The following is a 55,727-nucleotide window of genomic DNA, read 5'->3' as shown; positions in this document are numbered from 1 at the left end:
CTGTCGAACTGGACGGAGCTGGACATCTGGCAGTACATCCGCGACGAGCGGATCGCGTTGCCGCCGCTGTACTACGCGCACCGGCGCCCGGTGGTCCAGCGCGACGGCATGCTGCTCGCGGCGACCCGGTTCCTGTCCCTTGTGGACGGCGAGAAACCGTACGAAGCGACCGTGCGGTTCCGGACCGTCGGCGACGCGACGTGCACCGGCTGTGTCGAGTCTTCGGCGGCGACACCGTCCGAAGTGGTCACCGAGGTCGCCGCGACCCGCGTCACCGAACGCGGCGCGACCCGGGCCGACGACCGGATTTCCGAAGCGGGCATGGAAGATCGCAAGCGGGAGGGCTACTTCTGATGCAGCTGCTGAGGATCGCCACGGCGGGCAGCGTGGACGACGGCAAGTCCACGTTGATCGGCCGCCTGCTGTTCGATTCGAAGGCGATCTTCACCGACCAGCTCGCCGCCGTCGAACGCGCCAGCCGCGACCGCGGCGAGGACTACCCCGACCTCGCGCTGCTCACCGACGGCCTGCGCGCCGAACGCGAGCAGGGCATCACGATCGACGTCGCCCACCGCTACTTCGCCACGCCCAAGCGGAAGTTCATCATCGCGGACACGCCGGGGCACCTGCAGTACACGCGGAACATGGTGACCGGCGCGTCCACGGCGGACCTGGCGCTGATCCTCGTCGACGCGCGCAAGGGCGTTCTCGAACAGTCGCGGCGGCACGCGTTCCTCGCTTCGCTGCTCGGGATCGGGCACCTCGTGGTGTGCGTGAACAAGATGGACCTGGTGGGCTGGTCGCAGGAGCGGTTCGACGAGATCCGCGAGGACTTCCGCCGGTTCGCGATGAAACTGGACGTCCCGGACCTGACGTTCGTGCCGGTCTCGGCGCTGCACGGCGACAACGTCGTCCACCGCAGCGCCAGCATGCCCTGGTACGAAGGGACTTCGCTGCTGCACCAGCTGGAAGAGGTGCACGTCGCGTCCGACCGCAACCTGATCGACGCGCGGTTCCCGGTGCAGTACGTGATCCGCCGCTCCGACTTCCGCGGTTATGCGGGCACCATCGCCGGCGGGGTCTTCAAGCCGGGCGACGAGGTCGTGGCGCTGCCGTCGGGGTTCACCTCCCGGGTGCGCGCGGTGTGGGGCCCGGGCGGGAAACCGCTTTCCGAGGCGTTCACCGGGCAGGCGGTCGCGGTCGAGCTGGCCGACGACCTCGACCTGGGCCGCGGCGCGATGCTGTGCCGGCCGGGCAACCGCGCGGAGTCCGCCCGCGAGGTCGACGCGCTGGTGTGCTGGTTCTCGTCGCGCTCTTCGCTGACGCCCGGCGCTTCTTACGCGGTCCGGCACACGACCACCGAGACGCGCGGCACGGTCGAGCGGCTGGAGTACCGCCTCGACGTGACGACGCTGCACCGGTCCGAGGCGGATTCGCTGGCGTTGAACGACATCGGCCGCATCCGCCTGCGCACGCGGGCACCGTTGCTGTTCGACCCGTACCACCGCAACCGCGCGACGGGCGGCTTCCTGCTGGTGGACGAGCACACGGGCGACACGGTCGCGGCGGGCATGATCACGGGCGCTCCGCCGTCCCCGGTGGTCTGGCACACGGCGGCGGTCCGCCGCGAGGACCGCCCGACCCGCGGCGCGACGGTGTGGCTGACGGGGTTGTCGGCGTCCGGCAAGTCGTCGGTGGCGGTGGAGCTGGAGCGCCGGCTGGTGGCGGCGGGACGTCCGGCGTACCTCCTGGACGGCGACAACCTGCGCCACGGGCTGAATGCCGGGCTGGGGTTCAGCCCGGAGGACCGCGCCGAGAACGTGCGGCGGGTGGCGGAGGTGGCCCGGCTGTTCGCGGACGCGGGCGTGGTGGCGATCGCGTCGCTGATCAGCCCGTACGCCGCGGACCGCGCCTCGGCGCGGGCCGTTTCGGGGGATCTGCCGTTCGTGGAGGTGTTCGTGGACACGCCGCTGGAGGTGTGCGAGGCACGCGATCCGAAGGGGATGTACGCGAAGGCCCGGGCGGGCGAAATCAAGGGGTTCACCGGAATCGACGCGCCGTACGAACGGCCGTCTTCGCCGGACCTGGTGCTGCGCCCGGCCGACGGCGACCCGGCGACCATGGCGGCGGCGATCGAGGAGCTGCTCGACGACTTGCTCTGACGATACCGCCACGTTGCAAGATCGAGACCGCACGCGGGTGATCAACGGTTAGATTACCGGCATGCGCTTTCTCGAGGGGGTTGTCGCCGCCTGCCTGCTGATCGGTGTCGCCGCATGTTCGAGCGGCACGCCGGCGGCAGCTCCGCCACCGGCGTCGACATCGACGCCGCCGTCCAGCACGGTGAGCAAGCCGAAGACGACGGCCCCGACCTTCACCCCGGCGGCCTCGCCGGCCACCGTGTCCGCGGCCTGCCCGTTCCTCAGTGCCGAAGAGATCATGCAGGCGCTCACCCAGGTGCTGGCCGGCGGGTCGAAGGAGAGCGAGCCGGTGCAGACGGGCGTCGGCAAGGCCTACAACTGCGAATACGGTGCCGGCATGACGGGGAGCCTGTACGTCGCCACGGATTCGACCACGCCCGCCCAGTTCCTGGCGCGGTCGAAGAAGAGCTGCGGCGAAAACGTGGAGCCGCTGCCGGGCATCGGCGAAGGAGCGATGCACTGCAGGACAAAGGACGCCGGTGAGGAACTCGCCGTCGCCAAGCACAGCCACGGCCAGCTGCGGACCGCGACCCTGTTCCTGGGTTCCGAGGGCCGCGCGGACAGCTACCCCACCCTTGCGAAGCTGCTGGCCGACCGGCTCTGAGGCTCAGCCCGTACGCAGCGGCGCCTAACCGGCGGGCGTCACGAACCCCGAGTCGTAGGCCCGGATCACGGCCTGGGTCCGGTCGCGCGCGCCGAGCTTGGCGAGCACGTTGCCGACGTGCGTCTTCACCGTCTGGATGCCGAGGTACAGCTCGCCCGCGATCTCCACATTGGACAGTCCGGCCGCCATCAGCCGGAGGACTTCGCGTTCGCGCTCGGTCAGGTTCGCGCTCGCCAGGCCGTCGCCGGCGGGCGCGTGGTGCGCGGCGAGCCGGCGGATCGCCGCCGGGAACAGCAGCGACTCGCCCGTCACGACGGTCCGGATCGCCGCGACGATCTCCTCGGGCCGGGCGCGCTTGAGCAGGAAGCCGCTGGCGCCCGCGACCAGCGCGTCGTAGACGTAGTCGTCGTTCTCGAACGTGGTCACGACGATCACCTTCGGTGGATCATCCACAGTGGACATCAGGTGCGCGGTCGCGCGGATCCCGTCCACGGCGGGCATCCGCACGTCCATCAGCACGACGTCCGGACGCAGCCGGGCCACCAGGCCGGGCACCTCGGCGCCGTCGGCGGCCTCGCCGAGCACGCCCAGGCCGTCCTCGCTGTCGATGATCGCGCGCAGGCCCGCGCGGATCAGCGGCTCGTCGTCGACCAGCAGCACCCCGACGCTCATCGCCCGCTCCCCCACGGCACCCGCACCACGACCTCCCACCGCTCGTCCACCCGCCCCGCCGACAGCTCGCCGCCCAGGACCGTCACCCGCTCGGTCATCCCGCGCAGGCCGCGGCCGCCGCCGGACCGGGCCAGGCCGGTCCCCAGCGGATTGGCGACCCGGGCGACCAGGCCGTGCGCGGCGACGTCGACGGCCAGCGTCACCGGGACCCTACCGGCGTGGCGCACCGCGTTGGTCAGGCATTCCTGCAGGATCCGGTACACCTCGCGCGACACCACCGCGGGTACCACGGCCAGGTCGCCGCCGATGTCGGCGGTGACGTCGGTGCCGGCCAGGCGGGTCGTTTCCAGGAGGGTCGGCAGTTCGGTGAGCGCCGGCTGCGGCGTGCGGCCGGCGGCTTCTTCGCGCAGCAGGCCGAGCACGTGGTCCAGGTCGTCGAGCGCGGTGCGCGCGGACTCCTCGATGGCGCCCAGGGCGCGCTCGGTGAAGTCCGGGTCGGTGCGCAGGGTGCGCTGGGCCGCGCCCGCCTGGACGGTGACGACGCTCAGCGCGTGGCCGACCGAGTCGTGCAGCTCGCGCGCGAGGCGGTCGCGCTCGGCGAGCTGCCCGGTCCGCCGTTCCAGCTCGGCGATCCGGTCGGCGGCGGACATCCCGAGCAGCCCGGCGGCGGCCCGGCGCAACAGCCCGCCGACCGCCCAGACGGCGTACCCGAGCAGGACGGTCCCGGCCACGAAGACGACCGGCAGCCACGCCGACGCCCAGCCGGTCGGCACGCGGACCTCGTCGCCCTCGCCGGTCTGGACGAGCTGCCCGGTGAACACGGCGCTGATCGACACCCCGATCGCGACGGGCGCGAGCAGGCTGAAGAGGCTGACGACGAACCCGGCGACGACGTGCAGCAGGAACATCGCCGCGGCGCGCAGACGGCCCTGGCGGGTGCGCGGCTTCGGCGGCGCGCCGGGCACCGGATCGTCGAGCAGCTCCCGGACCGCGGTGGATTCGAGCACGTGCACCGCGGGCAGGAAGGCGGTCCCGGCCATGACGAGCAGGGTGAGCAGCCCACCGAAGACGGTGGCCCGCCCGACGGTGGTGACGAACGGCAGCAGCGACGGCACGGCGACGACGGAGAACAGCAGGTAGGGCACGCTGATGGCGCCACCGAGCACGAGGTAGACCCAGCGGCGGTAGGTCGCCCTGCTCGTCAGGGGGCGGAATACGCGCACACGCCGATCTTCGCAGGCTGCACGGATCGGCCGCTTCCCTCTCGCGGTGGATGGCCGTGGTGAGTGTTCAGGGCGGTCGGAACCGCCCCGAACACTCACGACCGGGCTAGTAGGCGACGGCGCGCGTCTCCGTGCGGGCCGCCGTGAAGCCGTTCACCCACAGGGATTGCACCTTCGCCGCCTCCGCCGCGCTCGGCTTGGCGTTCTTGCAGGACGTGCCCGGGCCGTGGCCGGACATCAGCTCGGTGCACGGGCCGCTGTAGTGGTCCGGCAGGCCGAGGTTGTGGCCCAGCTCGTGCGCGGCGATGCGGGTCGGGTCGAAGCCCTCCGCGACCTGGCTCGTGTCGAGGTAGATGTCGCCGTGGCCGTGGCCGTCCGTGTTCGTGTACGAACCGCCGCTGTGGATTTCGTGGAACTTGATCGTCGCGCTCGTGGTCCGCTTGACCAGCTTCACGTCGGTGACGGCGGCGTTCCAGTTGGCCGCGCCCTGGTCGATCTGGGCGAGGTAGTCCGGCGCGCCCGACGAGCTGTAGTAGAGCGTCGTGACCGCTGCCGCCGAAGCGGGGGCGACCGCGATCCCCAGGCCCAGCGGGGCCGCCAGGGCCAGGGCCGCGATCCGGCCGATCACGCGTGCGTCCATCGTGTCTCCTTCGTCCGGTTCAGAGAACACTTCACCGTGGTACGAGCGATCACGTTAGAAGTCCACCGACCCGCGGGCCACGGCCGAAAGTAGCTCCCTCGCCGGAGGGAGGCCGGTCCCGCCGCCGCGTGAGCCGTCCGGCCGAGTGGCCGTGGTCTGCTCCGCGGCATGGACATCCTGCTGGGCCTGCTGACCCTCCCGCTGTACGCGCTGCTGCTGTGGCCGCTCGTGGTCGCGTCGCGGCGCGTGCTCGGGGTCCGGATCGGCACCGTCCGCGCGGTGTGCGGCGCGGCGTTCGGCTGGCTCGTCGCGGGCGCCATCGGGCAGGCGTTCCCGGTTTCGCTGCTGCACCACGGCGGCGCGGCTCTCGGCCTGCTGATTCCGTTGGCGGGCAGCGCTTTCCTCGCGACGCTCAGCTTCGTGTTCGTCGCCGAGATGGCGCTGCCGTGCGGGTTCGGCCTGCTCGGCAGGCTCCGGTCGGTGCGAGCGCGCCTGGCGCGCGCCCGCCGGTACTCGCAGATCAGCCGGATCGCGGTCAAGCACGGCCTCGGCCGCTACCTCGCCGGCCGCCGCGAACCCGGCCTCGCCCCGGGGCGCCACGCCAAACTCGCCCGGTCGCTGCGCCGCGCGCTCGAGGAAGGCGGCGTGACGTTCGTGAAACTCGGCCAGCTGCTCTCGACCCGCGCGGACCTGCTGCCGCCGGTGTTCGTCGACGAGCTCGGCAAGCTCCAGGACCAGGTGGCACCCGCGCGAGCCGAGGCCGTGTGGGCACTGCTGACCGAAGAGCTCGGCAGCTCGCCCGACGACGTCTTCGCCGAGTTCGACCCCGAGCCCCTGGCCGCGGCGTCGGTCGCGCAGGTCCACCGGGCGAAGCTGCGCACCGGCGAGGACGTCGTGGTCAAGGTCCAGCGCCCCGGGGTGCGGGAGCAGGCCGAACGCGACATCGACATCGTCCGGCGCGTCGCCGCGGCGCTGGAGGACCGCGCGGTCTGGGCGCACTCGCTCGGCGTCACCGAGCTCGCCGGCGGGTTCGCCCAGGCACTGGCCGAGGAGCTCGACTTCACCGTCGAGGCCCGCAACATCGCCGCGGTGGCCGCGACTTCGTGCCCGGACGTCGCGCTCCCGGCAGTCCACAAAGCACTGTCCACGGAGCGCGTCCTGGTGATGTCGCGGTTCGACGGTAAGCCCCTGGAGACGGCACCGGCCGCCGAGCGCAGCCGGCTGGCGCGGTCACTGCTGCGGTGCCTGCTCGAGCAGGTGATGATCGGCGGCGTCTTCCACGCCGACCCGCACCCGGGCAACCTGATGTTCCTGGCCGACGGCCGCCTCGGCCTGCTCGACTTCGGCTCGGTCGGCCGGCTCGACGCCGGGCTCCGCGGCGGGCTGCAGAACCTGGTGCTGGCCCTGGACCGCGGCGACCCGGCGGGCCTGCGCGACGGGCTCCTGGAGATCGTCGACCGCACCGGCGACATCGACGAGCAGCGTCTCGAACGCGCACTCGGCGCGTTGGTCGCCCGGCACTTCGGCCCCGGCCGCAGCCCCGGGCTCGACCTGTTCACCGGCCTGTTCCGGGTGGTCGCCGACTTCCGGCTGAGCGTGCCGCCACCGGTGGCCGCGGTGTTCCGGGCCCTGGCGACGGTCGAAGGCACGCTTGCGGCCCTCGACCCCGGCTTCGACATCATGGCCGAATCCCGCGCGTTCGCCGTCGAACAGGTCGGCGCCCGCCTGCGACCGGACTCGCTGCGCCACACGGCGGTCAACGAGGTCATGGCGCTGCTCCCGGTCCTGCGCCGCCTCCCCCGCCGCATCGACCGCATCGGCGCGGCGCTCGAGGAGGGCCGCCTGTCGGTGAACGTCCGCCTGTTCTCCGACGAGCGTGACCGGTCGGTGGTCACGGACCTGGTGCACGAGGTCCTGCTGGCGTTCGTCGGCGCGGCGACGGGCCTGATGGCGGTGTTCTTGCTGACCGGCGCGGGCGGCCCGCGCGTGGCCGCGGACCTGACGCTGCACCAGGTGTTCGGCTACAACCTGCTGGTGATCAGCGCGCTGGTGGGACTGCGCCTGCTCTTCGTCGTCTTCCGCCGCTCCGGACGGCGGCCGCGGTCAGCCCGCTGACCGGGGTGCGTAACAAGATCTTCGGGCACGACGACTCCGTCGTCAGCCGCCGCGGTGAGTGGCTTTCCCGAAGGAGGTGCCGGAGTGATCGGCCTGCTGATGATGAGTGTGCGCTGGATGATCAAGCTGTCGATCGCCTGCGTCGTACTGTCCTTCGCGCTCATCGGGTGGGGTGTCCTGGCGGTCGCGATGCTGGTGTCTCCGAACAAGGCGGCCGCATCCCGGAACATGCGTCAGTTCAACAACTCGGTCTCCCGCGCTGTGCGCCGAGCGCTGTGAGCCCCTCGGGGACGCTACCCAGTCCGGGGTGCGTACATGATCACCGCGACACCCGCCAGGCACAGCAGCGCGCCGAGGACGTCGTAGCGGTCCGGGCGGTAACCGTCCGCCACCATTCCCCAGGCCAGTGAGCCCGCCACGAACACGCCGCCGTATGCGGCGAGGATGCGGCCGAAGTGGGCGTCCGGCTGCAATGTCGCCACGAAACCGTAGGCGCCCAACGCCAGGAGACCGCCGCCGATCCAGAGCCAGCCCCGGTTTTCGCGGATGCCCTGCCAGATCAGCCACGCGCCGCCGATCTCGCAGACCGCCGCAGCGAGGAACAGGAGGATCGAGCGCAGGACCACCTCGGGATACTAACCAGGTGCCGTTCACGCTGAGTCATCCGGCCGCCGTGCTGCCGCTGGCGAGACGTCCGCTCGTGCCCTCCGCGCTCGTCGCCGGATCGGTCGCGCCGGACGTCTTCTGGTTCGTGCCGCGACTGCCCGGCATCGGCCTCACCAAGACCCACGAGTTCGCCTCGGTCCTCTGGCTCGACCCGCTCATCGCCCTGGTCCTGCTCGCGGTGTTCCACGTCCTGCTCAGGCGGCCGCTGCTCGCTCTGGCACCCCAGCCCCTGGCCGAACGGCTCCCCCACAACGGCTTCAGCTGGCGGAAGCCGGGCTGGATCGCGCTCTCGCTGGTCATCGGCGCCGCCACGCACGTCGGATGGGACGCCTTCACCCACGAGAGCGGCGGGTTCGCGTTCCTGCGGATCCCGCTGGTCACCGGCGTCGACGTCGGACGGCTGATCCAGCTGGTCAGCACGATCGCCGGCGCCGCGATCCTGGCCTGGTGGCTGCGAAACCGGTACCGCAGGACACCCCGCACGCCGGCGCCACCAGGCACCCGGCACCGCAAGCCGGTGCTCATCTTCCTGGGGCTCGGCGCGCTGACCGGCGTGGCCGCCGAAGTGCTGCCGTTCCTGGCCCACCACGACCCGATGACCGACGCGGGTGTGGTCGGCAACGCGACGTATCTCCTGGTCACCGGCGCCGGCAGCGGGTTCGCCGCGGCCCTCGGGCTCTACGCGCTGATCTGGCACGCGCGGTATAGGTCGTTATACGCAAAGAAGGCCGCTCCGAAGAGCGGCCTTCCTGCGAAGAACGTCAGACGGTGAAGCCGAGGGCGCGCAGCTGCTCGCGGCCGTCCTCGGTGATCTTCTCCGGGCCCCACGGCGGCATCCAGACCCAGTTGATGCGGAAGTCCTTGACGAGACCGCCGCTGGTGAGCGCGGCCGAAGTCTGGTCCTCGATCACGTCCGTCAGCGGGCAGGCCGCCGATGTCAGGGTCATGTCCAGGGTCGCCGTGTTGTCCGGCTCGACGCGGATGTCGTAGACCAGGCCGAGGTCGACCACGTTGATGCCGAGCTCCGGGTCGACGACGTCGCGCATCGCCTCCTCGACGTCCTCGATCTTCGCGAGGTCGAGGTCCTGCTTGGCAGTCGTCTCGGCGTCGAGGTCGGCGGCGGTGCGCCCCTCGCGAGTGGCGGTCTCTTCGGTCATGCTTTCCCATCTCCACTGGTGGTCCGGGCGACGGCGTCCTTGAAAGCCATCCAGCCGAGGAGGGCGCACTTGACGCGGGCCGGGTACTTCGCGACACCCGCGAAGGCCACCCCGTCTTCCAGCACGTCCTCGTCCGGCTCGATCTTTCCCTTGCCCTGCATCAGTTCCACGAAGGCGTCCATGGTGGTGAACGCCTCCTCAAGCGTGTGGCCCACGACGAGATCCGTCAAGACCGACGTCGACGCCTGGCTGATCGAGCAGCCCTGGCCGTCGTAGGAGACGTCGGCGACCTTCCCGTCGTCGATCTTGACCCGCAGCGTCACCTCGTCGCCGCAGGTCGGGTTGACCTGGAACGACTCGGCGTCGAACGGGTCGCGCAGGCCGCGTCCGTGCGGGTGCTTGTAGTGGTCCAGGATGATCTCCTGGTACATGCTTTCGAGGTTCACTGGGCCACCCCGAAGAACTTCTGCGCCTCGCGCACCCCGGCCACGAGCGCGTCCACTTCGGACAGGTCGTTGTACAGGTAGAACGACGCGCGCACGGTCGCCTGCGCGTTGCACGCGCGGTGCAGCGGCCACGCGCAGTGGTGACCGACGCGGACGGCGATGCCGAGGCTGTCGAGCACCTGGCCGGCGTCGTGCGGGTGCACGCCGTCGATCACGAACGACACGGTCGCGCCGCGGTCCTTCAGGTCCGTCGGCCCGACGATCCGGACGCCCGGGATCGCGCCGATGCCTTCGAGGGCCGCCGCGGCGAGCTGGTGCTCGTGCGCCGCGATCCGGTCCATGCCGATCGCCGAGAGGTAGTCCACGGCCGCGCCGAGGCCGATGGCCTGCGACGTCATCGGGACGCCCGCCTCGAACCGCTGCGGCGGCGGCGCGAAGGTCGAGCCCTCCATGCGGACCATCTCGATCATCGACCCGCCGGTGAGGAACGGCGGCATCGCTTCGAGCAGCTCGGTGCGTCCGTACAGGACACCGATGCCGGACGGGCCGAGCATCTTGTGCCCCGAGAACGCGGCGAAGTCCACACCCAGCGCGTGGAAGTCGACCGGGAAGTGCGGCACCGACTGGCAGGCGTCGAGCACGGTGAACGCGCCGACGGCCTTGGCCTTTTCGACCAGCAGCGAAACCGGGTTGACCGTGCCGAGCACGTTGGACTGGTGCGCGAACGCGACCACCTTGGTGCGCGGCGTGATCAGTTCGTCCACATCGGACAGATCGAGCCGGCCGTCTCCGGTGACCTTGAACCACTTCAGCGTCGCCCCGGTGCGCTGGCACAGTTGCTGCCACGGCACGAGGTTCGCGTGGTGCTCCATCTCGGTGACGACGATCTCGTCACCCGGGCCCACGACGAAGCGCGCGGCTTCGGGGCCCGCGGTGGCGGCGTTGCCGAACGAGTAGGCGACCAGGTTGATGCCCTCGGTGGCGTTCTTGGTGAACACCAGCTCCTCGGGGTCGGCGCCGACGAACTCGGCGATCTTCGCCCGGGCGGACTCGTAGGCGTCGGTGGCCTCTTCGGACAGCTGGTGCGCGCCGCGGTGGACGGCGGCGTTCGACGTGACGACGTAGTGCCGCTCGGCGTCGAGCACCGCTTCCGGGCGTTGGGACGTCGCCCCGGAGTCCAGGTACACCAAGGGTTTCCCGTCACGAACGGTGCGCGACAGGATGGGGAAGTCGGCCCTCAGGGCCGCCACGTCCAGTGGCAAAGAGCTGGCCGAGGTGGTGGTCATCGGGCCGACTCCTCTCATTCTCGGTGTGTACTGGCGAAAGTCAGAGCGCGGCGGGCTCGGGCTTGCCCACGTACTTGACGTAGCCGTTCTCCTCCAGCTCGTCCGCCAGCTCCTTGCCGCCCGACTCGACGATCTTGCCGCCGGCGAAGACGTGCACGAAGTCCGGCGTGATGTGCCGCAGGATCCGCGTGTAGTGCGTGATCAGCATGACGCCGACCTCGCTGCTGTCCTTGTACGCGTTGACGCCCTCGGAGACGACGCGCAGCGCGTCGACGTCCAGGCCGGAGTCGGTCTCGTCGAGGATGGCGAACTTCGGCTTGAGCAGCGCCAGCTGCAGGATCTCGTGGCGCTTCTTCTCGCCGCCGGAGAAGCCTTCGTTGACCGAGCGCTCGGCGAACTCCTGCGAGATCTCGAGCTTGCCCATCTCCTCCTTGACCTCCTTGACCCAGTGGCGCAGCTTGGGGGCCTCGCCACGGACCGCGGTGGCCGCGGTGCGGAGGAAGTTGGACATGGACACGCCGGGCACCTCGACCGGGTACTGCATGGCCAGGAAGAGGCCGGCGCGGGCGCGCTCGTCGACGCTCATCTCGAGCACGTTCTCGCCGTCGAGCAGGACCTCGCCCGAGGTGACCTCGTACTTGGGGTGACCGGCGATCGCGTAGGACAGGGTGGACTTGCCGGAGCCGTTGGGGCCCATGATCGCGTGCGTCTCGCCCGACTTGATGGTCAGGTTGACGCCCTTGAGGATCTCCTTGGCGCCTTCGTCGGTGGTGACCGAGGCGTGCAGGTCCTTGATTTCCAGGGTAGCCATTTCTTCGTTTCCTAAGTCAGAGAGCGGTCAGGCGCCAACGGCTTCGAGTTCGGCCTCGATCGCGGCTTCGAGGCGCTCGCGCACCTCGGGGACGTCGATCTTCACCAGGATCTCGTGGAAGAACCCGCGCACGACCAAGCGGCGCGCGGCTTCCTCGGCGATCCCGCGCGACTGCAGGTAGAACAACTGCTCGTCGTCGAACCTTCCCGTCGCGCTCGCGTGGCCGGCGCCTTCGATCTCGCCGGTCTCGATCTCGAGGTTCGGCACCGAGTCCGCGCGCGCCCCGGGCGTCAGCACCAGGTTGCGGTTGAGCTCGTAGGTGTCGGTGGCCTCGGCCGCGGCGCGGATCAGGACGTCGCCGATCCAGACCGCGTGCGCGTCGTCGCCCTGCAGCGCGCCCTTGTACATCACGCGCGACTTGCAGTTCGGGACCGCGTGGTCGACGAAGAGGCGGTGCTCCTGGTGCTGGCCCTGGTCGGCGAAGTAGACGCCGAGCATCTCGACGTCGCCGCCCTTGTCCGCGAAGGTCGCCGTCGGCGAGACGCGCACGAGGTCGCCGCCGAGGGTGATGACCGTGTGCCGCAGCGCGGCGTCGCGGCCCAGCTTCAGGTGCTGCTCGGAGACGTGCACCGCGTCGTCGGCCCAGTCCTGGACGCTGACCACGGTGACCTTGGCGCCGTCGCCGATGACGAACTCGACGTTGTCGGCGTACGTGCCGGAGCCGACGTGGTCGAGCACGATCACGGCCTCGGCGAACGCCTCGGCGCGGACCTGCAGGTGCCCGTAGGCGACCTGGCCCTCGCCCGGGCCGTGGATCCGCAGCACGGACGGCTTCGACGCCTTCGTCTCCTTCGGCACCGTCACGACGGTGGCCTTCTGGAACGACGAGTACGCCTGCGCGGCGATCCGGTCGCTCGGGACGCCCGCGGCGCCCAGCCGCTCGTCGTCCCGGCCGACCGACTCGATCTTCAGCTCGGGGGCGGCCTCGGTCTCGAGGGTGATCTCGCCGGTGGCGACGGCGCTGCCGTCGTGCAGGCCGCGAAGGCGCTTCATCGGCGTGAAGCGCCAGTTCTCCTCACGACCGCCGGGGACCTCGAAGGCCTCGACGTCGTAGGAGGTGAAGCGCTCCGCGCGGGAGGCCGCCGGAATGACGGCCCCCTCGCGAAGAGCTTCGGAAACGTTGTTCTCGGTAACCGACATGACTAGCCGACGGACCCTTCCATCTGGAGCTCGATCAGGCGGTTCAGCTCGAGCGCGTACTCCATCGGCAGCTCACGGGCGATCGGCTCCACGAAGCCGCGCACGATCATCGCCATCGCCTCGGCCTCGTCGAGCCCGCGCGACATCAGGTAGAACAGCTGGTCCTCGCTGACCTTGGACACAGTCGCCTCGTGGCCCATGGACACCTCGTCGTTGCGGATGTCCACGTACGGGTACGTGTCCGAACGCGAGATCGTGTCCACCAGCAGCGCGTCGCAGACCACGCTGGAGCGCGAGTGGTGCGCGCGCTTCGCCACGCGGACCAGGCCGCGGTAGGAGGTGCGGCCGCCGCCGCGCGCCACCGACTTCGACACGATGGTCGAGGACGTGTGCGGCGCGAGGTGCTCCATCTTGGCGCCCGCGTCCTGGTGCTGGCCCTCGCCCGCGAACGCGACCGACAGGACCTCGCCCTTGGCGTGCTCGCCCATGAGGAACACCGACGGGTACTTCATCGTCACCTTGGAACCGATGTTGCCGTCGATCCATTCCATGGTCGCGCCCTCTTCGCACTTGGCGCGCTTGGTGACCAGGTTGTAGACGTTGTTCGACCAGTTCTGGATGGTCGTGTAGCGGCAGCGGGCGCCCTTCTTGACGATGATCTCCACGACCGCCGAGTGCAGCGAGTCGGACTGGTAGATCGGCGCCGTGCAGCCCTCGACGTAGTGCACGTAGGCGTCTTCGTCGACGATGATCAGGGTGCGCTCGAACTGGCCCATGTTCTCGGTGTTGATCCGGAAGTAGGCCTGCAGCGGGATCTCGACGTGCACGCCCTTCGGCACGTAGATGAACGAGCCGCCGGACCACACCGCCGTGTTCAGCGCGGAGAACTTGTTGTCGCCGGCCGGGATGACCGAGCCGAAGTACTCCTGAAACAGCTCCGGGTGCTCCTTGAGCGCGGAGTCGGTGTCCAGGAACAGGACGCCCTGCTCCTCCAGGTCCTCGCGGATCTGGTGGTAGACGACCTCGGACTCGTACTGCGCGGCGACACCGGCGACGAGGCGCTGCTTCTCCGCCTCGGGGATGCCGAGCTTGTCGTAGGTGTTCTTGATGTCCTCGGGCAGGTCCTCCCAGGAGGTGGCCTGCTTCTCCGTGGACCGCACGAAGTACTTGATGTTGTCGAAGTCGATCCCGGAGAGGTCGGCCCCCCAGTTGGGCATGGGCTTCTTCTCGAAGAGCTTGAGCGCCTTCAGTCGCGCTTCGCGCATCCACTCCGGCTCGGACTTCTTCGAGGAGATGTCGGTGACGACGTCCTCGTTCAGCCCGCGACGGGCGCTGGCGCCCGCCTCGTCGGAGTCCGCCCAGCCGAACGCGTACTTGCCAAGGGACTCGATGGTCTCTTCCTGGCTCAGTGGCGCGGTGGTGGGAGTGCGCTGCTCGGCAGCGGCAGTCATGCGGGTTTCCCTCCATTCGGGATCCGTGCTGTGCGCCCAGAGGGCACCGTGCTTCCCGGCTCGGGATGGGCCGGGTTGTTCCCCGTCGTGACGGGAACGTGGGTGGTGCACGCGGAGTCCCCGCGTGCGATCGTCGCCAAGCGCTGGACGTGGGTGCCCAGCAGCCTCGCGAACGCCTCCGTCTCGGCCTCGCACAGCTGCGGGAACTCCGCGGCCACGTGGGCGACCGGACAGTGGTGCTGACAAAGCTGCGCCCCGACGGTCTGACCGGGCGCCGGAGCACCGACCTGACGGGTCGACGCAGCGTAGCCTTCCCTGCTCAGCGCGGTCGCGAGGGCCTCGGCGCGCGCCGCGGGATCACTCGATCCGGTGATCGCGGGGCGGTGCGGGCCGACGAGCTTCTCGACGCGCTGCTCGGCGAAGGCGCGCACGGCGTCTTCGCCGGCGTGCTCGGCGAGGAAGCGGATGGCGGAGACGGCCAAGTCGTCGTAGGCGTGCCCGAAGCGGGCGCGACCGGGCTCGGTGAGCAGGAAGAGCTTCGCCGGACGGCCCCGGCCCCGGGGTCCGCGGCGCGGCGCGTCCCTCGTCTCGGCCTCGCCGTCCGCGAGGAGCGCGTCCAGGTGCCGGCGGACGGCCGTCGGGCTGATCCCGAGCTGCTCGGCGACCACGACCGCGGTCATGGGACCCTGTTCCAGCAGCAGCCGGGCGACTTCCTGCCGGGTCTTGCCCTCGGCGCTGACCTGCGACGGGACGTGCGGGTGCGGGGCGCGGGGCATGTCGCCGCCCGCCTGGTCACCCGCCTCCGTCTTTTTCACAACACAAGTGTGTCTTATTTCCGGATGACCCGCAAAGGCGGGGTGTCCGGCAGTGACCCGACTCACTCCGGGGCGGACCGATACCCTGCTCCCGTGGCAGTGGGTGAACAGGACCAGCAGGCGGCGGCCGTCGCGACCGAGAGTGCGCGGGTTGTCACGCTTTCGCCCGTCCACCCCCGCGAACCGCTCCCCCTCGAGGCCGACGAGCTGCGGGGGCTGAACGTCGTCCGCCGCTTCGGCACGGTCGGGTCCCTCTTCCTCGCGCTCGGCTCGCTCGGCGCCGGCGCCGCCCCGGTGATCAACCCGGTGCAGGAGATCCCGGTGCTGCGGCTGTTCACCCGCATCCCGACGGTGTCGCTCGCCATCGCGATCTCCGGGATGGGGATCCTGGTGCTGAGCTGGCTGATGCTGGGCCGGTTCGCCCAGCCGAGCCGCACGCGGCTCGCGTCGCAGGGCCAGCTGGCGCGCACGATCGCGCTGTGGGTGCTGCCGCTGCTGGTCATCCCGCCGCTGTTCTCCCGCGACGTCTACAGCTACCTCGCGCAGAGCGAGATCGTGCACCGCGGCATGGACCCGTACGTGCTGGGCCCGGCGCAGGCGCTCGGCGTCGCCGACCCGTTCACCGCGGGCGTGTCGAACATGTGGCGCGAGACGCCGGCGCCGTACGGGCCGCTGGTGCTGCGCCTCGGCGGCTGGCTCGCGCCGATCTCGGGCAACAGCATCGCGATGGGCGTGCTGCTGCAGCGCGTGCTGGCCCTGGTCGGCGTCGTGCTGATCGTCTGGGCGCTGCCGCGGCTGGCCCGGCGCTTCGGCGTCCAGCCCGCGACGGCCCTGTGGCTCGGCGCGCTGAACCCGTTGCTGATCTTCCACTTCGTCGCCGGCGCCCACAACGACGCGCTCGCCATCGGCCTCATGCTCGCCGGGCTGGAGGTCGGCATCCGGAAGCTGCCGATCCGCGTGAAGGGCGACACTCCCCCGCCCCTGGCGCGCGGCGAACTGCTGTACATCGGCCTGGGTGTCGCGATCATCACCCTGGGCGTCGCGGTGAAGCTCCCCGCGGTGTTCGCGCTGCCGTTCTTCGCCGTGATGGTGGCGCGACGCTGGCACGGCCGGCTCAAGGACCTCTTCTACGCGGGCGCGCCGATGGCGGCGTGGTTCGGCGTGGTGCTGGTGGCGGTGTGCTTCGGCACCGGTCTCGGCTTCGGCTGGGTCGGGGCGACGTTCAACACCCCCGGCCTCGTCCGCTCCTGGATCTCCCCGACCGCCGAGCTGGCCAACCTCTCCGGCGTCCTCGGCATCGCGCTGGGCCTGGGCAATCACACCAACGGACTGGTGCCGATCCTCGGCGCGCTGGGCTACCTGATCGCGGTCGCCATCACCGCGAAGTTCCTCTGGGACAGCTTCAAGTGGCGCTACCGGCCGATCATCGGCCTCGGCGTCTCCCTCGGCGCGGTGATGATCCTGCAGATCAACCTGCAGCCCTGGTACGTGCTGTGGGCGGTGATCCCGCTCGCCGCCGCGGCCGGGACGTCGCGCTTCCGGGTGGCCGCGGCGGTGCTGTCGGCCGCCCTGCCGTTCCTGCTCCCGCCCACCGGAAGCACCTTCGACGGCCGCCCGTACGTGCTGCCGTTCGCCTACGTCGCGGCGATCGTCGTCTGCGGCGGCGGGGTGCTGGTCGTGCGGCGGCTGGCTCCGGTGTTGCTGTCCAGGCCGTCCCCGCGGCTGCCCGCGCGGGCCGAGCCCGTATCGTGACCCGATGTGAGTGCCCCCGCCGTCGAGATCACCGGGCTGGTCAAAAGCTACGGCTCCACCCGCGCGGTCGACGGTCTCGACCTGCGGATGGAGCGCGGCAGCCTGCTCGCCCTGCTCGGCCCGAACGGGGCCGGCAAGACCACCACCGTCGAGGTCTGCGAAGGCTTTCTCAAGCCTGACGCGGGCACCGTGCGCGTGCTCGGCCTGGACCCGGTGCGGGAGTCGGCCGCGCTGCGCCCCCGCGTCGGGATCATGCCCCAGGGCGGCGGCGCCTACCCCGGCGTCCGCGCCGACGAAATGCTCGGGCTGGTGGCCTCCTGCGCGGCGGCCCCGCTGGACCAGGCCTGGCTGCTGGACGTCCTCGGGTTGTCGCCGGTGCGCCGGACGCCGTTCAAGCGCCTCTCCGGCGGGCAGCAGCAACGGCTGTCCCTGGCCTGCGCCCTGATCGGCCGCCCCGAGCTGGTGTTCCTCGACGAACCGACGGCCGGCATGGATCCGCAGGCCCGGCGACTGGTGTGGGACCTGCTGTCCGCGTTGCGCCGCGACGGCGTCTCGGTGCTGCTGACCACGCACCTGATGGAAGAGGCCGAGGCGCTGGCCGACACGGTGGTGATCGTGGATCACGGCAAGGTCGTCGTCTCGGGTGCGCCCCAGTCCCTGACCGTGGACGACAGTGGCACGGCGGGGCTGCGCTTCAAAGCCCGCACGCGGCTCGACACGGCGTTGCTGACCGCGGCGCTGCCGGAGGGCTACGCGGTGCGCGAGTCGGCGCCGGGGACGTACGTGGTGATGGGCCTGGTCGACCCGCAGGTCGTGTCGACGGTCACGGCGTGGTGCGCGCAGCAGGGCGTGCTGCCGGAGGAACTGCAGGTCGGCAAGCGGACGCTCGAAGAGGTCTTCCTGGAGCTGACCGGACGGGAGCTGCGGGCATGACCGTTTTCGAGCCCGGTGTGTTCACCCCCGCGCCCGGCCGCGGGTCGCTCGGCCGGATGCTGCGGACGCACGCGCGCGTCGAGGCCGGCCTCACCCTGCGCCACGGCGAGCAGGTGCTGCTGACCCTGCTCATCCCGCTGGCGCTGCTGATCGGCCTGTCGCTGCTGGACATCCTGCCCGCGTCGTCGCTGGGCTCGACGTCCAAAGTGGACTGGATCACCCCGCGCATCCTGGCGCTGGCGGTGATGTCGTCGGCGTTCACCGGCCAGGCGATCGCGCTCGGCTTCGACCGGCGCTACGGCGTGCTGAAGCGCCTCTCGGCGACGGCGCTGCCCCGGTGGCTGCTGGTGGCCGGGCGCCTCATCGCCGCGCTGGTCGTGGTCGCCCTGCAGTCGGTGATCATCGGGGTCGTGGCGGCGTTCCTCGGCTGGTCGCCGTCCCTGTCGGGGCTCGCGTCGGCGATTCTGCTGCTGGTGCTGGGAACCTTGGCTTTCGGCGCTTTGGGCGTGCTGCTGGGTGGCGCGCTGCGGGCCGAGGCGGTGCTGGCGCTGGCGAACATCGTGTGGTTCGTGCTGCTGCTGGCGGGCGGGATCCTCCTGGCGCCGTCTTCGCTGCCCTCCGGGCTCGCGGTGGTGGTGGAGCTGCTGCCTTCCGGCGCGCTGGCCGAGGGGATGCGGACGGCCCTGGTGGACGGTTCCTTCGCGCCCGGGCCGCTCGCGGTCCTGGCCGTCTGGGCGGTTCTCGCGGGCGCCCTGGCTTCCCGCACGACGAAGCTCACCTGAGGCCCGGCGCGTGACCTAGGTCCCTTGCGCCCGCGGCGTCGCTCTGGGCGCCGGGACCTGCCGAAAGCCCGATTTCCGCGCGCTCTACCATCGATGGCGTGCCGTTCACCAGCCTTGTCGCCCGTCTGCCGTTCCCGTCCGCCGCCGTGCAACGGGCCGTCGGGATCGCCGCCGTCGTCGCGCAGGCGCTGATCGGCGTCACCGGGTCCGTCGTGCGCGTCACCGGGTCCGGCCTCGGCTGCCCGACCTGGCCGCAGTGCGTCTCCGGCAGCCTGGTGCCCAAGCACGACTCCGGGATCGACGCGGTCAACCAGTGGATCGAGTTCTCCAACCGGATGCTCACCGGCGTCGTCATCGCCGTCGCCGCGATCGCCGTCATCACGGCGTGGCGCGTGCAGATCGACCACCCGAGCCGCACCCGGCTGGTCAAGCTGGCCTGGACGATGCCCGGCGGCGTCGTGCTGCAGGCCGTCGTCGGCGGGATGACCGTGCTCGCCAAGCTCGAGTGGTGGACCGTCGCGATCCACTTCCTCGCCACCACTCCCCTCGTCTGGCTCGCCGTCCTGCTGCTGCGCGCGTTCCGCGAAGGCGACGAGCGCGCGCGGCCGCTGGTGCCCGGCCGCTCGGTCCTGGTCGCGCTGACCGTCGTCATGTGGCTGGTGCTCGCGGCGGGCACGACGGTCACCGGCGCCGGCCCGCACAGCGGCGACATCAACACCCACCGCCTCGCCGTCCCGGTGGAGACGCTCGCCCAGGTCCACGGCGGACTGCTCGTGCTCTACCTGCTGCTGCTCGCGGTGTTCGGCCTGCAGCTGATGCGCGTCGGCGCGCCGAAGAGCCTGTGGCAGCGCTACGTCGCGGTCTGGGTCGTCGCGGTCGCGCAGGGCGGGCTCGGTTCGCTGCAGTACGCGCTGGGCGTGCCCGAGGCGATGGTGTCGTTCCACGTGCTCGGCGCGATGGCCGTGATCATCGCGACGGCGACGCTGTGGACCGGCAGCCGCGACCGCGGCCCGGCCACTTCGCTGACGCCCGCGCCGAAGGAGCTCGCCGCGGCCTGAGGACGTCGCCGCACGGCCACACGGCCGTAACTCACTGTCGGCGTTTCGGTCGCTCAGCGCGCCTACCTTCGGGTCATGACGACGCGCTCCGCGCCCAAGCCGCTCATCTCCCACCGCCGCGGTACCGGCGAGATGGTCGTGCTGAAGACGTTCCTGCTGGTGCCGTTCGCGGCGCTCCTCATCGCGGTCCCGCTGGTGTGGGGCTGGGGCATGACGTGGGTCGACCTGGTGCTGGCGGCGGTGTTCTACGTCCTCGCGACGCTCGGGGTGACGGTCGGCTACCACCGCTACTTCACCCACGGCGCGTTCAAGGCGTCGCGTCCCCTGCGGGTGGCGCTGGCGATCGCGGGCAGCATGGCGGTGCAGGGCTCGGTGATCTTCTGGGTGGCCAGCCACCGCCGCCACCACGCGTTCGCCGACCGCGAGGGCGACCCGCACTCGCCGTGGCTGTACGGCACCTCCCCGGCGGCCCTGCTGCGCGGCTTCTGGCACGCGCACATGGGCTGGATGTTCTCCCGCGAGGTGACGAACGCGGACCGCTTCGCCCCGGACCTCGTCGCGGACGGCGACCTGCGCGTGGTGAACCGTTTCTTCTGGCTGTGGATCACCCTGAGCCTGGCCCTGCCGGCGGCTCTGGGCGGCCTGCTGTCGTGGTCGTGGTGGGGCGTCGTGACGGCGTTCTTCTGGGCCGGCCTGGTCCGCATCGCGTTCCTGCACCACGTGTCGTGGTCGGTGAACTCGATCTGCCACTTGATCGGCGAGAGGCCCTTCGCCTCCCGAGACAAGGCGGCGAACTTCTGGCCCCTGGCGGTGCTGTCGATGGGCGAGTCGTGGCACAACTCCCACCACGCGGACCCGACGTGCGCCCGGCACGGAGTACTGCGGGGGCAGGTGGACGTCTCGGCGCGGGTGATCCGGACGTTCGAGCAACTGGGCTGGGCAACGGACGTGCGGTGGCCGCGGGCCGACCGGCTGGCCGCGAAGCGCGCGCACGCTTAGCTTGTGAAGGCCGGCAAGATTCTATTGCTCCGGCCTCGACACGAAAGAGAAGTGAAGCCCCTCAATCGTGTCCGCAGACGTGCCTTTACTGTGAGCCGAATTCCAGAGTGACTCGAAGGAGACTCACAGTGAAACAAGTCGGCACCAAGGTTCTGCTGCTCGCGGCGGCGATCACCGCGATCCTCGCCGTTGCCGGAATCGTCTCCCTGACCTCGACCGGCCGGGAACCGTCGACCACCACCACGACCGTCGCGGCTCCCTACGGCGGTGGCGGCGGCAACACGGGCAACAAGGTCGACGAATAGGGCGGATCCCTCGTCACCGGCCACTTTCGCGTCGGTCACGAGGGTTTCCACCGAAACGCGATGCCATAGCTTTCCCGCGGATGGCAGCCTTCGAGAAACGTGTGCCGGACGAAACCGTCCCCGACGGCCAGCAGATGCGGGTCCCCGTCCGGCGGCTGGTGCGTCCGCTCGAATTCGAGTTGCTCCGAATACCACCAGCACGCCTCGGGAAGATGCCGCGAGTCGAAGTTGACCCGGATGGTCAACCCGCCGGGCGCGATGCCGTGGTGGTCGATGTCGACGTTGACCCACTTGCGTTCTTCCCCGAGTTGCCCGTCGAGCGCTTCCGACTCGAAGGTATAAAGCTCGCCCTTTCCCAGGGTCCGGCGGAACCGCAACCGTGGGCGTTTGCCGGGTGACGTGACCACCCGGCAAGCCCACAAAGCCGTCACGGGCAAGTCATCCGGGTCATGCGTCCAGCCGGTCGCCGCGTGGACGTCGTAGCCGTCGACTCCGTGCTCGCAGGCGACGATGTCTCGTTCGGTGATGCGGCGCCGTATCGTCCGGCGGTGCATCACCGCGGTGACGAGCATGCGGTTGATGAACACCGGCTGCGCCCCTCTCGACGCCGCCCGCGCCCGCCATCCGACGCGCTCGGAGTTCGTCGCCTCCACTGCCGCGCGCCCGATGTCGACGTAGGACCACCAGCCCGCATCGTCCAGCACAACCAGCTTCTCGGCCAGCCGGACGGCCAGCGCCGGGAGTGCCTGCCGCCAGGCTTGGTGCATCGGCGTCGTGGTCGTGGGTGGCGGGTCGCCGAAGACGCCCGGCACCCGCATCAACTGGCGGAAGCGGTCGCCCAGCGTCGCCTTCCAGCCGGTCCCCTCCGGGGCCGGCGGTACCCGGAACGCCGCCATCAGGGTGTTGTGGCGGCGGGAGTTCCCGGCGGCGCCGATCTCGTCGACGATCAGGCCCCACACGGCGAACGCGCGCATCTCGGCCGTCTCGGCGATCGACGACGCCACCAGCGAGCGGAGAACGGCCGCCGGCTCGCTCGCCGGTTTTTCCATCGCGTCGCGGAGAAAGTGAAGCGGCTCGCCGTCTTTGCGCCTCGCCAGCCAGCGCAGCGCGGCTTCGACTTCCTCGGGCGACGCCGCTTCCTCCGCCGGTTCGCTGCCCATCCCCACGGTCATGACGCCCTCCGCTACCCGACGAAGATCGACAATTCACGACAACTTCGGACAACGGCGAAATCCGCGGCGACAAGACTTCGGCAACAAGAAATCCGATCCGAAAACAAAAGATCATTCCCGGTCGGTCCTGCCACCGGTCACCATTGCCCAAGGCTGTACTAGTACACCGCTAAAGGGGTAGCACAGTGACCAAGGGCAGGACAAGGAAACCGATCCCGGGCCGCGGTCTCCCGGAACTGGTCAAAGTCGCCATGACCGGCGTCGGCGGGCTCTACATGCTCACCGGCTCGATCACCGTGACCCTGATCGGCGCGGCGGTCGCCCTCGCGCTGGCCGTCACAGAGCGGGCCGTGCGTTGACTACGCCAGCTGCTGCCGCACCGCCGAGGCGAACCTCGTCGCCGCTCCTGGGTCTGTCTGGCGGAAGCCCAGTGAGGGCTCTGTCAGCTCCAGCTCCAGCAGCAACGGCTTGCCGTCCGCGCCGCGGACCAGGTCCACCCGGGCGTACAGCAGTTCGGCGCGCAGGATCCCCAGCAGCGCCGTCGACGCGTCCAGGACGTCCTCCGCCAGCGCCACCGCGTCCGCCGGCGGGGAGGCCGCGGCCAGCTTCTCCGACAGGTACAGGCCCGATGAATCCATTGTGGACCCGAGCATCGCGCCCTTCGAGAACGCGTGCGAGAAAGTTCCGCCCAGGTACACCAAGGCCAGCTCGCCCGAAGTGTCCACACTGGACTGGTACGGCTGGACCAGCGCCGTGTGGCCTTCGGCGTGCAGAGCGGCGAGGTGCTTGGACGCGTCCGCACCCGCGGCGAAGCGGGCCGCCCCTCGGGAGCCCGCGCCCACCGAGGGCTTGACCACGAAGTCGGTGGCCGGGAACCGGGCGGTGTCACCCGGCGCGACCAGCGACGTCGGGACCACCGCGAGACCCGCGTCGAGCAGCTCGGTCAGGTACGACTTGTCCGTGTTCCACCGGACCACCGCCGCCGAATTGAACAGCGCCGGGACCGACTCGCACCACAAAAGGAACTCCGCACGGCGGGACGCGTAGTCCCAGGTCGCGCGCAGGATCACCGCGTCCGCCGCGGCGAAGTCGGCCGAAGAGTCCCAGGGTGCCCACGACACCGCAAAGCCCAGCGATTCCAGGGCGGGAACGATGGCGTCGTCGTCGCCGTCGCCGGAAGGGAGCTCCGCGCAGCTGACCAGGATCGCGCTGCGGGTCACCGGCCCGCCATCTTGCGGCGGTGCTCCGCGCCGATCTTCGTCGCCTTCACCGTCTCCGCGTCCCACGACGCCGCTTCGAGGTCCTCGACCTGCTCGACCAGGGCTTCGCCCGTCGCGACCGAGGGCACCACGACGTCGCCGAGCGCGCCGTCGGCGCCGACCAGCACCACGCGGGCGCCCGCCCGGCCGATGTTCTCCACCACCGCGCGGGACGGCTTGCCGTGCGCCTTCACGAACTTGCGCGCCGCGCCCAGCTGGGCGCTGGTCGGCGAAACAGTCTCTTCGGAATCAGACACGTCCGGAACGTTAACGGAAGACCGGCCGGAACGCGGAACAGCGTGGCGTCGGCCATAGTTGTGCGGGGGAGAACCCGACCCGAGGAGGACGCATGCCCACCGCAGTGCAGGTGACGAAGACCGGCGGCCCGGAAGTGCTCGAACCGGCCGAAGTGGACGTCCAGGCCCCGCAGGCCGGCGAGCTGCTGGTCGAGGTCGCCGCGGCCGGCGTCAACTACATCGACACCTACCAGCGCCAGGGCATCTACCCGATGGAGCTGCCGGTCGTGCTCGGCCTCGAGGGCGCGGGCACGGTCCTGGAGGCCGGCCCCGGCTCGGGCTTCGCGCCCGGCGACCGCGTCGCCTGGCAGGGGTCGCTCGGCAGCTACGCGGCGCGCAAGATCCTCCCCGCGTCGATGGCCGTGAAGGTGCCCGAAGGTGTCTCCCTCGAGACGGCCGCCGCGATCATGTTGCAGGGCATGACCGCGCACTACCTCGTCGCGTCGACGTTCGAGGTCAAGCCCGGCCAGGACGTCCTGGTGCACGCCGCCGCGGGCGGGGTCGGGCTGCTGCTGGTGCAGCTGGCGAAGGCGCGCGGCGCCCGAGTGATCGGCACAGTCTCGACCGAGGAGAAGGAGAAGCTCGCCCGCGAGGCCGGCGCCGACGAGGTCATCCGCTACGACCGCGAGGACTTCGCCAAGATCACCCGCGAGCTGACCGGCGGCGAGGGCGTCGACGTGGTCTACGACGGCGTCGGCAAGGACACCGTCGACGGCAGCCTCGCCAGCCTCAAGATCCGCGGCCTGCTCGCCCTGTTCGGCGCGTCCAGCGGCCCGGTGCCGCCGATCGACCCGCAGCGCCTCAACTCGGGCGGCTCGCTGTACCTGACGCGCCCGACGTCGGCGCACTACACGCGCACCCGCGAAGAGATCGACTGGCGCTCGAAGGAGCTGTTCGACGCCATCCTGGCGGGCCGGCTGACCGTCCGGATCGGTGGCAAGTACCCGCTCGCCGACGCCCGCAAGGCCCACGAGGACCTGCAGGGCCGCCGCACCACCGGCAAGCTCCTGCTCATCCCCTGAACGCCGTGAAGGCCGCTTTCGAGGACGTCCCTCGACAGCGGCCTTCCGGACCGGGGCTCAGCCCTTGTCGGTCGGGACCGAGACGGCGTCGGTGACGAAGACCAGCGTCTCGTTCGGCTGGATGCCGCGGCCGCCCTGGCCGTAGGCGAGGTCCGGCGGGATGATCAGCAGCCGGCGGCCGCCCTGCTTGATGCCGGCCAGGCCCTGGTCCCAGCCCGGGATGACCTCGCCCGCGCCGAGGTTCAGGTCGAACGTCTCGCCGCGGTCGTAGGAGTTGTCCAGGACCTTCTTGTCCGACCACGTCACCAGCAGGTAGTTCATCTTCAGCTTCTGGCCGGCCTTCGCGCCGTTGCCGGTGCCCTCGGACAGGTCCTTGGTGATCAGCTTCTTCGGCGGGTCGCAGCTGTCGGGAATGGTGATTTCGGGCTTCTCGCCGAACTTCCCCGTGGTCTTGATGTCGTCCGCCGTGCACTCGCGGCCCTTGCTCTGGGTCGCCTGGGCGGCGGCCGACGACGGGACCGGCGGCCCCGCCGGGGCGGCCGTCTCGGTCTTGGCGTCCTGGCCGCACGCGGCCAGCGACAGCGCCGCCGCGGCGACGACCACGATCTTCCCGATTTTCTGCATGCCGCGCAGACTAGTCAAGCACGGAGAGTGCCGGAACCTCGTCACCGGTCCGGACCACGCCGAGCCGCCGGGTCGCCCGCGTCAGGGCGACGTACAGGTCGTTGAGCCCGCGCGGCGAGCCCGCCACGATCTCGTCCGGCGCGACCAGCACCACCGAGTCGAACTCCAGGCCCTTCGCACGCTCGACGGTCAGCACGCTCAGCCGTTCGTCGAACGACGCCAGCAGCCCCGACACCTCGTCGAGCCGGCCGGCGGGCACCAGGACCGCGACCGTCCCACCGTCCACAGCGGACAGTTCGGCGGCGGCCAGTCCGGGCAGCTCCGCCGTGGTGGCGCGCACGGACCACGGCGGAACGCCCGTCTCCCGCACCGAGGACGGGGCCGACAAGGCCGGATCGACCTCGGCGAGAACGCGCGCCGCGACGGCCATGATCTCCGCGGGCGTGCGGTAGTTCACGGTCAGCTCTTCCAGGCGCCACCGGTCTTCGACGTACGGCGAGAGGACTTCGCCCCACGACCGCGCACCGCCGGCCGCCCCGGTCTGGGCGACGTCGCCGACCAGCGTCATCGACCGGTTCGGCGACCGGCGCATCAGCAGCCGCCAGTCCATCGCCGAAAGCTCCTGGGCCTCGTCGACGATCACGTGCCCGAACGTCCACGTCCGGTCCTGCGCCGCGCGCTGGGCCGCGGTCAGCTCGCTGCGCGCGACCTGGCGCTCGGCGAACAGCTCGGCGTCGAGGACGTCGGAGACGCGCAGCAGCTCTTCGTCGATGATCTCTTCGTCCTGCTCGAGGATGTCGAGCACGCCCTCGGCGTACGCGCGGTCCTCACGCTCACGGCGTTTGCGCTCGACGCGGGCTTCGGTGTCGTCGACGCCGATCAGCTCGGCCAGCTCGTCGAGCAGGGGCACGTCCGCCGGCGTCCACTTCGCGTCGCGCCCGCTCTCGAGCCGGGCCCGGTCCTCGGCGGACAGCAGCTTCCCGGCCGCCTTGGCGAGGCGTTCGCGGTCGGCGAACAGGTCGTCGAGCACGCTCTCGGGCGTCAGCACGGGCCACAGCTCGTTCAGGGCGGCGGCGACGTGCTCGTCGGCGGCCAGCTCGGCGCGGATGTCGGCGACGTCCTGCCCGTCGAGGAGGTCCTCCCCCAGCTTCCGGGCGGCCTGGCGGGTCAGCGCGTCGAGGACGTCGGAGACGAACAGCCGACGCGCCGGGTTGTGCGGGCGCCGCGAGCGGCGGGCCCGGGTGCGGGCGTCCGTGCACGTCTTGCGGTCCAGGCGCAGCACGTCGTGCTCGTACTCGATCTCCATGACCGGTTCGGGCACGCGCTGGCGGTCCCGGACGGCGTTGGCGAGCACCTCGGCCATCACCAGCCGCCCCTTGATCTCGGTCGCTTCGCGCGACTCGGCGCCGTCGGCGTCCAGGCCCGGGTAGAGCTGCCCGATCGTGGCGAGCAGCACGCCGGTCTCGCCGAGGGAGGGCAGGACCTGGCCGATGTAGCGCAGGAAGGTGCTGTTGGGCCCGACGACGAGCACGCCGCGCGTGGTGAGCTGCTGGCGGTGCGTGTAGAGCAGGTAGGCGGCGCGGTGCAGCGCGACGGCGGTCTTGCCGGTGCCCGGCCCGCCCTGCACGACCATGACGCCCCCGAGCGGAGCGCGGATGATGCGGTCCTGCTCGGCCTGGATGGTCGCGACGATGTCGCTCATCTCACCGGTGCGGCGCTGCTCCAGCGCGGCGAGCAGCGCGGCCTCGCCGGCCAGGCCGAGGTCCTGGCCCTGGTCGGCGGCGGTGAGGTCGAGGATCTCGTCGTCGAAGCCGGTGACCTTGCGGGTCAGCGACCGCAGGTGCCGCCGCCGTCGCACGCCCTCGGGCGACGCGGCGGTGGCGAGGTAGAACGGCCGCGCGACGGGCGCCCGCCAGTCGACGAGCAGCGGCTTGTAGTCGTCGTCCTCGTCGAACAGCCCGAGCCGCCCGATGTAGGTGGTCTCCTCGGCGCTCTCGGGGACGAAGTCGAGCCGGCCGAAGGCGAGCCCCTGCTCGACGGAGCCCAGCTGGGCGAGCCGGTCGGTGTAGAGCGTGGTGGCGACGTCGCGCTCGGTGCGGGCCTGCGGGGTGCCGCCGGTCTGCCGCAAGGTCTCGTCGAGACGGCGCTGGGCGTCGAGGCGCTCGGCGTCGAGCTTCGTGTAGAGGGTGGTCACGTACGCCTGCTCGCGGGCGAGCTCGGCGGAGAAGCCGTCCGAAGACAAGGATCCTGCTTTCACCTCAAGGGAAAAGAGCCGGTCAAGTCTAACGACCCCGGCCCCGCGATCATTCCGGCCCGAGGGCGCAGTAGGGGTAGACCTCGGCCCGCAAGCCACGCCGGAGGGCGACCGGCAGCTCCCGCTCCCCCGGTGCGCACGACACGCTCGCCGGGGGCAGCCGGTCGCTGCCCGTCAGCTGGCCGGTTTCCGTGCGGTAGAGCACCGCGCCGCCGCGGCTGGTCAGGGCCCGGCAGTTCGCCGACGTGTAGCGGACGCCGCCCGGCACCGGGGTCGCCGTCACCGGCGTGAGGCCGCCCATGCTCTCCGGGGTCAGCCAGACCACCCGGCCGAGGGTCACCGGGCCGGCGGCGTCGACTCCGGTGCGCTCCCCCGGGCCCAGCACCGGCACCTCGACGCGGGCCGAGCCGGCGGTCACCGGGATCCGGTAGGCGAATTGGGTGCTCGTGTTCTCCAGCACCGTGCCCGCGCCCGCCTCGGCGACCCGCAGCCCGCCGCCGCCCGGGGCCGCCTCCGGTGCGGACGGGATCGCGGTGATCCGGGACGGGATGGCGCAGCCGGTGCCGAGCAGCCGGTTCTGGTCCAGCTCGACCCGGCCGCGGCCCAGGAGCACCAGCAGGCCGAGGGTGACGACCACGACCGCGCCGAGCGCGATTTTCCTGATCATCTCAAGAGGTTCCGGAGCACCTCGGCCACCCGCTCGGGTGACCAGCCGGGCTCAGAACGGCAGGCCGAGGGTGGGCAGGCCGATCGCCGAGTCCACCGCCAGGGCCACGAACACGATCATCAGGTACGTGTTCGAGCGGTGGAACAGCGCCATCGGCTTGGTCTCCTCGCCGCGCCGCACCGCTGCCTGCAGGCTGTGCGCGTAGAAGAGGAACCAGCCGCCGGCCAGGATGGCGAACGTGCCGTACAGCCACGACGTCACCGGGAGCAGCAGCAGCGTCCAGGCCACCATCACCCACGAGTAGATGACGATCTGGCGCGCGACGTGCTGGGCCGTGGCGACCACCGGGAGCATCGGGACGCCCGCGCGCTCGTAGTCGTCGCGGTACTTCATGCCCAGGGCCCAGGTGTGCGGCGGGGTCCAGAAGAAGATGACGCCGAACATCACGAACGCCGGCCACTGCACGGTGCCGGTGACCGCGGCCCAGCCGATGACCACCGGCATGCAGCCGGCCGCGCCGCCCCAGACCACGTTCTGCGACGTGCGCCGCTTGAGGCCGAGCGTGTAGACGAAGATGTAGAAGAGGATCGTGGCCACGGCCAGGATCGCCGAAAGCAGGTTCACCGTGAGGTACAGCACGGCGGCCGAGGCGACGCCCATGACCAGGCCGAAGATCAGCGCGCCGCGGCGGGGCACCGAGTCCTTCACCAGGGGACGCCGCTTCGTGCGGTTCATCACCTTGTCGATGTCCGCGTCGATCACGCAGTTGAGCGCGTTCGCGCTGCCCGCGGCCATCGTCCCGCCGACCAGCGTGGCCAGGACCAGCCACGGCGAGGGGATCTGACGGCCGGCGAGGAACATCGCCGGGATGGTGGTCACCAGGAGGAGCTCGATCACCCGGGGCTTCGCGAGGGCGGCGTAGGCGCCCACGACCCGGCGGATGCTTCGCCGGTCACCGTGCGGTCGTTCACCGGTCGGGTGCACGGCGCTGGTGTCTTCACTGCGTCCGTGCGCAGCGTTCACCAACGACATTTCACTCCCTGCGTCAGGTTCGGGCGGGTCCGTGCCGGAAGGCCGTGGTGGAGCGCCGGTCTGAACCCTCGAACGATGTTAGACGTGGTGAATCCCGTGGGTGATCGCGGGTCCTCGACGCGTCCAAGCACTAGGCTGGCCGCGACGGGCCGCGATTGCCCCTGCGCATGGCCGCGAGCAGGAATATCGTCCCTTCGGGATCGATTGAGATAGGTAGCCGCGCGTACGGGTAACCGGAACGAGGAAGACCAGCCGCAACCAGAATGACCGGGAGTTGGAGTTCAGTGTCCGAAACCGCCCCTACCAGCGAGAACAACCCACTCCTCCGGCGCAACGTGCCCGCCGACTGGACCGAGACCGACACCCGCGCCGTGGACACCGTCCGGGTGCTCGCGGCCGACGCCGTCGAAAACTGTGGCAGTGGCCACCCCGGCACCGCGATGAGCCTGGCGCCGCTGGCCTACACGCTCTTCCAGCGCACGCTGCGTCACGACCCGAACGACCAGAACTGGCCGGGCCGCGACCGCTTCGTGCTGTCGGCCGGGCACTCGAGCCTGACCCTCTACATCCAGCTGTACCTCGCCGGCTACGGCCTCGAGCTCGAGGACCTCAAGCAGCTGCGCAAGTGGGGCTCCAAGACGCCGGGCCACCCGGAGTACCGGCACACCGACGGCGTCGAGACCACCACCGGCCCGCTCGGGCAGGGCCTGGCCAACGCCGTGGGCATGGCGATGGCCGCCCGCCGCGAGCGCGGCCTGCTCGACCCGGACGCGGCGCCCGGCGAGAGCCTCTTCGACCACCACATCTTCGTGATCGCCTCCGACGGCGACATCGAAGAGGGCGTCACCTCCGAGGCCTCGTCGATCGCGGGCCGCCAGGAGCTGGGGAACCTGATCGTCTTCTACGACGACAACAAGATCTCGATCGAGGACGACACGAACATCGCGCTGTCCGAGGACACGGTCAAGCGCTACGAGGCCTACGGCTGGCACACCCAGGTCGTGGAGGGCGGTGAGGACGTCGTCGCGATCGAGGAGGCCATCAAGGCCGCCAAGGCCGAGACGCAGCGGCCGTCGTTCATCGCGCTGCGGACCGTCATCGGCTACCCGGCCCCGAAGAAGATGGGCACGGGCAAGGCGCACGGCGCCGCGCTGGGCGCCGAAGAGGTCGCCGCCGTGAAGAAGATCCTCGGCTTCGACCCGGAGCAGTCGTTCCAGGTCGAGGACGACGTCATCAAGCACACGCGCCAGGCGCTCGAGCGCGGCAAGGCCGAGCACGCCGAGTGGACCAAGAAGTTCGAGGCGTGGGGCGCGGCCAACCCGGAGCGCAAGAAGCTGGCGGACCGCATGGCCACCCGCTCGCTGCCGGAGGGCTTCGCCGACAACCTGCCGAAGTGGGAGCCGGACGCCAAGGGCATCGCGACCCGCAAGGCTTCCGGTGAGGTGCTGAACGCGCTCGCCGACCCGCTGCCGGAGCTGTGGGGCGGCTCGGCCGACCTGGCCGAGAGCAACAACACCACGATGAAGGGCGCCGACTCGTTCGGTCCCGAGAAGGCCGCCACCGACATGTGGCAGGCCAACCCGTACGGCCGGACGCTGCACTTCGGCGTCCGCGAGCACGCCATGGGCTCGATCCTCAACGGGATCGCGCTGCACGGCGGCACCCGCCCGTACGGCGCGACGTTCCTCATCTTCTCCGACTACATGCGCCCGCCGGTCCGGCTGGCCGCGCTGATGAAGGCGCCGGTCACCTACGTGTGGACGCACGACTCGATCGGTCTCGGCGAGGACGGCCCGACGCACCAGCCGATCGAGCAGCTCTCCGCGCTGCGCGCGATCCCGGGCCTCAACGTCGTCCGCCCGGCGGACGCCAACGAGACCGCGTACGCGTGGAAGGCCGTCCTGGAGGACGTCCACCACCCGTCGGGCCTGGCGCTGACCCGCCAGAACGTGCCGGTGCTCGAGGGCACCAGCGCCGAAGGCGTCGCCAAGGGCGGGTACGTCCTGGCCGACAGCGACGGCACCCCGGACGTGGTCCTCATCGCCACCGGCTCCGAGGTCCAGCTGGCGGTCGAGGCCAAGAAGACCCTGGACGCCGACGGCGTCAAGGCGCGCGTCGTGTCCATGCCGTGCGTCGAGTGGTTCGACGCGCAGGACGCGGCCTACCGCGAGTCCGTCATCCCGGCCGGTGTGAAGGCCCGCGTGTCCGTCGAGGCGGGCATCGCCCAGTCGTGGCACCGCTTCACCGGTGACGCCGGGGTGAACGTTTCGATCGAGCACTTCGGCGCCTCCGCCGATGCCGCCACACTGTTCCGTGAGTTCGGGTTCACCGCGGAAGCAGTCGTCGAGGCGGCCCGCCGCTCGATCGCCAACACCAAGAACTGAAGGGGATGACAGTAATGAGCACCGACAAGCTCGCGCAGCTGTCCGAAGCGGGCGTATCGATCTGGCTGGACGACCTCTCGCGGGAACGCCTGAACACCGGCAACCTCGCCGGCCTGATCCGCGACAAGCACGTCGTGGGCGTGACGACCAACCCGACGATCTTCGCCAACGCGATGTCGAAGGGCGACGCCTACGACGAGCGGACCCGCGAACTCGCCGCCCAGGGCGCCGACGTCGAGGCCACGATCCGCGACCTCACCACGACCGACGTGCGCAACGCCGCGGACCTGTTCCGCGACGTCTACACGGCCACGAACGGCGTCGACGGCCGCGTCTCCATCGAGGTCGACCCGCGCCTGGCCAAGGACACCGACAAGACGGTCGTCGAGGCGCAGGACCTGTGGAAGACCGTGGACCGGCCGAACGTGCTGATCAAGATCCCGGCCACCGAAGAGGGCCTGCCGGCCATCACCAGGACCCTGGCCGAGGGCATCAGCGTCAACGTCACGCTGATCTTCTCCGTCGAGCGGTACAAGAAGGTCATCGAGGCCTACTTCGCCGGCTTGGAGCAGGCGAAGGCCAACGGCCACGACCTGCGCGGCATTCACTCCGTCGCGTCGTTCTTCGTCTCCCGCGTGGACACTGAGATCGACAGGCGCCTCGACGAGATCGGCACCGACGAGGCCAAGGCCCTGCGCGGCAAGGCGGCCGTCGCCAACGCCCGGCTCGCGTACGCGGCCTTCGAGGAGCTGTCCGCCACGGACCGCTGGAAGGCCCTCGCGGCCGAAGGCGCGAACGCGCAGCGCCCGCTGTGGGCGTCGACCGGCGTCAAGAACCCGGACTACTCCCCCACGCTCTACGTCGACCAGCTCGTGGTGAAGGACACCGTCAACACGATGCCGGAGAAGACCCTGGACGCGGTCGCGGAGCACGCCGAGATCACCGGCGACCAGGTCAGCGGCCGCGCCGCCGAGGCGCAGGAGGTCTTCGACAAGCTCGAGGCCGTCGGCATCGACATCCGCGACGTGTTCCTGGTGCTGGAGAACGAGGGCGTCGAGAAGTTCGAGAAGTCGTGGACCGAGCTTCTGGAGACCGTGCAGGGGCAGCTCGAGAAGGCGAAGGGCTGAAGCACGACATGACGACAGGTGAGAAGACCGGCGTCGAGATCGTGGACGCCGCACTGGCGGAGCGCGCCGCGCCGCTGGTCGAGCAGCTGGTCACCGACCAGGTCGCGTCGAAGCTGGCGGCGCAGGACGCGACGCTCTGGGGGCCGGACGCCGAGCCCGAGGCGTCGATCCGGCTGTCGTGGACGACGCTGCACAAGTCGTCGCGGCCGCTGATCGGCGAGATCGAGGCGCTGCGGACCGAGCTGCGGTCCGAGGGCGTCGACCGGGTCGTGCTGGCCGGCATGGGCGGCTCGTCGCTGGCGCCGGAGGTCATCACCGGCACCGACGACGTCGCGCTGACCGTGCTCGACACGACCGACCCCGGCCAGGTCGCCGACGCGTTGGCGGGTGACCTCGAGCGCACCGTGATCGTGGTGTCGTCGAAGTCGGGCGGCACCGTCGAGACCGACAGCCACCGGCGGATCTTCGCGAAGGCGTTCACCGACGCGGGGATCGACGCGGCCCGGCGGATCGTGGTCGTCACCGACCCGGGCTCGCCGCTGCAGGAACTGTCCGAAAAGGAGGGTTACCGCAAGACCTTCCTCGCCGACCCGCACGTCGGCGGCCGCTACTCGGCGCTGACCGCGTTCGGGCTCGTCCCGGCCGGGCTCGCCGGCGCGGACGTCGCCCGGCTGCTCGACCAGGCCGCTTCGGTGGCCGACGAGCTCGCCGCGGACTCGGCCGGCAACCCGGCGGTCAAGCTGGCCGCCGCGTGGGCCGCCGCGCACGAGACGGGCGCCGAGAAGGTCGTGCTGGCCGACACCGGCTCGGGCATCAAGGGCTTCCCGGACTGGGCCGAGCAGCTGATCGCTGAGTCCACCGGCAAACAGGGCACCGGCCTGCTGCCGGTCGCGGTCGAAGGCCCGGAGGCGCCCGGCTTCGCCGACGCCAAGTCCGACGCCACGCCCACCGCGGTCGGCAGCCCGCAGGGCGCGGCGAAGATCGCCGTCACCGGCTCGCTCGGCGCGCAGTTCCTGCTCTGGGAGTTCGCCACGGCGCTGGCCGGGCGGCTGCTCGGGATCAACCCGTTCGACCAGCCGGACGTCGAGGCGGCCAAGAAGGCGGCCCGCGCGCTGCTGGACGACCCGGAGAAGCTGAAGGGCGGCGAGGAACCGTCCAACGTGGACGGTCCGGTCGAGATCTTCGGCTCCGCCGGGGTTTCCACCGAGGGCAGCCTGACCGAGGTGCTGCGCGCGTTCTTCGCTTCGGCGCCGGAAGCGGGCTACATCGCGGTGCAGGCCTACCTCGACCGCCTCGACGACGCGTCGACGGCCCTGCTGCGCGGCGAAATCGCCAAGCGCACCGGCCTGCAGACGACGTTCGGCTGGGGCCCGCGGTTCCTGCACTCGACCGGCCAGTACCACAAGGGCGGGCACCAGAACGGCGTCTTCCTGCAGCTCACCGGCGCCGTCGAGCAGGACCTCGAAGTGCCGGAGCGGCCCTACACGCTGGGCCAGCTGCAGCACGCGCAGGCCTTGGGCGACGGGCAGGTGCTCGCCGAGCACGGCCGCCCGGTGCTGCGCCTGCACCTGACCGACCGGGCCGCGGGCCTCGCGGCGGTCGTCCGCGCGGTACAGGCGGTACAGGAGGTCACCGCATGACGTGGACCAACCCCCTTCGCGACCCGCGGGACAAGCGGCTCCCGCGGATCGCCGGGCCGTCCAGCCTGGTGATCTTCGGGGTCACCGGCGACCTGGCCCGCAAGAAGCTGATGCCCGCCATCTACGACCTGGCCAACCGCGGGCTGCTGCCCGCCGGCTTCTCGCTCGTCGGGTTCGCCCGCCGCGACTGGGAGCACCAGGACTTCGGCGAGCTCGTGCACGACTCGGTCAAGGAGCACGCGCGGACGCCGTTCAAGGAGTCGGTGTGGAACCGGCTCGCCGAAGGCATCCGGTTCGTCCAGGGCACCTTCGACGACGACGACGCCTTCGACCGGCTCGCGCAGACGGTCAAGGACCTCGACAAGGAACGCGGCACCGGCGGCAACACGGCGTTCTACCTGTCGATCCCGCCGAGCGCGTTCCCGGTGGTGACCAAGCAGCTGGCCCGCTCGGGCCTGGCCCACGCCGACGAGAACACCTGGCGGCGCGTGGTCATCGAGAAGCCCTTCGGGCACGACCTGAAGAGCGCCGAAGAGCTGAACGCGATCGTCAACGACGTCTTCCCCGAGGAGTCGGTGTTCCGCATCGACCACTACCTCGGCAAGGAGACGGTGCAGAACATCCTGGCGCTGCGCTTCGCGAACCAGCTGTTCGAGCCGATCTGGAACGCCAACTACGTCGACCACGTGCAGATCACCATGGCCGAGGACATCGGCCTCGGCGGCCGCGCGGGGTACTACGACGGCATCGGCGCCGCGCGCGACGTCATCCAGAACCACCTGCTGCAGCTGCTGGCCTTCACCGCGATGGAGGAGCCGCTGTCCTTCGAGCCGCGGGCCCTGCGCGCGGAGAAGATCAAGGTGCTCTCGGGCACCAAGCCGGTGGAGCCGCTGGACAAGACGACCGCGCGCGGCCAGTACACGGGCGGCTGGCAGGGCGGCACGAAGGTGCCCGGCCTGCTGCAGGAGGAGGGCTTCGCGAAGGACTCGAAGACCGAGACCTACGCCGCGGTGACCCTCGAAGTGCAGAGCCGCCGCTGGGCCGGGGTGCCGTTCTACCTGCGCACCGGCAAGCGGCTCGGCCGCCGCGTCACCGAGATCGCCATCGTGTTCAAGCGGGCGCCGCACCTGCCGTTCGACTCGACGTCCACCGAGGAGCTGGGGCAGAACGCCCTGGTCATCCGGGTGCAGCCGGACGAGGGCATCACGCTGCGGTTCGGCTCGAAGGTGCCGGGGACCACGATGGAGGTCCGCGACGTCACGATGGACTTCGGCTACGGGCACGCGTTCACCGAGTCCTCCCCCGAGGCCTACGAGCGCCTGATCCTCGACGTCCTGCTCGGCGAGCCGTCGCTGTTCCCGGTCAACGAAGAAGTCGAGCTGTCCTGGAAGATCCTGGACCCGGTGCTGGAGCACTGGGCCAAGGGAGGCTCTCCGGAGCAGTACCCGCCGGGCACGTGGGGCCCGCCGTCCGCCGACGAAATGCTGGAGCGCACCGGCCGGAAATGGAGGCGCCCGTGATCATCGACCTGCCGTCCACCACGACTTCGGCGCTCAACAAGAAGCTGGTGGAGATCCGCGAACAGGGCGGGCAAGTCGCGCTCGGGCGGGTCCTGACGCTGGTGATCGTCGCCGACGACGACGCCAACCTCGAAGACGCCATAGAAGCCGCCAACGGCGCGAGCCGGGAGCACCCGTCCCGGGTGATCGTGGTGGCCAAGGGCGCGCGCACCGCGGCGCCGCGGATCGACGGCCAGATCCGGGTCGGCGGCGACGCCGGCGCGAGCGAGGTCATCGTGCTGCGGCTCTACGGCCCGCTGGCCGCCCAGGGCCAGAGCGCGGTGGTGCCGCTGCTGCTGCCGGACGCGCCGATCGTCGCCTGGTGGCCGGGCACCGGCCCGAAGGACCCGGAGAAGGACCCGCTCGGCGAGCTGGCCCAGCGCCGGATCACGGACTCGGCCGCGGAGAAGAACCCGGTCAAGGCGCTGACCACACGGGCGAAGGTGTACGCCGCGGGCGACACCGACCTGGCGTGGACCCGGCTGACCCGCTGGCGGGCGCAGCTGGTGTCGGCGCTGGACCTGCCGCCGTTCGAGAAGGTCACCGGCGCGACCGTGACCGGCGAGGCCGACTCGCCGTCCACCGAGCTGCTGGCCGCCTGGCTGGCCGAGTACCTGAAGGTGCCGGTCAAGCGGGTCAAGAGCTCGGGCGCGGCGGGCATCATCTCGGTGACGCTGGACCGGCGCTCGGGCCCGGTGGAGCTGCACCGGCCGGACGGCCGCGTCGGCACGCTGACCCAGCCGGGCCAGCCGACCCGGCGGATCGCCCTGCAGCGGCGGACCACGCAGGACTGCCTGATCGAGGAGCTGCGCCGGCTCGACCCCGACGAGGTGTACGAAGCGGCGCTGCACGGCCTCGGCAAGTTCACGTCCGGGACGAACGGGAAGACCGGCGCGCCGGCCAAGCCCGACGTCACCACCCCGGCCGCGGACGAGGCGGCCAAGAAGCCGGCTCCTGTTTCCGCCAAGGCCAAGAAATGAGCAAGACCGAGGTCGTCGTCTACGCGAACCAGGACCTGCTGGCGGCCGCCGCGGCCGCCCGGCTGGTCACGCGGCTGGTGGACGTCCAGGCCGCCAAGGGCTCGGCGTCGCTGGTGCTCACCGGCGGCGGCACGGGCATCGCGGTGCTGGCCGAGCTCCAGGCGTCGTCGGCCCGGGACGCGGTCGACTGGTCGCGCCTGGACATCTACTGGGGTGACGAGCGGTTCGTCCCGGCCGATTCGGACGAGCGGAACGAGAAGCAGGCCCGCGAGGCCCTGCTCGACCACGTCCCGCTCGACCCGAAGCGGGTCCACGCGATGGCGGCGTCGGACGGCGAGTTCGGCGACGACGTCGACGCGGCGGCCGCGGCCTACGCCGAGGTGCTGGCGTCGAACGCGGGGCCGGAGGACCACGGCGACGTCCCGTCGTTCGACATCATGCTGCTGGGGCTGGGCGGTGAAGGGCACACGGCGTCGGTGTTCCCGGAGTCGCCGGCGGTGTACGAAACCGACCGGTCGGTGGTGGCGGTGCGCAACTGCCCCAAGCCGCCGCCGACCCGGATTTCCCTGACCCTGCCGGCGATCCGCCAGGCCCGCGACATCTGGCTGATGACGGCGGGCGAAGCGAAGGCGGACGCGGTGGCGCTGGCCCTGGCGGGAGCGGGCGAAGTCCAGCTCCCGGTCGCCGGGGCCCGGGGTCACCGCCGCACGTTGTGGCTGCTCGACCGCACCGCGGCGGGCAAGCTGACGAAGGTGTACCAGCCCCCGACGGCTTGAGCCGGTCCGGTGAAGGCCCCCTGCTCCGGCAGGGGGCCTTCACTGCTTTTCCGGCTGCCAACCGCGGCCGAGGCGGCCGAAGATCTCCTCCGCCGCCTTCAGGCGGTTCTCCTGAGCCAGGATCAAGTCCCGCGAGGACAGCGCGAAGCGGGCCAGTGCCGCGCACGAGACGTCGTCGGCCGGAGCGCCCGTCTCTTCGGCGATCGCCCGGGCCAAGGCCGTCTCGTGGCGCAGCCACATCCGGCGGCCGTACTCGCGCAGCGCCGGGGTGCTCTCGATGAGGCGCAGGAACTCCTCGTCCGGGCCGCCGTCGGAGATGTCCCGCAGGGTGTGCTCGCGCAGGGCGTCCACGATCGTGTGCCCCGGCGGCCGGCCGCGCACCGCCTCGACGAGGGCCGCCTCGATGTCGTCGTCCTGGTCGAACAGCAGGGCTTCCTTGCTCGGGAAGTACTTGAACAACGTCGTCACCGAGACGTCCGCGGCATCGGCGACGTCCTTCACCCCCACCGCGTCGTAGCCGCGTTCGAGGAACAGCGCGAGCGCCGCGTCGGCCAGGGCCTGGCGGGTCTGCGCCTTCTTGCGCTCACGGCGTCCCATCACTTCGGTCATGGACCCAGCCTACGTGATGGTGGACTCACTTCAAAAGTTTAGTCATTGCACTTTTTGAGTCACTGTGTTTTTCTGGGTTCAGGCCGCCGGAAGAGCCGGCGGCCCCGAACTTCCCGGGGGAAGCCATGAACTCCATCGCCATCGTCGGCGCCGGCCTCGGCGGACTCGCCTGCGCCCGCGTCCTGCAGCTCCACGACATCGACGTCACCGTCTTCGAGCAGGAGGCTTCGGCCGATGCCCGCCCCCAAGGCGGCACGCTCGACATGCACGGCGACACCGGCCAGGTCGCCCTCCGCACGGCCGGCCTGCTCGACGAGTTCCGCGCGCTCGCCCGGCCGGAAGGCCAGCAGATGCGCGCGCTCGACCCGCGCACCGCGGAAGCCGTCTTCGAAGAGATGCCCGCCGAGGGCGACGACTTCCGGCCCGAGATCGACCGCGGCCAGCTCCGCGGGATCCTGCTCGGCTCCCTCGCCCCCGGCACCGTCCGGTGGGGCCGGTCGATCACCGACGTCACCACGAGCGGGCAGCTGACCTTCGCCGACGGCGCCACCCAGGACTTCGACCTGGTCGTCGGCGCGGACGGCGCGTGGTCGCGGGTCCGCCGCGCCCTCACCGGCGTCCGGCCCGAGTACAGCGGCGTCACGTTCGTCGAGTTCGGGCTCGACGACGCCGACCGCCGTCACCCGGAACTGGCCGCACTGACCGGCCAGGGGACGCTGATGACGAAGATCGACGGCAAGGCGATCGTCGCGCAGCGCACCAGCGGTGGCCACATCCGCTGCTACGCCATCTTCTACGCCGCCGAAGACTGGGCCGCGGGCCTCGACTTCGCCGACCCCGCCGCCGTCCGCGCGCACCTGCTGGAGCGCTACGCGGGCTGGCACCCACGGGTGCTCGGCTTCGTCGACGAACAGGACAGCGGGTTCACGCACCGGCCCCTGTACGTCCTGCCGGTGCCGCACGCCTGGACCCACACGCCCGGGCTCACGCTGCTCGGCGACGCGGCGCACCTGATGCCGCCGCTGGGCGTCGGCGCGAACCTCGCGATGCTGGACGGCACCGAGCTCGCCACGGCATTGGCGACGTCCTCGAGCGTCGAGGAGGCCGTCCGGGCTTACGAAGCCGGGATGCTGCCGCGGTCGATCGAGACCGCGAAGGCGTGCGCCTCGGGCCTGCACGACCTGCTCAGCGACGATCTCCGGTCGATGGCCGCCTGACGATCTACCGCCGGACGGCCACACGTGGGTAACATGATTCCCACGATGTGGTCGTCCTGGTGCACCCTGAGGAGCAGCCCTCCCACTCTCAGTAGCGCCACTCCGTGGGTATCCCCCGAACGGAGCAGAAGACTGCGGAATTCGGACGCCCGAACTCCGACAACGGGTGAAACTTACCGTCTTCGTACGCGACCTCGTTAGCATCCGCACATTTGTCTGGCGCTGCGCGTCCCGATCGGGCCCTGAGCGCATCTCACCACCAAGTCCACAAGACGAATGGGGTCGCCAGCGATGAGTACAGAGGGACTCTCGATTCCAGGCATCTCGATCGCCGGCTCGGGGCCATCGGCCGCCGAGCGGGTGCGAAGGCGCGGTCTGAGCATCTTCGGCTCGGTCCCCCGCCCGGCTGTGGTCAAGTTCGCCATCGAGGCGGCCGCGGTCATCCTGGCCGTGCTCGACGTCTGGCTGGTGATCCCCGAGAAGGCCCAGCCGTATTCGATCTGGCTCTCCGGCGCCGCCTGCCTCGCGGTGGTGTTCCGCCGGAAGTTCCCGTTCCTCGCCGTGCTCGTCGCGGTCCCCGGCTTCCTGGCCGGCTGGGCCCAGCTCGCGTCGATGATCACGCTCGGCATGCTCGCCACCCGCCGCCAGCTGCACTGGCAGGTCTGGGTCGGCGCGGCGCTGGTCTGGATCTGCCGGTTCGTCCAGTGGCCGCTGGAGGACTTCGCCCAGCTCAGCTGGCGCGAACACATCCTCGACGGCATCTACGGCGTCCTCGTCGCCGGCATGCCGATCGCGATCGGCCTGCTCATCGGGGCCCGGGCCGAGGTGTCGAACAAGCTCGCCGAGCTGGCCACGAGCCGCGACCGCGAGCGCCGCTTCCACGCCGACGCCGTCCGCGCCGAGGAGCGCGCCCGGCTGGCCCGCGAGATGCACGACGTCGTCTCGCACCAGATCACGCTGATCGCGATGCAGGCCGGCGCCCTGCAGGCCCAGACGGCCGACGACCGCGCGCAGGAGACGGCGCAGGTCATCCGGACGCTGTCGAAGCGAACGCTCGAGGAGCTGCGTTCGCTGCTGAGCGTGCTGCGCGCGGGCGCGGACGACGACGGCCCGCGCCCGGGTATCAACGACCTCGACCGGCTGATCCGCACGTCCGAGGTGCCGGTGCACCTGTCCGTGGAGCACCTGCCGGAGGCCCTGCCGAACCAGGTGTCGGCGGCGGCCTACCGGACGGTGCAGGAGTGCCTGACGAACGTCCACAAGCACGCCCCGGGTGCGACGGCGACGATCCGCATCCAGGGTGAGCACGGAGCGCTCAAGATCGAGGTCCGCAACGAGCGGGCCAGCCGGCCGGCGGAGGCCCTGCCCTCGGGTGGCCACGGCCTGACGGGCCTGGCGGAGCGCGCGCGCCTGCTGGGCGGAAGCTTCGAGACGTCCGGCATGAAGGACGGCGGGTTCCGCGTGCGAGCCCGCTACCCGCTGGACCGCTGACCTCGGGGCATCACGTGTGACTGACGGGGCATCACGCGTGATTGGACGGGCATCACGGTGATGCCCCTCTGATCACGGGTGATGCCTCGCCAATCACAGGTGATGCCCCTCTGATCACGGGTGATGCCCGTTCGAGCGCGTGAAAAGCCACCCCGAGGTGTCCCGGGGTGGCTTTCGGGCTGGGGACGCTTAGATGATCTCCCGGCGCTGACGCAGGCGCTCGAGGGCTTCGGCCAGGATGGCCTCGCCGTCGGCGTCGCTGCGACGCTCCTTCACGTACGCCAGGTGCGTCTTGTAGGGCTCGGTCCGCGGCGCGGCCGGCGGGTTCTTCTCGTCCTGCCCGCCGGGGAGACCGCAGCGGGGGCAGTCCCACTCGTCCGGGATCTCCGCGTCGAGCGCGAACGACGGCCGGGCTTCGTGCCCGTTGGCACACCAGTAGGCCACGCGGCGCCGCGGCGCCGACTCACCCCGTTCCGATTCGCCCGTAGGACCGGCACCCACCCGGGTGCCTCGAATCGCGTTACCGCCAACCATGAATCCTCACACCTAGGAATCGGCGGCGCGCCCCCCAATAGGCACGCCGAATCGCTGCACCCTGCCGTCGTGACCCGGTCGCGATCGACGGCGGGGCGCCGGACGCCTCACACCTTGAGCAGCAGACCCAGGCCCACGATGCTGATCAGCCAAACCGCGCCCAGCAGCAGGGTGATCCGGTCGAGGTTCTTCTCGGCCACGCTCGACCCGGCCAGGCTCGACTGCATCCCGCCGCCGAACAGCGACGACAGGCCACCGCCCCGGCCACGGTGCAGCAGCACGGCGACCACCAGCAGGACGCTGGAGATGATCAACAGGATTTGCAGGAACAGCTTCATGTCATCCTCTGGGCTCTAGGAGAATGCAGGGGCACGGCATGGTCGTTTCCGACCACCACCGTACCCCTGGACTCGTCCACTGCTGTGTGACGGACCGGATACACAGGCTACCCGGTCGTGGCCTCGATCAGGGCAGCGGCCCGCCCGCGGCGAGTGCGCAGAGTTTCGTGAACTCCTCGCCGTCGAGGCTCGCTCCGCCGACCAGGGCACCGTCGATGTTCTCGCAGCCCACCAGTTCGCTGATGTTGCCCGATTTGACCGATCCCCCGTAGAGCACCCGGACGGACGAAGCGACCTCGTCGCCGTACTTCTCCTGGAGGGTGGCGCGGATGGCCTTGCAGACCTCTTCGGCGTCGGCCGACGACGCGACCTTGCCGGTGCCGATCGCCCAGACCGGCTCGTACGCGATCACCACGCCGGAGACCTGCTCGGCCTTGAGGCCCTTCAGGCCCTCGATCAGCTGTGTCGTGGTGTGGTGGATGTGCTCGCCGGCCTCGCGGACCTCGAGCTTCTCCCCGATGCAGAGGATCGGCGTGATGCCGTGCTTGAGCGCGGCCTTGACCTTCTTGTTGACCAACTCGTCGGTTTCGGCGTGGTATTCGCGCCGCTCCGAGTGCCCGACCGCGACGTACTTGCAGCCCAGCTTCGCCAGCATCAGGCCCGAGATGTCACCGGTGTAGGCGCCGGAGTCCTGCGGCGCGAGGTCCTGGGCGCCGTAGGTGAGCGACAGCTTGTCGCCGTCGACCAGGGTCTGCACGCTGCGGATGTCGGTGAACGGCGGCAGCACCGCCACGTCGACCTTCGCGTAGTACTTCTCCGGCAGCGCGAAGGCGATCTTCTGGACCAGCGCGATGGCCTCGAGGTGGTTCAGGTTCATCTTCCAGTTGCCGGCGATGAACGGCTTGCGTGCCACTAGTTCTTCTCCTCCAGGGCGGTCACGCCCGGCAGTTCCTTGCCCTCGAGGTACTCCAGCGAGGCGCCGCCACCGGTGGAGATGTGCGAGAAGCCGTCCTCGGGCAGGCCCAGCTGCCGCACCGCGGCGGCCGAGTCGCCGCCGCCGACCACGGTGAACGCGTCGCTCTTCACGAGTGCCTCCGCGACGGCCCGGGTGCCGCCGGAGAAGGCCTCGAACTCGAACACGCCCATCGGGCCGTTCCAGAACACGGTCTTGGCGTCGGCCAGCTTGCTCGCGAACAGCTCACGCGAGCGCGGGCCGATGTCGAGGCCCTGGCGGTCGGCCGGGATCGCGGTGGCGTCGACGACCTCGTGCTCGGCGTCGGCCGAGAACTCGGTCGCGGCGAGCACGTCGACCGGCAAGACCAGCTCGACGCCGCGCTTCTCGGCCTCGGCGAGGAAGCCCTTCACCTGGTCGAGCTGGTCGGCCTGCAGCAGCGACTGGCCGACCTCGTGGCCCTGGGCCTTGAGGAAGGTGTACGCCATGCCGCCGCCGATGAGCAGCCGGTCGACCTTGGTCAGCAGGTTCGCGATGACGCCGAGCTTGTCGGACACCTTCGCGCCGCCGAGCACGACCACGTAGGGCCGCTTGACGTCGTCGGTCAGCTTCTTCAGCACGTCCAGCTCGGCCAGCACCAGGCCACCGGCGTACGCCGGGAGCACCGACGCGACCTCGTAGACCGAAGCCTGCTTGCGGTGGACGACGCCGAAGCCGTCGGAGACGAACGCGCCGCCGGGGACGAGCGCGCCCAGCTCGGCGGCCAGCTCGGAGCGGTCCACGGCGTCCTTGCTGGTCTCGCGCGCGTCGAAGCGCACGTTCTCCAGCAGGACGACACCGCCGTCGGCCAGGCCGCCGGTCAGCGCCTTCGCGGACTCGCCGACCAGGTCACCGGCCAGCGGGACCTCGGCGCCGAGCAGCTCGGAGAGCCGCTTGGCGACGGGCGCGAGGGTGTACTTCGGGTCCGGCTCGCCCTTCGGGCGGCCGAGATGCGCGGTGACGACGACCTTCGCGCCCGCGCCGGCGAGCTTCTTGATCGTCGGCAGCGCCGCGCGGACCCGGCCGTCGTCGGTGATGCGGTCCCCGTCGAGCGGGACGTTCAGGTCGGACCGCACGAGTACGTACCGGCCCTGAACGCCCTCGCCCAGCAGGTCGTCGAGGTTCTTGACGCTCATCGGGTTCAGGAGATCTTCGTACCGACGAGCTTGACCAGGTCGGCGAGGCGGTTGGAGTAGCCCCACTCGTTGTCGTACCAGCCGACGACCTTGACCTGGTTGCCGATGACCTTGGTCAGCGGCGCGTCGTAGATGCAGGACGCCGGGTCGGTGACGATGTCGGCCGAGACGATCGGGTCCTCGTTGTAGCGGAGGATGCCGGCCAGCGGGCCCTCGGCGGCGGCCTTGTAGGCGGCGTTGATCTCCTCGACCGTGGCGGCCTTGGTCAGGGTGACGGTGAGGTCGGTGGCCGAGCCGGTCGGCACCGGGACGCGCAGCGCGTAGCCGTCCAGCTTGCCCTGCAGCTCCGGCAGGACCAGGCCGATGGCCTTGGCGGCACCGGTCGAGGTCGGGACGACGCTCAGCGCGGCGGCGCGGGCGCGGCGGAGGTCCTTGTGCGGCGCGTCCTGCAGGTTCTGGTCCTGCGTGTAGGCGTGCACGGTGGTCATCAGGCCCTGCTCGATGCCGAACGCGTCGTGCAGCACCTTGGCCAGCGGGCCGAGGCAGTTGGTGGTGCAGGAGGCGTTGGAGATGATGACCTGCGAGCCGTCGTACTTGTCGTCGTTGACGCCGAGCACGATGGTGAGGTCCTCGCCCTTGGCGGGCGCGGAGATGATGACCTTCTTGGCCCCGCCGGCGATGTGCGCCTTGGCGGCGTCGGCGTTGGTGAAGAAGCCGGTCGACTCGACGACGACGTCCACGCCCAGGTCGCCCCAGGGCAGGTTGGCCGGGTCGCGCTCGGCGAGGGCCTTGATGGTCTTGCCGTCGACGACGATGCCCTCGTCGCTGACGCTGACCTCACCCGGGAACCGGCCCAGGATGGAGTCGTACTTCAGCAGGTGGGCCATGGTCGCGACGTCGCCGAGGTCGTTGAACGCGACCACCTCGATGTCGTGGCCGCTGGCCTGCACGGCGCGGAAGAAGTTGCGGCCGATGCGGCCGAAGCCGTTGACACCTACGCGAACGGTCACTGCTGCCACTCCTCTGAGGATCGGCCGGGCGACCCGGCCGTGACTTGCGGGCTCGCGGTCACCCTAGCGTGCGGGCATGCGCGTCCCTGACTGCCCTGACGAGACTTCCACCACTTGGCGAACGGGTCAAGAATCGATTAAGAAGCCGGGTGGGTCCGCCGGGGTCTCCGCGGGTGGACCACGGTGGACCAGCCGGCGCTTCGGTCTCCCCGTTCCGGCTGGCCACGCCGGGTGCCCGCGGCGGCGAGGCGGGACCGGATTTGGCGACTGGAACGATTCAGCACAGGCCGGGATTTGGAGGGCCTCGACAGCATTCGCGGGCCACGCCGGGCGCGCTCCGGCACGGGCGTGAGGTCCATGACTCGACCGATCCAGCGACCGCCGAACCGGGGGCCCGGGCCGGTTACGGGAACGAGCCGGTTGCGCCAGCCGCGCTTCCCCGGCCGGCCGCGGCTCTTACCCTGCCAGCTCACGCTCCAGCGGAACCGCGGCGTCACCCGGACCTCACCGAACCAGGCCCCGCACCTCACCCGGCCAGCTCACGCTCCAGCGGAGTGCGGAACCGCGGCGTCACCCGGACCTCGCCGAACCAGGCCGCGCACCGGTCCGCCTCCGCCGCCACCCTCTGCTCGGCCTCCGCGCCCACGTCCTCCAGCAGGCGGAACGCGATCTCGCCCGACGGACGCTGGGCCCAGCCGCCCACGATGCGGCCGTTCAGCCAGACCGCCGGGCCGATGTTGCCGCTGCGGTCGAACAGGGCCGGGCGGTGCGGGCCCAGGAACCAGTCGCGGTCCTGCCAGCCCATCGGGGTCGGGTCGAGGGCGGGCAGGAACGCCACCCACGGCGGGGGTGCCGCCACCGGCTCGAGGTCGTCCGCCGACACCACACCCGGGACGCCGCCGAGGTCGACCTCGGCAACCGGCAACGCCGCCAGCGCCTTCTTCGTCTGGCCCGCCGTCCAGCCCGTCCACCAGCGCAGGTCGGCCACCGGCGCCGGGCCGTACGCGCGCAGCCAGCGCCGGGCCAGCTCCGCCCGCGCCTCCTCCGCGTCCCACGAAGGCAACCCCGGCGCCCACTCGTCCAGGGGGTGCCAGACGTACTGGCTGCTGATCCAGCTCCCCCGCGGCCGCCCGCGCACGATCCGGCCGTCGGCCGCGAGGAGGAACAGCACCCGGCTCGTGACGTTCCCGATCGCCTCGTACGGCTTTCCGGGCGCCATCCGCAGCTGCTGGCGCAACCGGGGTTCGTCTTCGCTCAGCTGCTGCGCGGTCGCCGAGCCGCGCTTGCGCAGGGCCGCCTCGACCGCTTCTTCGACGTCCGCCAGCCACTTACCCGGCTCCGGCACGTTCTCCGGGTGCCCTTGCTTCCCGAGGTGCTGCTCCAGGAGCTTCCGCTGCTTGACGGCGATGTCCGCGGAACACCCGGCCTGGACGACGGCCGCGGTGTCCAGGCCGGTGACGAACACCGTGCGGCGCATGCCCAGCAGCCGCAGCAGGGTGCGGTCGTCGTACAACGCGCCTTCGAGGGCCGTCACCGCGGGCGACGCGAGCCGCGCGCACGCCGAGAGGTGGACGGTCGCCGGGTCGGTCGCGTGCAGCGCGACGACACCCGCGACCGCGTCGGCCACCGTCGCCGCGGGGGCGGCCAGGTGGTGGCGGACGCCGAGGCGGGCCCGGCGCTGCTCGATGCTGATCGTCGGAGGAGGCACCCGCCGTTGATACCACCCGGCACCGACAAAAACCGCTGGTCGCCTGCCCGGGGCGGCTTTACGCTCGCGGCATGGTCTCCGGTGCGCACTTCGCGGCCTTCGCCGCCCTGACGTTCCTCATGGTCGTCGTCCCCGGGCCGAGCGTGCTGTTCACGATCAGCCGCGCGCTCACGGTCGGCCGGCGCGACGCGCTGCTCACCGTCGTCGGCAACTCCGCGGGCGTGTACACGCAGGTCGTCGCGGTCGCGTTCGGCCTCGGCGCGCTCGTCACGACGTCGGCCGCGGTGTTCACCGCGATCAAGATCGCCGGCGCGCTCTACCTGGTGTACCTGGGGATCCAGGCGTTCCGGCACCGGCGGAAGCTCACCGAAGCCATGGCCGCCCGGGTGCGCGCGACGCCGGGCCGCGTCGTGACCGTCCTGCGTGACGGCTTCGTCGTCGGCTTCGCGAACCCGAAGTCGATCGTGTTCCTCGCCGCGCTGCTGCCCCAGTTCGTCGACCCGGCGGCCGGGTCGGTGCCGGCGCAGATGCTGCTGCTCGGCCTGTGCCTGCCCGCGATCGCGCTGGCCACCGACAGCGCCTGGGCCCTGGTCGCGGGCACGGCACGCGCGTGGTTCGCCCGCTCGCCGCGGCGGCTGGAGATGGTCGGCGGCACCGGCGGCCTGGTGATGATCGGCCTCGGCACCGGGCTGGCCTTCACCGGCCGGGGTGACTGAGCACCAGATCCAGCAACCCGGGGAAAGCCGCGTCGAATTCGGGGCGGCGCAGGCGGTTCAGGCGCCGGGGGCCTTCGTCGCGCTGCTCGATCAGGCCCGCCGCGCGCAGCACCGCGAAGTGGTGGCTGCGGGTCGCCTTCGTCACCGGCAGGTCGAACGTGCCGCACGCCTTCGTCCACTCCGGGACGGCCGCCAGCTCGCGCAGGATGCTGCGGCGCACCGGGTCGGCGACCGCGGCGAGGGCGTCCTGGAGCGGCACCTCCCCGGGCAGCACGTGCGTGAGCCCGCGGGCCCGCGCAGTGTTCGATGATTGTCGTACACTCATCTGGTCGACCTCCATCGAACACTTTACCGAGGAGCCGTCGTGCCCCTGCACCTCGACGTCAGCTTCGGCCGTCAAGCCCGCAACCGCCTGGACGCCGCCACCGCCCCCGGCCGCGAAGGCGCGCTGGCCGCCCTCGAGTCGTTCTACTACGCCTTCAACCAGCGCGATCTCGACGCGTTCCGCCGCGTCTGGACGACCGATCCCCTGGCCCAGCTGAACAACCCGCTCGGCGGCATCCTTCGCGGCGGTGACGCCATCACCGCGTTGTACGAGCGCGTCTTCACCGGCCCGGCGCGCGTCACGGTCACCTTCGGCGACATCGTCGAGTACTCCGGTGACGGCCACGCGGTCTTCGCCGGCCGCGAGACCGGCGAGTACCACGTGACCGAACCCGTCCCCCTGAGCATCCGGACGACGCGGTGCTTCGCCTACGAAGCGGGCCGCTGGGTGCAGGTCCACCATCACGGCAGCATCGACGACGCCGAAGCCCTCGCCGCCTACCAGGCCGCGATCCGCTAGGCGAGGGCCTCGACCAGGCCCGGCCACCACTCGCGCGGCAGGTCCGACAGCGGGACGACCACCTGGTCGGCCCCCGCGGCCCGGAACTCCCGCAGCCGCGCCACGACGGCGTCGAAGTCGCCCCACACCGTCAGGCCGTCGACGAGCCGGTCGGACAACTCCGCCACGTCCGCGTCGGTGAAGCCCATCCGGCGGAAGTTGGCCGCGTAGCCCGGCACGCCGGCCAGGAACTTCAGCGAGCCGCCCCGGACGACCTCGCGCACGCGCGCCGGATCCGGCTCCGCCACCACGTTCAGCAGCACCGAAAGCCGCGGTCCCGTGCCCAGGATCTCCCGCGCGGACGCGACGTAGTCCGTCGTCACCAAGTACGGGTACGCGCCGGACGCGCGGTCGCGGGCCAAGCCCAGCATCCGCGGTCCCAGCGCCGACAGGATCCGCGCCGACGCCGGGACCGTCTCCTCGAGCTCGTCGAGGTAGTCGTTCATCGTCGCCAGCGGACGCGCGCCGTGCGCACCGCCGAGACCGACGACGAACCGGCCTGCGGGCAGGTCCGCGTACGTCGAGGCGACCTCCGCCGACGGCACCCGGTCGACCGACAGGATCCCGCTCGCGACCTGGATCCGCGAAGTCCCGCGGACGACCTCGGCGATGCGCGGCAGGTTGTTGCCCTGACCGCCGGGCAGCCACAACGTGGCGTAACCCAGCTCCTCCAGCTCGGCCGCGGTCGCCACGGCGGCTTCGGTGTCCAGTGCGGTGTGGGTGGCCCCCAGCGGCCCCAGCTTCGTCATGCGCGCGTCAACCACCGGGGCCGCCGCCGTGTTCCGCGTCAGGCCGGTTGTTCGTCCTCGGCGGAATCCTGCTCCGCGGGCCGCGAGAACATGCGCGTCGCCGAGAGCCGGGCGACGCCGTCGGGTTCGCCCAGGTCCTCCAGGGAGTTGCGGATCGTCGAGTCCACGGACAGGTACTTGCGGCCGGCGCGCAGGTCGGCGTCGTTGCGCAGCCGCACGATCAGCGGGAACTCCGACAGCGCGCCCGCGTCGAACAGGCCCGTCGTGTAGATCAGCTGCACGCCCAGCGCCTCGGCGACCGCGCGCTGCAGTTCCAGGAGGTACCCGGCGGACGCGCGGCCGATCGGGTTGTCCAGGAACAGCACGCCCGAGTGCCGGTTGCGGACCTTGCCGCGGTTGTTGGCGCGCAACGCCGCCAGCGTGCAGTACAGGATGATCGCCGCGGTCAGCTGCTGGCCGCCGGAGAAGACGTCGCGGATCTCCGAGACGCGCTGGCGTTCGGTCCGCAGCACCGAGTCCGGCTTGAGCATGTCGACGCGGAAACCCTTGGGCGCCGCGGCCCGGACCCCGCGCAGCACCAGGGAAAGCCCGTCGCGCTTGACGTCGCGGCCGTCCGCGGTCTTGCCGACGGCCGCCTCGTCGACGACTTCGCCGAGCTTCTCGGTGAGCGCGTTGTCCTCCAGCTCGGTGAAGCGGATGCGGAGGAACTCCTGGCCGGACCAGTCGCCGAGGCCGTCCGGCAGCCGCGAGACGCGCTGGGCCGAGCGCAACGTCCGCAGCGCGCCGTCGACCATGCCCTGCAGGCGCGTGATGATGCCGCCGCGGTGCCGGTCGATCTGGGCGAGGTCGTCGGTGAGCGACCGCAGCCGCGGCCGCAGCGCCTCGGCCCACTCGGCCGCGTGCGCCGGGAGCTGGTCGCGCTTGACCGAGATGACCTGCTGCCGGACCGGCGTGCTCAGCTTCTCGAACCGCTTCTCCGTCGCGTACTGCGCGAGCTGGTCCGCGGCCGCGCGCACGCGCCGGTCCCCCGCGTCGGCGGCTTCCTGCGCCTCGCTCAGGGTGGCGTTCAGGCGGGCGTGCTGGGCGCGCGCCGTCTCGACGTCACCGTCGTAGGCCACGGCGTCCTGGTCGGTCACCAGCTGGGCCATCGACTCCGCGAGCAGCGAGAAGCCCGACGCGGAGTTCTTCGCGGACTCCAGCGTCGCCTCGGCCGCGGCCCGGCGTTCCTGGAGCTCTTCCCACTTCCGCGCGGCCGCCGACGCCTCCAGCCCGGCCGCGTCGATCAGCTCCAGGCCGTGCTCGATGTCGCGGGGCTTCTCGCCGTTGACGCCGTTCTGCAGCGGCAGCGCGTCCAGTTCGGCACGCCGCGTCGAAACGAGCCCGATCGCTTCGGTGCGCTCGTCCTCCAGGCCGTCGACGACGCGGCGGGCGCGTGCCAGCGCGGCCGCGCGGGCCGAGGCGTCGGAGCCGTCCGGCGTCTCCAGCAGTTCGGCTGCCCGCGTGCGCACGGCTTCGTCGAGGGACTCGACGGCCGAACCCGCGGCCGCTTCGGCGGATTCGGCCTGTTCCAGCTCGCTGCGCAGGTCGCTGCCGACCTCCACCTTGGCGTACGACTCGGACGCCGACAGGTAGGTCCGGCGCAGCGCGTCGACCGGTTCGGACGGCACCGGGCCCTCGGCGGCGTCGGCCGCGCCCGGGACCTCGGCCAGCTCGGCACGCGCGGTGGTCGCCGTCCGGCGGTGGCCGTCCGCGGTGCGCTGCTCCTCCCCCGCCTGCTCGCGCAGCCGTGCGGCCTTGCCCGCCGCGTCGGCGGCCTGCAGGTCGGCGCGCTCGGCGACCTCCGTCGCACGCTCGACTTCTTCGGTCCACTCCGCGATCCGGGCGTTGCGCGTGCCCAGCTCGCCCAGCCGTCGCGCCTTCTCCTCGGCTTCGGCCGCGGCCGCCCGCAGTTCCGGGACACGCTCGCGCAGCGACGTGCTCTTTTCGCTCAACCGGGCGAATTCCGCCTCGGCCTGCTCGAGCGCGGTGCGGGCGGTTTCGCGTGCGGAACGGGCCGCCTGGGCCTGCTCGGCCAGCGTCGCGATCGCGCCGGGCGGGTAGTCCTCACGCCAGGTGGTGAGCTTCCAGGTCAGGGCGCCGTCGGCGGACAGCTTGGCGGACAACGCTTCCAGCCGCCGCTGCCGTTCGGTGTGCCGCCGGGCCACGGCTTCGCGTTCGGCGTCGGCGGCTTCTTCGTCGTACATCGCGGGGTTCGGCGGCACCAGGAACTCGACGCCGGGCGCGGCGGGCACCTCGGCCTGCAGCGACTCGGTGGTCCCGACGGCGATGATCGCGCTCGGCAGCAGCCGCCGCTTCGTCAGGACCTCGCGAGCGCGGTCGGCGTGCGCGGCGTCGTTCAACAGGACCCCGGACACCAGCTGCGGCAGGCTTTCCAGCACCTCGGCACGCCGGGAAGAGTCCAGTTTGGACAGATACCGCCAGCCGGACCACGCGGTGATCCCGGCGTCCTCCAGCGCATCGAGCGCGGCCTGGACGTCCTCGGGAGGCGGCAGCAGCCCGCCGGAGCCGAGCGCCGAGAGCGCGCGTTCGTCGGCGGACTCCTCCATCCGCAGCGCCGTCTGCTCCTTCTCGACGGACGCACTCGCTTCGCGCAGCCGTTCCAGCAGCACCGGAAGGTCGCTTTCGAGGGCGACGTCGTCCGCGCCGAGCAGCTCGACCAGGCGGCCCTCGGCGGCGAGCGCGTCGGTGCGGCGGTGGGCGCGGTCGAGGTCCTCGGTGGCGCGCTCGAACCGGTCCTGGGTCGTCCCGGCCAGCTGGTGGGCCTCGTTCACGGCCCGTTGTGCCGCTTGAAGATCCGTCCCGACCCGGTCGAGTTCCTGCTCGCGCCGCTTCAGCTCGGCGGTCGCGGACTCGGCCGCGGCGCGCGACGCGCGTGCGGCCTCCGCGACGTCGGCGCCCGAAGGCAGCAACCCCGCCCGCACGGCGTTCTGGACTTCTTCGCGCAGCTCAGTGATGCGCGCTGTGAGGCCGCGGGCTTCGGCCCGCCGGGCGGCCGCGAGGTTGGCGGCTTCGTCGCGTTCGGTCTGCGCCTTCTCGGCTTCCGCGCGCAACGCGCCCGCGTGCGCCTCGGCCTTGTCGGCCTGACGCTGGGCGTCCTGCGCCAGCGAGTGCAGCCCGCGGGCCAGGGCCGCCGCCGCGTCGTTGCGCGCCTGCAGCGCCGGCCGCGCCTTCTCCTCACGGCTGCCGACGAGTTCGCGCAGGTCTTTCGCCTTGCGGGCGGCGTTCAGCTGGTTGAGCACGGTCGCCGTCTCACGCCAGGCCTCGGCGGCCGTCTTCGCCTCGGCCAGTTCGGCGTCGACGCGCTTGCGGGCCTCCTGGGCCTCGTCCAGGCGCAACACGGCGACCAGGCGACGCAGCTCGGTCACGGCCGCGGCGAGCCGCCGGTGGTCGCCCTCGGCGAGCTTCTCGGCGGACTTGACCTCGGTGACGTGGTCCTCGAGCCCGGACAGCCGCGCGTTCTCCAGCTCGTTGCGCGCGACGACGCGCCCGGCCAGCTCGGCCATGTCGGCCTTGGCCGACGAAGCGATCTTCCGCGACTCCGCGGCGACGCCTTCTTCGGCGGCGAGCGGACCCAGCAGATCCAGCGCACCGGCCACGAAATCGCGCTCGGACAACAGATCCCCGCGCTGCGCCAGGTTGTGCGCGTAGGTCGCGACGACCTCGGCGAGGTCCTTCGGCTCGTCCTCGGAAATCACCGCGCGCAGCAGGAACTCGACGAACGCGTCGTCCGTGCCGAACGCGAACGCGTCCGCCGCTTCCCCTTCGCCGGCGTTCATCGCGCGCTGGTAGCGGAACAGCTCGGTGTCGAGGCCGAGCGTGTCGAGCCGGCCTGTCCACTCGTGGTGGCGGCGGGTCCAGGACAGCTCCAGCTCGGGCTCGGCCAGCTGGGCCGCGGCGAGCTTGTCGTGGAAGCCGGACATGGTGAGCAGCCGGCCGTCCTGCGTCATCGGCAGCGAATCCAGGCCCAGGGCGGCGGTCGGGCGGAAGCAGTACCAGGAGTCGACGAGGTTCTCGGAGTCGGCGGACACGACGTGCCCGCGCCATTCGGACGCCTTGCCGGTGATGATCCGGTGCCCGCTCTCGACGTGCAGCCACTCCAGCACGACGTGCGAGACGTCCTTGGCCGCCACGAACTTCTCGAGCACCTTCGTGCTGGTGGTGCCGACGACCTGGCGGCGGCCGGGCAGCATCACCGAGAAGATCAGCTTGATGAGCACGGACTTGCCGCCGCCGTTCTCGAGGAACAGCACGCTCGCCGGAGACGGGCGGCGCAGCTCGGCCGGGCCGGTCGCGTGGATGCCCGCGCTGAACAGCGCGTCCTGCTGGGGCGCGGTGATCTTGGCGCCGACGCCGCTGAAGTCGAGCACGACGTCCTGGTAGCGGGCACCCGCCGGGCCCACCGAATGCAGGCGGACCCGCGAAAGCTCGTACATCTACTCCCCTTTTACAGCGTGTCCGACGAGGTCGCGCGCAGCGTGCCCCCGGCGTTCGCGACGGCCACGACGTCGAGCGCGAGCAGGTCGTCGAAGGCGGCGTCGGCCGCGAGCTCGCGGACCTGGATCTGGTAGCGCGGTGTGGTCCGGTAGGTGCCGCCCTGTTCGTCGCTCACCGGGACCAGGAAGCCCTGGTCGGCGAGGAAGCGCAGCGCGCGCGAGACCATGCCGCGGGTGGTGTCGGCGGCCAGGCGGCCGTCCTTCGTGGCCGCGGCCGCGGGACGGCGGGCGTAGGCGCGCCAGGCCTGTTCGAGCTCGGGCGCGTCGGCCAAGGGGTCGTTGTTGGCTTCGGCGGCCGCGGCGCGCTCGTCGAGCATGCGAGCGGCTTCGCGGACCATCGCGTCGACCTGCTCGACGCTCACGCGGCCGATGTAGGTGTCGTTGGCGAGGTCGTCCGGACGCGGGTAGCCGAGCGCGGCGGTGGCGAGGTGGATCAGGCCGTGCAGGACCTTCTCCGTCTCGCGGCGCTCGCGGATCTTGGCCTGGCGGGCGTAGGAGTCCATCTTGATCTCGAAGACGGACTCGTCGGTGGCCGCGAGGACCGCGCCGGCCTGCTGGTTGACCTCCAGCACCATCAGCCCGAGCCCTGCGGCGACGGCGTGGGTGAGCGCCTTGAACGCGTTGTCCTCGCCGTAGCGGCGCACGAGGTCGCCGTAGACGACGTCACGCGCGGGCAGCTGCTTCGGCCGCATGCCGAAGGCGACCAGCCGGGCCGCGGCCTCGGCGTCCACGCTGCTGTGGGACAGCGCCATTACGCGACTTCCTCTTCTTCGTCGGCCCGCTCGACGGCGGCGGTGGACAGGAGCAGGTCGGCGCCGCCGAACTCCGGGTCGTCCAGGAGCGTGCCGTCGTCGACGGCGAGCAGCACCTGCCGGTCACCTTGGCGGCGGGCCGCGCCGACCCCGGGACTGTAGGCGTGGACCGCGCGCAGCGCGACCAGGGCGGCGAGCCCGGGCTGGCGGCTGCGGCGGGCTTCCTCGAGCAGGCCGGACAGCCGTCGCGGCACCTCCGGCAGGTCGAGGAGTTCGTCGGCGCGCCGCCAGACGTCGTCGCCGAACTTGTCGGTGATCTCGGCGGGCATCAGCTCGGGTTCGGGGATCTCGCCGACCAGCTGGTCGCGCTCCGGTGCGGGTCGCAGCAGCAGCGAGACCAGGGACGACAGCGACGGCACGACCGGCGCGGTGATGCCCGCGACGGCGTGGAAGAAGTGCTCGGCCGGGGCGACGGCGTCGGCGAGCGGGAGCCCGAGCGTCGGCACGAGGAGCTGGCCGAAGAGATCCAGGGTCGCGCGCTGGGGCGGGCCGGAGAACTGCTGGCGGTCCTGCTCGGCGCGGAACACCGCGCCCGCGTCGGCGAGCCGGGACTGCAGGCGGGTGTGCCGGCGGATGCAGTCGCCGACGATGTCGACGAGTTCGGCGGCGCGGCGCTTGCGGTCGAGGTCTTCGGTCTCGTCGCGGGCGGTGGTGATGTTCTTGAGGATGGCGTTCTCGGCGCGGAAGCGGGCCTCGATGTGGCTCAGCGCGCTGTCGAGCAGCTCCGGGACCTCGCGCTCCCAGTCGACCGACCGGACGTCGCGGCGGGTCGCGTCCAGCTTCGCGCGCAGCGTCTCGCCGTACTGGACGGTCCGGTAGCGGGCCTGCTCGGCGGCCAGCTTGGCGTCGGCGAGGCGGCCGCGGTTGATGAGGTTCTCGAGCTTGACCTCGGCCGCGATCTGCGCCGACTCGACGTCGGTGTCGAGGGCGCCGACCAGGACGTTGATGGCCTCGTCGGTGGCCCGGAGGTAGACCTCGCCGTCGGGCGCGGCGAGTTCGACGAGCAGCTTGAAGTCGAACTGGCGCCGCTGGTAGCCGCCCGGCCCGATCGAGCCGTAGACGCGCCGGAAGC

54 protein-coding genes (2 of these 54 running past the window's edge) are annotated in these 55,727 nt (G+C 71.3%); 24 read left to right on the top strand and 30 right to left on the bottom strand.

What is annotated here, in order from left to right; translation table 11 throughout:
* The 3 genes from cysD to ACWEN0_RS20755 all read left to right on the top strand — a co-directional run.
* Positions 1 to 354 carry the final stretch of a sulfate adenylyltransferase subunit CysD gene (gene cysD / locus ACWEN0_RS20765; protein ID WP_451976178.1) on the top strand. Its footprint begins 576 nt before the window's first position, so the window shows 354 of its 930 coding nt (coding positions 577-930); the start codon falls outside the window, past its left edge; it ends in the stop codon at positions 352 to 354.
* Complete coding sequence (gene cysC, locus ACWEN0_RS20760) at positions 354 to 2,162, top strand: adenylyl-sulfate kinase (protein WP_451975628.1); 1,809 nt, start codon at positions 354 to 356, stop codon at positions 2,160 to 2,162. Before cysD ends, cysC begins: the two co-directional genes overlap by 1 nt.
* 61 nt (positions 2,163 to 2,223) lie before the next feature.
* A complete protein-coding gene (locus ACWEN0_RS20755) occupies positions 2,224 to 2,805 on the top strand; it encodes a hypothetical protein (protein ID WP_451975625.1) in 582 nt (193 codons plus the stop codon).
* A 24-nt stretch (positions 2,806 to 2,829) separates the two neighbouring features.
* On the opposite strand, the gene ACWEN0_RS20750 is transcribed toward ACWEN0_RS20755, so the two are convergent.
* The 3 genes from ACWEN0_RS20750 to ACWEN0_RS20740 all read right to left on the bottom strand — a co-directional run bounded on the left by ACWEN0_RS20750 (position 2,830) and on the right by ACWEN0_RS20740 (position 5,340).
* Positions 2,830 to 3,477, bottom strand: coding sequence for a response regulator (locus ACWEN0_RS20750; RefSeq protein WP_451975622.1), 648 nt, complete (start codon positions 3,475 to 3,477; stop codon positions 2,830 to 2,832).
* Positions 3,474 to 4,700, bottom strand: a complete 1,227-nt coding sequence (locus tag ACWEN0_RS20745) for a sensor histidine kinase (RefSeq protein WP_451975619.1) — start codon at positions 4,698 to 4,700, stop codon at positions 3,474 to 3,476. The genes ACWEN0_RS20750 and ACWEN0_RS20745 overlap by 4 nt, the downstream gene beginning before the upstream one ends.
* A gap of 106 nt (positions 4,701 to 4,806) precedes the next feature.
* Positions 4,807 to 5,340, bottom strand: a complete 534-nt coding sequence (locus ACWEN0_RS20740; RefSeq protein ID WP_451975616.1) for a snapalysin family zinc-dependent metalloprotease — start codon at positions 5,338 to 5,340, stop codon at positions 4,807 to 4,809.
* A gap of 168 nt (positions 5,341 to 5,508) precedes the next feature.
* Between ACWEN0_RS20740 and ACWEN0_RS20735 the strand changes: the two genes are divergently transcribed.
* Entirely contained in the window at positions 5,509 to 7,455 is a 1,947-nt protein-coding gene (locus tag ACWEN0_RS20735; protein ID WP_451975613.1) for an ABC1 kinase family protein, read from the top strand.
* Positions 7,456 to 7,539: 84 nt separating this feature from the next.
* The gene (locus ACWEN0_RS20730) at positions 7,540 to 7,734 is read left to right on the top strand and encodes a hypothetical protein (RefSeq protein WP_451975610.1); all 195 of its coding nucleotides are present in this window, start codon (positions 7,540 to 7,542) and stop codon (positions 7,732 to 7,734) included.
* A 14-nt stretch (positions 7,735 to 7,748) separates the two neighbouring features.
* On the opposite strand, the gene ACWEN0_RS20725 is transcribed toward ACWEN0_RS20730, so the two are convergent.
* A complete protein-coding gene (locus ACWEN0_RS20725; RefSeq protein ID WP_451975607.1) occupies positions 7,749 to 8,081 on the bottom strand; it encodes a YnfA family protein in 333 nt (110 codons plus the stop codon).
* Positions 8,082 to 8,098: 17 nt separating this feature from the next.
* Between ACWEN0_RS20725 and ACWEN0_RS20720 the strand changes: the two genes are divergently transcribed.
* On the top strand, positions 8,099 to 8,893 hold the full coding sequence (locus ACWEN0_RS20720; protein ID WP_451975605.1) for a DUF4184 family protein: 795 nt from the start codon (positions 8,099 to 8,101) through the stop codon (positions 8,891 to 8,893).
* Here ACWEN0_RS20720 and ACWEN0_RS20715 read toward each other — a convergent pair.
* Genes ACWEN0_RS20715 through ACWEN0_RS20685 form a run of 7 tightly spaced genes read right to left on the bottom strand, consistent with a single transcriptional unit; the run spans position 8,883 to position 15,248 of the window.
* Positions 8,883 to 9,278: a metal-sulfur cluster assembly factor gene (locus ACWEN0_RS20715; protein WP_449666424.1), complete on the bottom strand. Its 396-nt coding sequence runs from the start codon at positions 9,276 to 9,278 to the stop codon at positions 8,883 to 8,885. The genes ACWEN0_RS20720 and ACWEN0_RS20715 overlap by 11 nt on opposite strands.
* Positions 9,275 to 9,724 carry a Fe-S cluster assembly sulfur transfer protein SufU gene (gene sufU, locus ACWEN0_RS20710; protein ID WP_451975602.1) on the bottom strand — a complete coding sequence of 150 codons (450 nt, stop codon included), beginning with the start codon at positions 9,722 to 9,724 and terminating at the stop codon, positions 9,275 to 9,277. Before sufU ends, ACWEN0_RS20715 begins: the two co-directional genes overlap by 4 nt.
* Positions 9,721 to 11,010 (bottom strand): cysteine desulfurase, encoded by a 1,290-nt coding sequence (locus ACWEN0_RS20705; RefSeq protein WP_451975599.1) that lies wholly within the window; start codon positions 11,008 to 11,010, stop codon positions 9,721 to 9,723. Before ACWEN0_RS20705 ends, sufU begins: the two co-directional genes overlap by 4 nt.
* A gap of 40 nt (positions 11,011 to 11,050) precedes the next feature.
* Entirely contained in the window at positions 11,051 to 11,821 is a 771-nt protein-coding gene (gene sufC / locus ACWEN0_RS20700; RefSeq protein ID WP_451975596.1) for a Fe-S cluster assembly ATPase SufC, read from the bottom strand.
* A gap of 27 nt (positions 11,822 to 11,848) precedes the next feature.
* Positions 11,849 to 13,021, bottom strand: coding sequence for a Fe-S cluster assembly protein SufD (gene sufD / locus ACWEN0_RS20695; RefSeq protein ID WP_451975593.1), 1,173 nt, complete (start codon positions 13,019 to 13,021; stop codon positions 11,849 to 11,851).
* Positions 13,022 to 13,023: 2 nt separating this feature from the next.
* Positions 13,024 to 14,472 carry a Fe-S cluster assembly protein SufB gene (gene sufB / locus ACWEN0_RS20690; RefSeq protein ID WP_451975590.1) on the bottom strand — a complete coding sequence of 483 codons (1,449 nt, stop codon included), beginning with the start codon at positions 14,470 to 14,472 and terminating at the stop codon, positions 13,024 to 13,026.
* Positions 14,469 to 15,248, bottom strand: coding sequence for a helix-turn-helix transcriptional regulator (locus ACWEN0_RS20685; protein WP_451976175.1), 780 nt, complete (start codon positions 15,246 to 15,248; stop codon positions 14,469 to 14,471). The genes sufB and ACWEN0_RS20685 overlap by 4 nt, the downstream gene beginning before the upstream one ends.
* A 138-nt stretch (positions 15,249 to 15,386) precedes the next feature.
* Between ACWEN0_RS20685 and mptB the strand changes: the two genes are divergently transcribed.
* From mptB to ACWEN0_RS20655, 6 genes are all read left to right on the top strand, one after another.
* A complete protein-coding gene (gene mptB, locus ACWEN0_RS20680; RefSeq protein ID WP_451976172.1) occupies positions 15,387 to 17,039 on the top strand; it encodes a polyprenol phosphomannose-dependent alpha 1,6 mannosyltransferase MptB in 1,653 nt (550 codons plus the stop codon).
* Positions 17,040 to 17,045: 6 nt separating this feature from the next.
* Positions 17,046 to 17,972 carry an ABC transporter ATP-binding protein gene (locus ACWEN0_RS20675; RefSeq protein WP_451975588.1) on the top strand — a complete coding sequence of 309 codons (927 nt, stop codon included), beginning with the start codon at positions 17,046 to 17,048 and terminating at the stop codon, positions 17,970 to 17,972.
* Positions 17,969 to 18,754: an ABC transporter permease gene (locus ACWEN0_RS20670; protein ID WP_451975585.1), complete on the top strand. Its 786-nt coding sequence runs from the start codon at positions 17,969 to 17,971 to the stop codon at positions 18,752 to 18,754. The genes ACWEN0_RS20675 and ACWEN0_RS20670 overlap by 4 nt, the downstream gene beginning before the upstream one ends.
* A gap of 98 nt (positions 18,755 to 18,852) precedes the next feature.
* Positions 18,853 to 19,812 carry a COX15/CtaA family protein gene (locus ACWEN0_RS20665; protein WP_451975582.1) on the top strand — a complete coding sequence of 320 codons (960 nt, stop codon included), beginning with the start codon at positions 18,853 to 18,855 and terminating at the stop codon, positions 19,810 to 19,812.
* Positions 19,813 to 19,887: 75 nt separating this feature from the next.
* A complete protein-coding gene (locus ACWEN0_RS20660; RefSeq protein WP_451975579.1) occupies positions 19,888 to 20,811 on the top strand; it encodes an acyl-CoA desaturase in 924 nt (307 codons plus the stop codon).
* Positions 20,812 to 20,939: 128 nt separating this feature from the next.
* On the top strand, positions 20,940 to 21,116 hold the full coding sequence (locus tag ACWEN0_RS20655) for a hypothetical protein (protein ID WP_451975576.1): 177 nt from the start codon (positions 20,940 to 20,942) through the stop codon (positions 21,114 to 21,116).
* Between the two features lie 35 nt (positions 21,117 to 21,151).
* Here the strand turns inward: ACWEN0_RS20655 and ACWEN0_RS20650 are convergent, their stop codons facing one another.
* Positions 21,152 to 22,288 carry a hypothetical protein gene (locus tag ACWEN0_RS20650; RefSeq protein WP_451975573.1) on the bottom strand — a complete coding sequence of 379 codons (1,137 nt, stop codon included), beginning with the start codon at positions 22,286 to 22,288 and terminating at the stop codon, positions 21,152 to 21,154.
* A 185-nt stretch (positions 22,289 to 22,473) separates the two neighbouring features.
* Here ACWEN0_RS20650 and ACWEN0_RS20645 point away from each other — a divergent pair, with 185 nt between their 5' ends.
* The gene (locus ACWEN0_RS20645) at positions 22,474 to 22,647 is read left to right on the top strand and encodes a hypothetical protein (RefSeq protein WP_451975570.1); all 174 of its coding nucleotides are present in this window, start codon (positions 22,474 to 22,476) and stop codon (positions 22,645 to 22,647) included.
* Here ACWEN0_RS20645 and ACWEN0_RS20640 read toward each other — a convergent pair whose 3' ends face one another.
* Complete coding sequence (locus ACWEN0_RS20640; protein ID WP_451975566.1) at positions 22,648 to 23,508, bottom strand: ATP-grasp domain-containing protein; 861 nt, start codon at positions 23,506 to 23,508, stop codon at positions 22,648 to 22,650. It lies immediately after the preceding gene.
* Positions 23,505 to 23,804: a hypothetical protein gene (locus ACWEN0_RS20635; protein ID WP_451975563.1), complete on the bottom strand. Its 300-nt coding sequence runs from the start codon at positions 23,802 to 23,804 to the stop codon at positions 23,505 to 23,507. The genes ACWEN0_RS20640 and ACWEN0_RS20635 overlap by 4 nt, the downstream gene beginning before the upstream one ends.
* 92 nt (positions 23,805 to 23,896) lie before the next feature.
* On the opposite strand from ACWEN0_RS20635, the gene ACWEN0_RS20630 reads away from it, so the two are divergent.
* Complete coding sequence (locus tag ACWEN0_RS20630) at positions 23,897 to 24,865, top strand: quinone oxidoreductase family protein (RefSeq protein WP_451975560.1); 969 nt, start codon at positions 23,897 to 23,899, stop codon at positions 24,863 to 24,865.
* Positions 24,866 to 24,922: 57 nt separating this feature from the next.
* On the opposite strand, the gene ACWEN0_RS20625 is transcribed toward ACWEN0_RS20630, so the two are convergent.
* From ACWEN0_RS20625 to ACWEN0_RS20610, 4 genes are all read right to left on the bottom strand, one after another.
* On the bottom strand, positions 24,923 to 25,489 hold the full coding sequence (locus tag ACWEN0_RS20625; protein ID WP_451975557.1) for an FKBP-type peptidyl-prolyl cis-trans isomerase: 567 nt from the start codon (positions 25,487 to 25,489) through the stop codon (positions 24,923 to 24,925).
* A gap of 10 nt (positions 25,490 to 25,499) precedes the next feature.
* Positions 25,500 to 27,731 (bottom strand): HelD family protein, encoded by a 2,232-nt coding sequence (locus tag ACWEN0_RS20620; RefSeq protein WP_451975554.1) that lies wholly within the window; start codon positions 27,729 to 27,731, stop codon positions 25,500 to 25,502.
* A gap of 61 nt (positions 27,732 to 27,792) precedes the next feature.
* Complete coding sequence (locus tag ACWEN0_RS20615; RefSeq protein ID WP_451975552.1) at positions 27,793 to 28,410, bottom strand: hypothetical protein; 618 nt, start codon at positions 28,408 to 28,410, stop codon at positions 27,793 to 27,795.
* A 51-nt stretch (positions 28,411 to 28,461) separates the two neighbouring features.
* Positions 28,462 to 29,442 (bottom strand): heme o synthase, encoded by a 981-nt coding sequence (locus tag ACWEN0_RS20610; RefSeq protein WP_354849658.1) that lies wholly within the window; start codon positions 29,440 to 29,442, stop codon positions 28,462 to 28,464.
* 284 nt (positions 29,443 to 29,726) lie between these two features.
* Between ACWEN0_RS20610 and tkt the strand changes: the two genes are divergently transcribed.
* Genes tkt through pgl form a run of 6 tightly spaced genes read left to right on the top strand, consistent with a single transcriptional unit; the run spans position 29,727 to position 37,908 of the window.
* On the top strand, positions 29,727 to 31,826 hold the full coding sequence (tkt, locus tag ACWEN0_RS20605; protein ID WP_451975549.1) for a transketolase: 2,100 nt from the start codon (positions 29,727 to 29,729) through the stop codon (positions 31,824 to 31,826).
* Positions 31,827 to 31,840: 14 nt separating this feature from the next.
* Positions 31,841 to 32,953, top strand: a complete 1,113-nt coding sequence (gene tal / locus ACWEN0_RS20600; protein WP_451975547.1) for a transaldolase — start codon at positions 31,841 to 31,843, stop codon at positions 32,951 to 32,953.
* Between the two features lie 8 nt (positions 32,954 to 32,961).
* Complete coding sequence (locus ACWEN0_RS20595) at positions 32,962 to 34,593, top strand: glucose-6-phosphate isomerase (protein WP_451975544.1); 1,632 nt, start codon at positions 32,962 to 32,964, stop codon at positions 34,591 to 34,593.
* Positions 34,590 to 36,113 (top strand): glucose-6-phosphate dehydrogenase, encoded by a 1,524-nt coding sequence (gene zwf, locus ACWEN0_RS20590; RefSeq protein WP_451975541.1) that lies wholly within the window; start codon positions 34,590 to 34,592, stop codon positions 36,111 to 36,113. The genes ACWEN0_RS20595 and zwf overlap by 4 nt, the downstream gene beginning before the upstream one ends.
* Positions 36,110 to 37,132, top strand: coding sequence for a glucose-6-phosphate dehydrogenase assembly protein OpcA (gene opcA, locus ACWEN0_RS20585; RefSeq protein ID WP_451975538.1), 1,023 nt, complete (start codon positions 36,110 to 36,112; stop codon positions 37,130 to 37,132). Before zwf ends, opcA begins: the two co-directional genes overlap by 4 nt.
* Positions 37,129 to 37,908, top strand: a complete 780-nt coding sequence (gene pgl / locus ACWEN0_RS20580; protein ID WP_451975536.1) for a 6-phosphogluconolactonase — start codon at positions 37,129 to 37,131, stop codon at positions 37,906 to 37,908. Before opcA ends, pgl begins: the two co-directional genes overlap by 4 nt.
* Before the next feature lie 39 nt (positions 37,909 to 37,947).
* Here the strand turns inward: pgl and ACWEN0_RS20575 are convergent, their stop codons facing one another.
* Positions 37,948 to 38,517 carry a TetR/AcrR family transcriptional regulator gene (locus ACWEN0_RS20575; protein ID WP_451975533.1) on the bottom strand — a complete coding sequence of 190 codons (570 nt, stop codon included), beginning with the start codon at positions 38,515 to 38,517 and terminating at the stop codon, positions 37,948 to 37,950.
* A 125-nt stretch (positions 38,518 to 38,642) separates the two neighbouring features.
* Here ACWEN0_RS20575 and ACWEN0_RS20570 point away from each other — a divergent pair, with 125 nt between their 5' ends.
* Together ACWEN0_RS20570 and ACWEN0_RS20565 are read left to right on the top strand one after the other, a co-directional pair.
* On the top strand, positions 38,643 to 39,734 hold the full coding sequence (locus ACWEN0_RS20570) for an FAD-dependent oxidoreductase (protein ID WP_451975530.1): 1,092 nt from the start codon (positions 38,643 to 38,645) through the stop codon (positions 39,732 to 39,734).
* 291 nt (positions 39,735 to 40,025) lie between these two features.
* Entirely contained in the window at positions 40,026 to 41,225 is a 1,200-nt protein-coding gene (locus tag ACWEN0_RS20565; protein ID WP_451975527.1) for a sensor histidine kinase, read from the top strand.
* Positions 41,226 to 41,414: 189 nt separating this feature from the next.
* Here the strand turns inward: ACWEN0_RS20565 and ACWEN0_RS20560 are convergent, their stop codons facing one another.
* From ACWEN0_RS20560 to ACWEN0_RS20535, 6 genes are all read right to left on the bottom strand, one after another.
* Complete coding sequence (locus ACWEN0_RS20560; RefSeq protein ID WP_364446706.1) at positions 41,415 to 41,759, bottom strand: RNA polymerase-binding protein RbpA; 345 nt, start codon at positions 41,757 to 41,759, stop codon at positions 41,415 to 41,417.
* Between the two features lie 107 nt (positions 41,760 to 41,866).
* Entirely contained in the window at positions 41,867 to 42,097 is a 231-nt protein-coding gene (gene secG, locus ACWEN0_RS20555; protein WP_451975524.1) for a preprotein translocase subunit SecG, read from the bottom strand.
* A gap of 127 nt (positions 42,098 to 42,224) precedes the next feature.
* Positions 42,225 to 43,010, bottom strand: coding sequence for a triose-phosphate isomerase (gene tpiA, locus ACWEN0_RS20550; RefSeq protein ID WP_451975521.1), 786 nt, complete (start codon positions 43,008 to 43,010; stop codon positions 42,225 to 42,227).
* Positions 43,010 to 44,224 (bottom strand): phosphoglycerate kinase, encoded by a 1,215-nt coding sequence (locus tag ACWEN0_RS20545; RefSeq protein ID WP_451975518.1) that lies wholly within the window; start codon positions 44,222 to 44,224, stop codon positions 43,010 to 43,012. Before ACWEN0_RS20545 ends, tpiA begins: the two co-directional genes overlap by 1 nt.
* A 5-nt stretch (positions 44,225 to 44,229) precedes the next feature.
* Positions 44,230 to 45,234 carry a type I glyceraldehyde-3-phosphate dehydrogenase gene (gap, locus tag ACWEN0_RS20540; RefSeq protein WP_308671042.1) on the bottom strand — a complete coding sequence of 335 codons (1,005 nt, stop codon included), beginning with the start codon at positions 45,232 to 45,234 and terminating at the stop codon, positions 44,230 to 44,232.
* A 526-nt stretch (positions 45,235 to 45,760) separates the two neighbouring features.
* Entirely contained in the window at positions 45,761 to 46,942 is a 1,182-nt protein-coding gene (locus ACWEN0_RS20535; protein WP_451975516.1) for a winged helix DNA-binding domain-containing protein, read from the bottom strand.
* A 71-nt stretch (positions 46,943 to 47,013) separates the two neighbouring features.
* Here ACWEN0_RS20535 and ACWEN0_RS20530 point away from each other — a divergent pair, with 71 nt between their 5' ends.
* A complete protein-coding gene (locus ACWEN0_RS20530) occupies positions 47,014 to 47,658 on the top strand; it encodes a LysE family translocator (RefSeq protein WP_451975513.1) in 645 nt (214 codons plus the stop codon).
* Here the strand turns inward: ACWEN0_RS20530 and ACWEN0_RS20525 are convergent.
* Positions 47,639 to 47,983 (bottom strand): ArsR/SmtB family transcription factor, encoded by a 345-nt coding sequence (locus tag ACWEN0_RS20525; protein WP_451975510.1) that lies wholly within the window; start codon positions 47,981 to 47,983, stop codon positions 47,639 to 47,641. The two genes, ACWEN0_RS20530 and ACWEN0_RS20525, sit on opposite strands and share 20 nt — an antisense overlap.
* Before the next feature lie 39 nt (positions 47,984 to 48,022).
* Between ACWEN0_RS20525 and ACWEN0_RS20520 the strand changes: the two genes are divergently transcribed.
* The gene (locus ACWEN0_RS20520) at positions 48,023 to 48,502 is read left to right on the top strand and encodes a YybH family protein (RefSeq protein WP_451975507.1); all 480 of its coding nucleotides are present in this window, start codon (positions 48,023 to 48,025) and stop codon (positions 48,500 to 48,502) included.
* Here ACWEN0_RS20520 and ACWEN0_RS20515 read toward each other — a convergent pair.
* The 4 genes in view from ACWEN0_RS20515 to ACWEN0_RS20500 are tightly spaced (at most 38 nt apart) and all read right to left on the bottom strand, a layout consistent with a single transcriptional unit that may run on beyond the window.
* Positions 48,499 to 49,290 (bottom strand): TIGR03620 family F420-dependent LLM class oxidoreductase, encoded by a 792-nt coding sequence (locus tag ACWEN0_RS20515; RefSeq protein WP_451975504.1) that lies wholly within the window; start codon positions 49,288 to 49,290, stop codon positions 48,499 to 48,501. The genes ACWEN0_RS20520 and ACWEN0_RS20515 overlap by 4 nt on opposite strands.
* Positions 49,291 to 49,328: 38 nt before the next feature.
* Entirely contained in the window at positions 49,329 to 53,783 is a 4,455-nt protein-coding gene (locus ACWEN0_RS20510; RefSeq protein ID WP_451975502.1) for a hypothetical protein, read from the bottom strand.
* Between the two features lie 11 nt (positions 53,784 to 53,794).
* Entirely contained in the window at positions 53,795 to 54,595 is an 801-nt protein-coding gene (locus ACWEN0_RS20505; protein ID WP_410669302.1) for a hypothetical protein, read from the bottom strand.
* Positions 54,595 to 55,727 carry the 3' portion of a hypothetical protein gene (locus ACWEN0_RS20500; protein ID WP_451975499.1) on the bottom strand. It continues 343 nt past the right edge of the window, so the window shows 1,133 of its 1,476 coding nt (coding positions 344-1,476); the start codon falls outside the window, past its right edge; it ends in the stop codon at positions 54,595 to 54,597. Before ACWEN0_RS20500 ends, ACWEN0_RS20505 begins: the two co-directional genes overlap by 1 nt.

This window comes from Amycolatopsis sp. NPDC004378 (assembly GCF_053602455.1).
This window is presented reverse-complemented; position numbering and strand designations above follow the sequence as displayed.

Bases quoted from the DNA above. Each gene is read 5' to 3' on its own strand.
- ACWEN0_RS20750 (WP_451975622.1), bottom strand. From the start codon at position 3,477: ATGAGCGTCGGGGTGCTGCTGGTCGACGACGAGCCGCTGATCCGCGCG.
- ACWEN0_RS20565 (WP_451975527.1), top strand. From the start codon at position 40,026: ATGAGTACAGAGGGACTCTCGATTCCAGGCATCTCGATCGCCGGCTCG.
- sufB (WP_451975590.1), bottom strand. From the start codon at position 14,472: ATGACTGCCGCTGCCGAGCAGCGCACTCCCACCACCGCGCCACTGAGC.
- ACWEN0_RS20660 (WP_451975579.1), top strand. From the start codon at position 19,888: ATGACGACGCGCTCCGCGCCCAAGCCGCTCATCTCCCACCGCCGCGGT.
- ACWEN0_RS20650 (WP_451975573.1), bottom strand. From the start codon at position 22,288: ATGACCGTGGGGATGGGCAGCGAACCGGCGGAGGAAGCGGCGTCGCCC.
- ACWEN0_RS20740 (WP_451975616.1), bottom strand. From the start codon at position 5,340: ATGGACGCACGCGTGATCGGCCGGATCGCGGCCCTGGCCCTGGCGGCC.
- sufD (WP_451975593.1), bottom strand. From the start codon at position 13,021: ATGTCGGTTACCGAGAACAACGTTTCCGAAGCTCTTCGCGAGGGGGCC.
- sufC (WP_451975596.1), bottom strand. From the start codon at position 11,821: ATGGCTACCCTGGAAATCAAGGACCTGCACGCCTCGGTCACCACCGAC.
- ACWEN0_RS20705 (WP_451975599.1), bottom strand. From the start codon at position 11,010: ATGACCACCACCTCGGCCAGCTCTTTGCCACTGGACGTGGCGGCCCTG.
- ACWEN0_RS20615 (WP_451975552.1), bottom strand. From the start codon at position 28,410: ATGATCAGGAAAATCGCGCTCGGCGCGGTCGTGGTCGTCACCCTCGGC.
- ACWEN0_RS20630 (WP_451975560.1), top strand. From the start codon at position 23,897: ATGCCCACCGCAGTGCAGGTGACGAAGACCGGCGGCCCGGAAGTGCTC.
- ACWEN0_RS20560 (WP_364446706.1), bottom strand. From the start codon at position 41,759: ATGGTTGGCGGTAACGCGATTCGAGGCACCCGGGTGGGTGCCGGTCCT.
- zwf (WP_451975541.1), top strand. From the start codon at position 34,590: ATGACGTGGACCAACCCCCTTCGCGACCCGCGGGACAAGCGGCTCCCG.
- ACWEN0_RS20715 (WP_449666424.1), bottom strand. From the start codon at position 9,278: ATGACCGAAGAGACCGCCACTCGCGAGGGGCGCACCGCCGCCGACCTC.
- ACWEN0_RS20670 (WP_451975585.1), top strand. From the start codon at position 17,969: ATGACCGTTTTCGAGCCCGGTGTGTTCACCCCCGCGCCCGGCCGCGGG.
- ACWEN0_RS20755 (WP_451975625.1), top strand. From the start codon at position 2,224: ATGCGCTTTCTCGAGGGGGTTGTCGCCGCCTGCCTGCTGATCGGTGTC.
- tal (WP_451975547.1), top strand. From the start codon at position 31,841: ATGAGCACCGACAAGCTCGCGCAGCTGTCCGAAGCGGGCGTATCGATC.
- ACWEN0_RS20575 (WP_451975533.1), bottom strand. From the start codon at position 38,517: ATGACCGAAGTGATGGGACGCCGTGAGCGCAAGAAGGCGCAGACCCGC.
- secG (WP_451975524.1), bottom strand. From the start codon at position 42,097: ATGAAGCTGTTCCTGCAAATCCTGTTGATCATCTCCAGCGTCCTGCTG.
- ACWEN0_RS20595 (WP_451975544.1), top strand. From the start codon at position 32,962: ATGACGACAGGTGAGAAGACCGGCGTCGAGATCGTGGACGCCGCACTG.
- ACWEN0_RS20510 (WP_451975502.1), bottom strand. From the start codon at position 53,783: ATGTACGAGCTTTCGCGGGTCCGCCTGCATTCGGTGGGCCCGGCGGGT.
- ACWEN0_RS20610 (WP_354849658.1), bottom strand. From the start codon at position 29,442: ATGTCGTTGGTGAACGCTGCGCACGGACGCAGTGAAGACACCAGCGCC.
- ACWEN0_RS20525 (WP_451975510.1), bottom strand. From the start codon at position 47,983: ATGAGTGTACGACAATCATCGAACACTGCGCGGGCCCGCGGGCTCACG.
- ACWEN0_RS20545 (WP_451975518.1), bottom strand. From the start codon at position 44,224: ATGAGCGTCAAGAACCTCGACGACCTGCTGGGCGAGGGCGTTCAGGGC.
- ACWEN0_RS20570 (WP_451975530.1), top strand. From the start codon at position 38,643: ATGAACTCCATCGCCATCGTCGGCGCCGGCCTCGGCGGACTCGCCTGC.
- cysC (WP_451975628.1), top strand. From the start codon at position 354: ATGCAGCTGCTGAGGATCGCCACGGCGGGCAGCGTGGACGACGGCAAG.
- ACWEN0_RS20625 (WP_451975557.1), bottom strand. From the start codon at position 25,489: ATGCAGAAAATCGGGAAGATCGTGGTCGTCGCCGCGGCGGCGCTGTCG.
- pgl (WP_451975536.1), top strand. From the start codon at position 37,129: ATGAGCAAGACCGAGGTCGTCGTCTACGCGAACCAGGACCTGCTGGCG.
- ACWEN0_RS20685 (WP_451976175.1), bottom strand. From the start codon at position 15,248: ATGCCCCGCGCCCCGCACCCGCACGTCCCGTCGCAGGTCAGCGCCGAG.
- ACWEN0_RS20735 (WP_451975613.1), top strand. From the start codon at position 5,509: ATGGACATCCTGCTGGGCCTGCTGACCCTCCCGCTGTACGCGCTGCTG.
- ACWEN0_RS20530 (WP_451975513.1), top strand. From the start codon at position 47,014: ATGGTCTCCGGTGCGCACTTCGCGGCCTTCGCCGCCCTGACGTTCCTC.
- ACWEN0_RS20505 (WP_410669302.1), bottom strand. From the start codon at position 54,595: ATGGCGCTGTCCCACAGCAGCGTGGACGCCGAGGCCGCGGCCCGGCTG.
- ACWEN0_RS20515 (WP_451975504.1), bottom strand. From the start codon at position 49,290: ATGACGAAGCTGGGGCCGCTGGGGGCCACCCACACCGCACTGGACACC.